This is a genomic window from Gilliamella sp. Fer1-1 (assembly GCF_001690825.1).
GTDB lineage: Bacteria > Pseudomonadota > Gammaproteobacteria > Enterobacterales > Orbaceae > Gilliamella > Gilliamella apicola_C.
This window is the reverse complement of record NZ_LZGX01000034.1, coordinates 1-57,671: the sequence shown is the minus strand read 5'-3', so window position 1 is coordinate 57,671 and position 57,671 is coordinate 1. Positions and strand designations below refer to the sequence as shown.

The 57,671-nt window shown below is 36.5% G+C and carries 53 protein-coding genes and 1 rRNA gene (1 of these 54 running past the window's edge); 38 read left to right on the top strand and 16 right to left on the bottom strand.

What is annotated here, in order from left to right; translation table 11 throughout:
- Positions 1–381, bottom strand: partial view of a 2-amino-4-hydroxy-6-hydroxymethyldihydropteridine diphosphokinase gene (gene folK / locus A9G28_RS04675; protein ID WP_065579913.1) — the 5' portion only. It extends 105 nt beyond the left edge of the window; the window shows 381 of its 486 coding nt (coding positions 1–381); it begins with the start codon at positions 379–381; its stop codon lies off the left edge, out of view.
- A 213-nt stretch (positions 382–594) separates the two neighbouring features.
- Here folK and A9G28_RS04670 point away from each other — a divergent pair, with 213 nt between their 5' ends.
- The gene (locus tag A9G28_RS04670; protein ID WP_141674686.1) at positions 595–1,959 is read left to right on the top strand and encodes an MmgE/PrpD family protein; all 1,365 of its coding nucleotides are present in this window, start codon (positions 595–597) and stop codon (positions 1,957–1,959) included.
- An 86-nt stretch (positions 1,960–2,045) separates the two neighbouring features.
- Here the strand turns inward: A9G28_RS04670 and A9G28_RS04665 are convergent, their stop codons facing one another.
- The 7 genes from A9G28_RS04665 to syd all read right to left on the bottom strand — a co-directional run bounded on the left by A9G28_RS04665 (position 2,046) and on the right by syd (position 8,320).
- Entirely contained in the window at positions 2,046–2,798 is a 753-nt protein-coding gene (locus tag A9G28_RS04665) for an amino acid ABC transporter ATP-binding protein (RefSeq protein WP_065567405.1), read from the bottom strand.
- A 10-nt stretch (positions 2,799–2,808) separates the two neighbouring features.
- Positions 2,809–3,480 carry an amino acid ABC transporter permease gene (locus tag A9G28_RS04660; RefSeq protein ID WP_065567406.1) on the bottom strand — a complete coding sequence of 224 codons (672 nt, stop codon included), beginning with the start codon at positions 3,478–3,480 and terminating at the stop codon, positions 2,809–2,811.
- Positions 3,477–4,259 carry an amino acid ABC transporter substrate-binding protein gene (locus A9G28_RS04655; protein WP_065567407.1) on the bottom strand — a complete coding sequence of 261 codons (783 nt, stop codon included), beginning with the start codon at positions 4,257–4,259 and terminating at the stop codon, positions 3,477–3,479. Before A9G28_RS04655 ends, A9G28_RS04660 begins: the two co-directional genes overlap by 4 nt.
- Positions 4,256–4,780, bottom strand: coding sequence for a GNAT family N-acetyltransferase (locus A9G28_RS04650; RefSeq protein ID WP_065579911.1), 525 nt, complete (start codon positions 4,778–4,780; stop codon positions 4,256–4,258). Before A9G28_RS04650 ends, A9G28_RS04655 begins: the two co-directional genes overlap by 4 nt.
- Complete coding sequence (gene purB, locus A9G28_RS04645) at positions 4,777–6,138, bottom strand: adenylosuccinate lyase (RefSeq protein ID WP_065567459.1); 1,362 nt, start codon at positions 6,136–6,138, stop codon at positions 4,777–4,779. Before purB ends, A9G28_RS04650 begins: the two co-directional genes overlap by 4 nt.
- A 343-nt stretch (positions 6,139–6,481) precedes the next feature.
- Positions 6,482–7,657, bottom strand: coding sequence for an amino acid aminotransferase (locus tag A9G28_RS04640; RefSeq protein ID WP_065579910.1), 1,176 nt, complete (start codon positions 7,655–7,657; stop codon positions 6,482–6,484).
- A 129-nt stretch (positions 7,658–7,786) separates the two neighbouring features.
- Complete coding sequence (syd, locus tag A9G28_RS04635) at positions 7,787–8,320, bottom strand: SecY-interacting protein (RefSeq protein ID WP_065567410.1); 534 nt, start codon at positions 8,318–8,320, stop codon at positions 7,787–7,789.
- 720 nt (positions 8,321–9,040) lie between these two features.
- Between syd and rne the strand changes: the two genes are divergently transcribed.
- The 6 genes from rne to metA all read left to right on the top strand — a co-directional run bounded on the left by rne (position 9,041) and on the right by metA (position 16,594).
- Entirely contained in the window at positions 9,041–11,761 is a 2,721-nt protein-coding gene (rne, locus tag A9G28_RS04630; RefSeq protein WP_065579909.1) for a ribonuclease E, read from the top strand.
- A 72-nt stretch (positions 11,762–11,833) separates the two neighbouring features.
- Positions 11,834–12,769: an ABC transporter permease subunit gene (locus A9G28_RS04625; protein ID WP_065579908.1), complete on the top strand. Its 936-nt coding sequence runs from the start codon at positions 11,834–11,836 to the stop codon at positions 12,767–12,769.
- Positions 12,762–13,622 carry an ABC transporter permease subunit gene (locus tag A9G28_RS04620; RefSeq protein WP_065579907.1) on the top strand — a complete coding sequence of 287 codons (861 nt, stop codon included), beginning with the start codon at positions 12,762–12,764 and terminating at the stop codon, positions 13,620–13,622. Before A9G28_RS04625 ends, A9G28_RS04620 begins: the two co-directional genes overlap by 8 nt.
- A 2-nt stretch (positions 13,623–13,624) precedes the next feature.
- Complete coding sequence (locus A9G28_RS04615; RefSeq protein ID WP_065579906.1) at positions 13,625–14,620, top strand: peptide ABC transporter ATP-binding protein; 996 nt, start codon at positions 13,625–13,627, stop codon at positions 14,618–14,620.
- A gap of 17 nt (positions 14,621–14,637) precedes the next feature.
- A complete protein-coding gene (locus tag A9G28_RS04610; protein WP_065579905.1) occupies positions 14,638–15,450 on the top strand; it encodes a peptide ABC transporter ATP-binding protein in 813 nt (270 codons plus the stop codon).
- 211 nt (positions 15,451–15,661) lie between these two features.
- Positions 15,662–16,594 carry a homoserine O-acetyltransferase MetA gene (gene metA, locus A9G28_RS04605; RefSeq protein ID WP_065579904.1) on the top strand — a complete coding sequence of 311 codons (933 nt, stop codon included), beginning with the start codon at positions 15,662–15,664 and terminating at the stop codon, positions 16,592–16,594.
- 150 nt (positions 16,595–16,744) lie between these two features.
- On the opposite strand, the gene dtd is transcribed toward metA, so the two are convergent.
- The 4 genes from dtd to rpsT all read right to left on the bottom strand — a co-directional run bounded on the left by dtd (position 16,745) and on the right by rpsT (position 19,047).
- The gene (dtd, locus tag A9G28_RS04600; protein ID WP_065567417.1) at positions 16,745–17,179 is read right to left on the bottom strand and encodes a D-aminoacyl-tRNA deacylase; all 435 of its coding nucleotides are present in this window, start codon (positions 17,177–17,179) and stop codon (positions 16,745–16,747) included.
- 7 nt (positions 17,180–17,186) lie between these two features.
- Positions 17,187–18,029 (bottom strand): virulence factor BrkB family protein, encoded by an 843-nt coding sequence (locus A9G28_RS04595; RefSeq protein ID WP_065579903.1) that lies wholly within the window; start codon positions 18,027–18,029, stop codon positions 17,187–17,189.
- 9 nt (positions 18,030–18,038) lie between these two features.
- A complete protein-coding gene (locus A9G28_RS04590) occupies positions 18,039–18,662 on the bottom strand; it encodes an SPOR domain-containing protein (protein ID WP_065567419.1) in 624 nt (207 codons plus the stop codon).
- Between the two features lie 121 nt (positions 18,663–18,783).
- Complete coding sequence (gene rpsT, locus A9G28_RS04585; protein WP_065567420.1) at positions 18,784–19,047, bottom strand: 30S ribosomal protein S20; 264 nt, start codon at positions 19,045–19,047, stop codon at positions 18,784–18,786.
- Between the two features lie 226 nt (positions 19,048–19,273).
- Here rpsT and pgk point away from each other — a divergent pair, with 226 nt between their 5' ends.
- The 29 genes from pgk (at position 19,274) to A9G28_RS04440 (ending at position 52,810) form a co-directional block, all read left to right on the top strand.
- Positions 19,274–20,437, top strand: coding sequence for a phosphoglycerate kinase (gene pgk, locus A9G28_RS04580; RefSeq protein WP_065567421.1), 1,164 nt, complete (start codon positions 19,274–19,276; stop codon positions 20,435–20,437).
- A 74-nt stretch (positions 20,438–20,511) separates the two neighbouring features.
- Positions 20,512–21,591: a class II fructose-bisphosphate aldolase gene (gene fbaA / locus A9G28_RS04575; protein WP_065567422.1), complete on the top strand. Its 1,080-nt coding sequence runs from the start codon at positions 20,512–20,514 to the stop codon at positions 21,589–21,591.
- Positions 21,592–21,786: 195 nt separating this feature from the next.
- Positions 21,787–22,215 (top strand): 50S ribosomal protein L11, encoded by a 429-nt coding sequence (gene rplK / locus A9G28_RS04570; RefSeq protein ID WP_065567423.1) that lies wholly within the window; start codon positions 21,787–21,789, stop codon positions 22,213–22,215.
- A 3-nt stretch (positions 22,216–22,218) separates the two neighbouring features.
- On the top strand, positions 22,219–22,920 hold the full coding sequence (gene rplA, locus A9G28_RS04565; RefSeq protein ID WP_065567424.1) for a 50S ribosomal protein L1: 702 nt from the start codon (positions 22,219–22,221) through the stop codon (positions 22,918–22,920).
- 230 nt (positions 22,921–23,150) lie between these two features.
- Entirely contained in the window at positions 23,151–23,648 is a 498-nt protein-coding gene (gene rplJ / locus A9G28_RS04560; RefSeq protein WP_065567425.1) for a 50S ribosomal protein L10, read from the top strand.
- 59 nt (positions 23,649–23,707) lie between these two features.
- Entirely contained in the window at positions 23,708–24,076 is a 369-nt protein-coding gene (gene rplL, locus A9G28_RS04555) for a 50S ribosomal protein L7/L12 (RefSeq protein WP_065567426.1), read from the top strand.
- Positions 24,077–24,322: 246 nt separating this feature from the next.
- Positions 24,323–28,351, top strand: coding sequence for a DNA-directed RNA polymerase subunit beta (rpoB, locus tag A9G28_RS04550; RefSeq protein WP_065567427.1), 4,029 nt, complete (start codon positions 24,323–24,325; stop codon positions 28,349–28,351).
- A gap of 89 nt (positions 28,352–28,440) precedes the next feature.
- Entirely contained in the window at positions 28,441–32,658 is a 4,218-nt protein-coding gene (gene rpoC, locus A9G28_RS04545; protein ID WP_065579902.1) for a DNA-directed RNA polymerase subunit beta', read from the top strand.
- An 87-nt stretch (positions 32,659–32,745) separates the two neighbouring features.
- Positions 32,746–33,057, top strand: a complete 312-nt coding sequence (locus A9G28_RS04540) for an antibiotic biosynthesis monooxygenase family protein (protein WP_065567429.1) — start codon at positions 32,746–32,748, stop codon at positions 33,055–33,057.
- A gap of 540 nt (positions 33,058–33,597) precedes the next feature.
- Entirely contained in the window at positions 33,598–33,927 is a 330-nt protein-coding gene (locus A9G28_RS04535; protein WP_065579901.1) for a hypothetical protein, read from the top strand.
- A 46-nt stretch (positions 33,928–33,973) separates the two neighbouring features.
- On the top strand, positions 33,974–34,342 hold the full coding sequence (locus A9G28_RS04530) for an SFCGS family glycine-rich protein (protein WP_065567431.1): 369 nt from the start codon (positions 33,974–33,976) through the stop codon (positions 34,340–34,342).
- A 13-nt stretch (positions 34,343–34,355) separates the two neighbouring features.
- Entirely contained in the window at positions 34,356–34,652 is a 297-nt protein-coding gene (locus A9G28_RS04525) for a DUF4312 family protein (protein WP_065567460.1), read from the top strand.
- A gap of 20 nt (positions 34,653–34,672) precedes the next feature.
- A complete protein-coding gene (locus A9G28_RS04520; RefSeq protein ID WP_065567432.1) occupies positions 34,673–35,425 on the top strand; it encodes a DUF4311 domain-containing protein in 753 nt (250 codons plus the stop codon).
- A 15-nt stretch (positions 35,426–35,440) separates the two neighbouring features.
- Positions 35,441–36,094, top strand: coding sequence for a DUF4310 family protein (locus A9G28_RS04515; protein ID WP_065567433.1), 654 nt, complete (start codon positions 35,441–35,443; stop codon positions 36,092–36,094).
- Between the two features lie 50 nt (positions 36,095–36,144).
- Entirely contained in the window at positions 36,145–37,299 is a 1,155-nt protein-coding gene (locus A9G28_RS04510; protein WP_065579900.1) for an amidohydrolase/deacetylase family metallohydrolase, read from the top strand.
- Positions 37,277–38,416 carry a DgaE family pyridoxal phosphate-dependent ammonia lyase gene (locus tag A9G28_RS04505; protein WP_065579899.1) on the top strand — a complete coding sequence of 380 codons (1,140 nt, stop codon included), beginning with the start codon at positions 37,277–37,279 and terminating at the stop codon, positions 38,414–38,416. Before A9G28_RS04510 ends, A9G28_RS04505 begins: the two co-directional genes overlap by 23 nt.
- On the top strand, positions 38,416–39,156 hold the full coding sequence (gene dagF / locus A9G28_RS04500; protein ID WP_065579898.1) for a 2-dehydro-3-deoxy-phosphogluconate aldolase: 741 nt from the start codon (positions 38,416–38,418) through the stop codon (positions 39,154–39,156). Before A9G28_RS04505 ends, dagF begins: the two co-directional genes overlap by 1 nt.
- A gap of 3 nt (positions 39,157–39,159) precedes the next feature.
- On the top strand, positions 39,160–41,079 hold the full coding sequence (locus A9G28_RS04495) for a BglG family transcription antiterminator (protein WP_065567437.1): 1,920 nt from the start codon (positions 39,160–39,162) through the stop codon (positions 41,077–41,079).
- 236 nt (positions 41,080–41,315) lie between these two features.
- Positions 41,316–41,825, top strand: a complete 510-nt coding sequence (gene yceD / locus A9G28_RS04490) for a 23S rRNA accumulation protein YceD (RefSeq protein ID WP_065567438.1) — start codon at positions 41,316–41,318, stop codon at positions 41,823–41,825.
- A gap of 4 nt (positions 41,826–41,829) precedes the next feature.
- Positions 41,830–41,997 carry a 50S ribosomal protein L32 gene (gene rpmF, locus A9G28_RS04485; protein ID WP_025316508.1) on the top strand — a complete coding sequence of 56 codons (168 nt, stop codon included), beginning with the start codon at positions 41,830–41,832 and terminating at the stop codon, positions 41,995–41,997.
- Positions 41,998–42,034: 37 nt separating this feature from the next.
- Positions 42,035–43,081, top strand: coding sequence for a phosphate acyltransferase PlsX (gene plsX / locus A9G28_RS04480; RefSeq protein WP_065579897.1), 1,047 nt, complete (start codon positions 42,035–42,037; stop codon positions 43,079–43,081).
- A 4-nt stretch (positions 43,082–43,085) separates the two neighbouring features.
- Positions 43,086–44,039, top strand: a complete 954-nt coding sequence (locus A9G28_RS04475) for a beta-ketoacyl-ACP synthase III (protein ID WP_065567440.1) — start codon at positions 43,086–43,088, stop codon at positions 44,037–44,039.
- A gap of 27 nt (positions 44,040–44,066) precedes the next feature.
- Entirely contained in the window at positions 44,067–45,002 is a 936-nt protein-coding gene (gene fabD / locus A9G28_RS04470; RefSeq protein WP_065579896.1) for an ACP S-malonyltransferase, read from the top strand.
- 28 nt (positions 45,003–45,030) lie between these two features.
- Positions 45,031–45,765, top strand: coding sequence for a 3-oxoacyl-ACP reductase FabG (fabG, locus tag A9G28_RS04465; RefSeq protein WP_065567442.1), 735 nt, complete (start codon positions 45,031–45,033; stop codon positions 45,763–45,765).
- A 150-nt stretch (positions 45,766–45,915) separates the two neighbouring features.
- Positions 45,916–46,149 carry an acyl carrier protein gene (gene acpP / locus A9G28_RS04460; RefSeq protein WP_034910452.1) on the top strand — a complete coding sequence of 78 codons (234 nt, stop codon included), beginning with the start codon at positions 45,916–45,918 and terminating at the stop codon, positions 46,147–46,149.
- A 159-nt stretch (positions 46,150–46,308) separates the two neighbouring features.
- Positions 46,309–47,553 (top strand): beta-ketoacyl-ACP synthase II, encoded by a 1,245-nt coding sequence (fabF, locus tag A9G28_RS04455; RefSeq protein WP_065579895.1) that lies wholly within the window; start codon positions 46,309–46,311, stop codon positions 47,551–47,553.
- Between the two features lie 190 nt (positions 47,554–47,743).
- Positions 47,744–51,223, top strand: a complete 3,480-nt coding sequence (gene dnaE / locus A9G28_RS04450) for a DNA polymerase III subunit alpha (RefSeq protein WP_065579894.1) — start codon at positions 47,744–47,746, stop codon at positions 51,221–51,223.
- Between the two features lie 237 nt (positions 51,224–51,460).
- The gene (gene accA, locus A9G28_RS04445; protein ID WP_065579893.1) at positions 51,461–52,420 is read left to right on the top strand and encodes an acetyl-CoA carboxylase carboxyl transferase subunit alpha; all 960 of its coding nucleotides are present in this window, start codon (positions 51,461–51,463) and stop codon (positions 52,418–52,420) included.
- Between the two features lie 21 nt (positions 52,421–52,441).
- Positions 52,442–52,810, top strand: a complete 369-nt coding sequence (locus A9G28_RS04440) for a diacylglycerol kinase (RefSeq protein WP_065567446.1) — start codon at positions 52,442–52,444, stop codon at positions 52,808–52,810.
- Positions 52,811–52,865: 55 nt separating this feature from the next.
- On the opposite strand, the gene A9G28_RS04435 is transcribed toward A9G28_RS04440, so the two are convergent.
- The 4 genes from A9G28_RS04435 to metK are packed head-to-tail and all read right to left on the bottom strand — an operon-like array spanning position 52,866 to position 55,975.
- Positions 52,866–53,708: a 23S rRNA (adenine(2030)-N(6))-methyltransferase RlmJ gene (locus tag A9G28_RS04435; RefSeq protein WP_065579892.1), complete on the bottom strand. Its 843-nt coding sequence runs from the start codon at positions 53,706–53,708 to the stop codon at positions 52,866–52,868.
- The gene (locus A9G28_RS04430; protein ID WP_065579891.1) at positions 53,708–54,322 is read right to left on the bottom strand and encodes a hypothetical protein; all 615 of its coding nucleotides are present in this window, start codon (positions 54,320–54,322) and stop codon (positions 53,708–53,710) included. Before A9G28_RS04430 ends, A9G28_RS04435 begins: the two co-directional genes overlap by 1 nt.
- 14 nt (positions 54,323–54,336) lie before the next feature.
- Positions 54,337–54,840 (bottom strand): SprT family zinc-dependent metalloprotease, encoded by a 504-nt coding sequence (locus A9G28_RS04425; protein WP_065579890.1) that lies wholly within the window; start codon positions 54,838–54,840, stop codon positions 54,337–54,339.
- Positions 54,824–55,975, bottom strand: coding sequence for a methionine adenosyltransferase (gene metK, locus A9G28_RS04420; RefSeq protein WP_065567450.1), 1,152 nt, complete (start codon positions 55,973–55,975; stop codon positions 54,824–54,826). The genes A9G28_RS04425 and metK overlap by 17 nt, the downstream gene beginning before the upstream one ends.
- Positions 55,976–56,192: 217 nt before the next feature.
- Between metK and murI the strand changes: the two genes are divergently transcribed.
- Positions 56,193–57,017 carry a glutamate racemase gene (murI, locus tag A9G28_RS04415; RefSeq protein ID WP_065567451.1) on the top strand — a complete coding sequence of 275 codons (825 nt, stop codon included), beginning with the start codon at positions 56,193–56,195 and terminating at the stop codon, positions 57,015–57,017.
- A 384-nt stretch (positions 57,018–57,401) separates the two neighbouring features.
- Positions 57,402–57,671 (top strand): 16S ribosomal RNA (locus tag A9G28_RS04410); the annotation flags it as partial.

Sequence of the window (57,671 nt, the reverse complement as noted above, 5' to 3'; positions counted from 1 at the left end):
ATAGAGTACAAATTCTCTATTTTTCATATGGTAATGAGGGATAGTTAGCCTTTCACTGTTAATGACTAAATCATCATAAAGCAAAATATCTAAATCTAAGGTTCTTGCGCCCCAGCGGTTGTCTTTACGCACACGGCCTTGCGCTTTTTCAATTGTTTGTAGCTCGTCAAGTAGTTCAATAGGGGATAAATTCGTTGTCAGTTTTATTACTGCATTCAGATAGTCATTCTGATTTTGTGGTCCAAGAGGTTTACTTCGATAAAAAGGTGAAATATCCGCTACTTTTGTGTTTGGCAACTGTTTTAATGCAACAATTGCACGATTGGCTTGTGCTAATGGATCTTCAAGGTTGCTGCCTAAAGCAATATAACAAGTTGACATAGTTGCGCTAATTTTCGATTTCAATTGAATGAGGCTATTTTAGCATATAACGTAATAGGCAAACATGATTATATAAATAGATTAATACTTATTGTTTCTGGCTTCGAGTTATTAAAATTTAATCATATCATCTTTAGCTTATTATTTTTTGTTCACTATTTTACTTGTGGTAAAGTAAACCCAATTATCAAATCGCTATTGCATTTATTGAGAATGAAAATGAATTTAGGGCAACAATTAAGTTTTTTAATAAAAAACACACCAATAATTCGTGATCCCAAAGTTATTAATTGTGCGATTAATGGGGTAACGGATTATTTTGCTTGTAGTTTGCAAGCTTGCCATGAAGATGACGTTCAGAAATTGCTAGCGTGGGTAGCAGATGAGGGGGGAAATGCTAGAGCGTGGTTAATCGGCCAAAAGAAGTTAGTTACCGCAAGGCAAGCAGCGCTTTTTAATGGCTTTCAAGCGCACTGTTTAGATTATGATGATGTACATTCAGATGTTCGAGGGCATCCTTCATCAGTGATTTTGTCGGCGCTTATTGCCAGCGTTCGATTAGATAATGATAAGCAAAAGATTGACGGGCGGCGTTTTTTGACAGCCTATGTTATTGGTGTTGAGGTGATGGCACGCTTAGGTAAAAGTGTTAATCCTGAGCATTACGAAAAAGGTTGGCATGCAACTATTACTTTGGGGGGGATCGCGGCAACGGCTGCGATTTGTTACCTTTATGATGAACCGTTTTTATCGCAAGCTTTAGCTTTGTCGGCAACTCAAGCTTCGGGGATGCGTTTGTTAATGGGCACGCCAATTAAGTTTTTGCATGCAGGCTTAGCCGCTCAACATGCCATTCAGTCCGTTGAATGGTTAAGAGTTGGTATAGATGCCGATCAGAATTTTTTAGACGATAAATTAGGTTTTTTGGCTATTTATGGGCAAGGTAATACACATTTTGATTTAAGTCATTGGGGGGATGTTTGGAAGATTGTTGAACCTGGTTTATGGTTTAAAAATTATTCTTATTGTTCAGCTGCGGCCTATGTTGCCGATGCGGGGCAATTATTATATAAAGATCCTGATTTCAATCTTGATAATGTTAGTGATATTACGATTTATTTTGTGCCATCAAATAGCGATGCAGCATTGATATATAAAACACCTTCATTAGCGCAACAAGGGCGTTTTTCGGCTGAATATATTTTGGCTTTAACCTTGTTAGGATTACCGCTAAGTTTCGAGCAGTTTTCTTCAAAACCTATTCCTTATGAAATCAAACAGTTGATGCAAAAGATGACGCGCAGTTATCAAATACAGCTTGCGTCACATCCTGATGCTTATAATGGACGTTATGTGATTATTGATATTTGCCTCAAAAACGGTAAAAAAATAAGCCAACGTGTTGATATTCCTAAAGGCTCACCTAAAAATCCATATAGCCAGAGTGAGATGTCGTTAAAGTTACTTTCCGCAGTTAAAGATAAATCGAAAACAGCACGGTTATTAACAGATATTCAGCAACTGGCAACAGGTTTGGATCTTCGCCAATTTTTATTATCTTATTCTTTTACGCTTTAATTTTCATATGTTAATCAGCAAGGCAATTTAATCACTAGTACAATTTAATCATCAATACAATGAGTTAAAGTCGTTGTGGCTATTGTTCAAATTTCGAAGTCAATTTCATCTGTTAGCTGGCGCAAAAAACGTTGTGTAGTTTCATGTTGTGGGTTGTCTATGACTGATTTTGCTGGCCCTTCTTCCACAATCACGCCATCAGCCATAAAGATAACGCGGTCTGCAACGTACTTGGCAAATTCCATTTCGTGCGTCACGATAATCATAGAGGTTCGTTCTTTTGCCAGTTGTAGCATGACTTGTAAGACTTCGTGTACTCGTTCAGGGTCGAGCGCAGAAGTGGGCTCATCAAATAATAGTACTTTGGGTTTGACTGCCAGTGCTCTTGCAATTGCGATGCGCTGTTGCTGACCACCAGATAAGGTAATGGGATATTGTTTGGCATAAGGTAACATACCAACGCGCTTTAATAATGATAAGCCGAGTTTTTCCGCTTCTTTTTTATCTATCTTTTGCCCAACAATAAGCGGGTAGGTAATATTTTCTAACGCTGTTTTATTTTTAAATAAATTGTAGTGTTGAAAGACCATTGCTGATTGTTTGCGTAAATTGGCCTCTTCTTTATGACTATAATGTTTTGCATCAAGCGTTGCTGAGCCAATTTGAATTGTGCCATTATTCGGTTTTTCTAATAAATTTAAACAACGTAATAAGGTGGATTTGCCAGATCCTGATGGTCCAATAATCGCAACTACTTCACCTTGCTTGATATTTAAGTTGATTTCTTTTAAGACTTCATTATTAGCAAAACGTTTAGATAAATGCGATACTGTAATCATAACATTCTCCTTAACGATGATATGGCGCAGAAAGTTTTTGTTCTAACTGTTTTTGTATCCATGAATAAATCACAACAGTAAGCCAGTAAATAATGCCAACAGCTAAATAGGTTTCAAAGTAGAGAAAAGAATTAGCGGTTAACATTTTTCCTGCGGCTAATAGCTCTTGAACGCCAACAAAAAAGGCGACAGAGGAATCTTTAAGTAATGATATAAACATGTTTCCTGTGTTTGGTAAGGCATTGATCATGGCTTGCGGAAGAATAATGCCTCTGTAGACTTGCATTTTACTTAACCCAACCGTTAGCCCTGCTTCTTTCTGCCCATGATCAACTGACTCTAAGCTTGCTCTAAAAATTTCGGCTAAATAGGATGAGTACTTTAAGCTGAAACAGATAATTGCAGCGGTAGTTGCGCCCATTTGTTTTAAAATAGGAAAAATTTGTGGTAGACCATAATAAATAATAAAGAGTAAAACAACGGATGGTATGCCACGAAACAGTGAAATAAATAGTGCAAAAATAGAATCGATAATGATTATTTTGTTGTTGCGTAATAGCGCAATAGCTAGCCCTAATATAATGGCAATCGTAATCGATACAATGGTAATAAAAAGTGTAACGGGCAGATAAGGTAAGATCTGCGGAAATACACTTAAGAAATAATTTACATTAAAATTCATGATGTAATATCTTCACCAAAATATTTAATTGAAAGATTTTTCAATGTACCATTGGCACGTAGCTTTTCGATGGCTTGATTGAATTTTTCACGCAGCGCTTGACCTTTTTCGTCTTTACTAAATGGGAAAGCAACCTGCTCAATAGTAATTGGCTCTCCAACTAATTTGAACGGTAGATTTTTACGTTTAATTTCAGCAAGTAAAATTGGTTTAGAATTGACATAGCCATCAACCCGTTGGTATTCCGTATCATACATTGCGCCATCACGGGTTTCGTAGGTTTTGATAGTTACGTCGTTATTAGGGAAAGCTTTTTTTAGGTTATTAATATGATTCGATCCTAGCACACCAGCAATAGTTTTATTTTTAAAATCAGATAGCTTATTAATATCTTTGTTATCTTTATGGGTTACAATCTGGCTACCGTAAAAGCTATAGGTGTTGGAAAAGTCATATTTATCTTGACGGGCTGGTGTTATGGCAACCGCATTTGCAACGGTATCTAAGCGCCCTGAATCAAATTGCCCCATTAAACCGCCAAATTCAGCAATCACCCATTCGACTTGATAACCTAGTTCTTGAGCAATGGCTTGAGTTACTTCAACATCAAATCCCACTAATTTGTCATCTTGTTTATAACCATTTGGATAGCTTTGTCCTGTAGAGCCAACTTTAATGATATTTTGCTTTGTTGCTTGGTCGTTGGATTTATTATCACAACCAATTAAGGCTAGACTGGTTAATAAAATAGCGGATAATAACGTACTTATTTTTTTCATGCTTTATTACTCCTTTGTTTCCATTGGGTATAGCTTTTATGGTTTAAGATTTTTTCAAAATAGAAGGTCGTATGATCGGGCGTTAAATCTGCTTGCCCTATTTTTTTATAACCTTTATTTATATAAGTTTGTACAAGCCATGGATGATTTGCTGCGGTACCTAAGGTCACAGCGGGTAATTTGAGTTGATTAATCAGGATTTGCTGTTCAACAAAATTCCATAATGTATTTCCATACCCTTTACCCTTATATTGAGGATCGGTTGCAAACCAACCTAAATGCGGTAGCCCATAAGGTCCAGGATTATTTCCCCATGGAAAACGAATACTTAACGTGGATAGTAGCTGTCCCTCTTTCTCAAATAGATACACCGCATTAGATTCAAGATGCTCAGCAATTTGTGATTGATTGGCGGTTGAAGCTGCAAAATGAATGCCTAATTTAGTTGTGGCATGATAAGCACGATGTAATAGTGTTTGATAAGCTGGAATGTCATTATGAGTCATTAAGCGAAAACTCATGCTAACACTCCACAATGATCAGCATATTTAATCACTTGTTCTACTTTTTCAGGAGCAGAGCCGAGATAGTTAATAGGATCAAGCCAAGCATCAAGTTCAGATTCGGTAAACTCGTTGTTCAAGTTGGGATCTTCTAATAGGATGTCTTTAAATGGTCGATTTTGTTCAAATGCTTTCATTGCACTTTGGTAAACTAAATGGTGCGCAGTCTGTTTGCCTAATCGTTTACCTATTTCAAACATGACTTTTTCAGACAGCAGTAAGCCATTTTGTAGTTGTAAATTAGTTATCATGCGATCAGCGTTAACTTTTAGACCTTTTAGTACAGTTAATGCGATTTGTAATTGGGCTGAAATATAAAGGTTTATTTCAGGTAGTGCTATCCACTCTGCTCGCCAGCTCATGGCATCACGCTCATGTTCAACTTTCATTGATTCATGAATTAACGCAACACTTTTTAAAAGTGGTGCCGTTAGGCTGGCTAATCCTTCTAATGCTGCTGGATTGCGTTTATGTGGCATGGTTGTTGATCCAATTTTTCCTTCAGAAAAAGGCTCTTCGATTTCGTTAATTTCGGTACGCATTAAGTTGTAAAATTCATTCCCAATTTTTCCTAATGTGCCACTGATTAGTGCTATTACCGATGAGTATTCAGAAAAACGGTCTCGTGCCGCTTGCCAGCCAATGTTAGGGGTATTAAGTCCGAGTAAAGTTAAAGCGCGTGATTCAACTTGTGGTCCTAATTTGCCTATTGATGCATAAGTGCAAATTGCTCCACTAATATTGCCGACTAATACCCGTTGTTTGATTTCGGTTAAACGTTGTAAGTGTCGAATAAATTCATCTAGCCACACCGCAAGTTTAAATCCAAAAGTTGTAGGTAGTGCTTGCATGCCATGAGTTCGCCCAACCATAGGTAAATATTGGTACTGTTTGGCTAAACGTTTTAGCTCAAGTGCCACCCGTTTAGTGTCTCGCTCAATGACAGTAAAAGACTGTTTTAATTGTAAAACGGTTGCTGTGTCGACAATATCTTGTGTGGTTGCACCGTAATGGATATATTGGCCTGCCTCGCCAACTTGTTTTTGTAGTGCATTAATTGTCGACATTAATGAGTGCTTCGCTTTTGCTGCTTCTTCGGCAATTTGATCAATTGATAGTTTTGAAGCATCGGCATTAGCAATGATTGAGTTGGCCGCTTCAATTGGAATAACACCTAGCTCGCCTTCAGCTTTGGCTAAAGCAACTTCGACATCCACTTGCCTTTTCAAACGATTTGTTTCCGACCAAATGGAACGCATTTCACTAGTGCCGAAGTTATTTCCCAAAATTAAAAAATCCAAAACATGTGACGCCACGACATTACCCTTAATCATTGTTATTACGTTATTAAACAATTATTAGTAATTATTGAGTTATCGTCTAATAATCAGTTTGTATATAGATATAACTAAATAGAATAAATGCATGAAATAGTTTATAAGAAAGCGGTTTTTTGCGCTAAATAACGCTAGTTTATTAAGCTATGTTTTGTATAAAAATAATCAAAAACTTCAATAAAATCAATGGGTTTTCTGAATGATTTTTAAAGGTAGGATGATGTTGAATGTAAACGAATAAGCAGAAACACTCACCATTGGAGTGCCTCTAGTGTTATAGTATAAAAAGCCGCGCTAATAATCTATTTGCTTATTAGCGGTATTAAAGCACTTCTACAATGGATTCACAAAGTCTAGACATGTTATCTAATGTCATCCCTGCCACATTAATCCGTCCTGAATTAACAATGTATATGCCATAATCGTCGCGCAATTTAAGCACTTGTTCTTCATTTAAACCACTGAACGAGAACATGCCATTTTGTTTAGCAATAAAACTAAAATCTTGATTTGCCCCTTTGTCTTGCAGTGTTTTGACAAATAATTGACGCATGCGGTGAATGCGTTGACGCATAGCCGTTAATTCATCGATCCACTCTTCTTTTAATTCTTCATTGTTTAAAATATAAGAGACGATTTTAGCGCCATGGGCAGGAGGGTTTGAGTAATTGGCTCGAATAATGGTTTTGACTTGGCTAAAGGCGCGCTCGGCAATTTCAGTATTTGCGGCAATGAGCGTGAAGGCGCCAACGCGCTCATTATATAAACCAAAATTTTTAGAATATGAGCTAGCAATAAGGAGTTCAGGGTGATGATTAGCAAATAATCGTAGTCCATAGACGTCTTCTTCTATACCTTGCCCCAAGCCTTGATAAGCTAAGTCAAATAGGGGTAACCAACCATTTTTTATGGCTAAATCTGAGATGGCTTGCCACTGTTCTGGTGTTGGATCGATGCCTGTTGGGTTATGACAGCAACCGTGGAATAATACTGCTTCGCCAGCGGCAACTTGGTTTAAGCTATTTATCAGGGCATCAAAGTCAAGTGTGTGTGTTTGTGCATTGTAATAATGGTATTCGCGCACTTCAAGGCCAGCAGTTTGAAATACACTACGATGATTGGGCCAAGTCGGATTGCTGACCCAAACACGTTTAACTTTGGTTCGGCGAGCTAAAAAATCTGCCATTATACGTAAAGCGCCAGTACCGCCCGGTGCTTGTGCTGTTCTTGCTCGTTCGTTTTCAGATCCAAAAAGCAAAATTTGCGTTACAGTATTGAATGCTTTAATACCATCAATAGGTGAGTAGCTTTTGGTGGTTTCGTCATTTAATAAAAAATGTTCCGCTTTTTTTACACTTTCTAAAATAGGTGTTTGGGTTGTTTCGTCTTTATAAACACCGACACTTAAATTAATTTTATTGGTGCGTTCATCTCTATTATAAAGATCGGCCAGTCCTAAAATAGGATCTGCCGGCGCTGCTGTTAAATATTCAAACATAATTCACCTATCTGATCTAATGACTTTTAACGCATTATATACACATTATTTTATAAGATACAATTTTGATAGCATTTACGATTGCTATTGATATAAACATATATTGCGTTATTGTTGAGCAGCATTAGCTTAACAAGTAACAATTAGTTTACTTAAAAAAGTGGTTAAATCATGAGCTAGAATAGAAAGTTTACCTGTAATTAAATCTTCTTTTACGACTTCGCCAGTTAAATTATTTATTGCAATAATTTCGGTATTTTCATCTGTTGACGCGATAAAAGTCGTTGGTGTTCGTTTTAATTTTTTTTGTTGGGATAAATGGGCTATTAAATTTTGTTCTAAATTGGAAAAATCATCATCATTCCATGCTTGGATTAATGTTAAGTGGGTGTCATGCAATTTAGCCGTCATATTGGCAGCATATTGTGTACCATAAAATATATGTGCGTTAGGATGTAAAGTAATGCCCACAATTTGCTCAGCAATAGCAAGATCTCTTGGCGGTTTTAATAAAAAGGGTTGCCAAAATACAGTGAGATTTTCTGTTTTTAAAATACAAGGCGAAGGTATAGCATGCAGTTCTTCGCTTTGCGGTGCGTAACTGAATTGGTTAACCCAGCGAGTGGTAAAATTAAGCAAGGCGATTTTATCGGTAGTGTTCATAAACAACCCTATTTGGTATTTAAATTATTATCTAATCATAATTATACTAATTAAGTTTTGTTATGCATAATTGCTTCAATGTTTTATTTTTTGTTAAATGTTTAACTAATTAATAAAACAAAAAAGTGTAAAGAAGTTTTAGTGAACGATACGTTTCAGTATAAAAAGTTAAGGAAATCAAATTAATTATTTATAATGAGGTAACATAGTTAAAAATAAGCAAAAAATAAATCTTTAACTGTTTATAAAATAGCGAATTTAATTTTCTTGCTATCCTTGGCTGAAACGTTAATAATAGTGGCGGGTAGTTTTACCCTTGTAATGCAGCAATGGCGTTAGACATTACAGTTTGTCAAAATAAAATAGCGTAAGTAGAATCATTATAATGAGATAATATGTTTATTTTAAACAATTGCAGAAAGATTAAGTTTGTTTGCTAAAACCAGTAAAATATTCAGGTTTGCAAATTAACCATATTAATAGCTTCAATAAATTATATACTTAGCATTTTACAAAGCGTTGTGTCTGATGCGCTATGTTGATGCTGTGTAAGCGGTATCGGGTTCACATAAAATAATAACAAAAATAACATAAATAAAATAATGAATGCCGTATACAAATATTTAGTTAAGTACCATTATTTATCATTGTTAAAATAATCACTTATCAATAATAAGATTCTACCTACAGTTAATTAAGATTAATGAAGAGTGTAGAATAATGAAAAGAATGTTAATCAACGCAACCCAGCAAGAAGAGCTGCGTGTTGCGCTTGTTGATGGTCAACGCTTGTATGATTTAGATATCGAAAGCCTTGGACATGAACAAAAGAAAGCGAATATTTATAAAGGTAAAATCACTAAAATTAACCCAAGTTTAGAAGCTGCGTTCGTTTCTTATGGTGGTGAGCGCGATGGATTTTTACCTTTAAAAGAGATTGCTGAAAGTTATTTCCCATCTAATATTTCAGGTCGTCGTAGTATAAAACATCTGCAAGAAGGACAAGAAGTCCTTATCCAAATTGAAAAAGAGATTCGCGGTAAAAAAGGCGCGGCTTTAACAACTTATATTAGCTTAGCAGGTAGTTATTTAGTCTTGATGCCTAATGATCCTCGTGCTGGTGGTGTGTCGCGCCGTATTGAGGGTGAGGAACGAGCTGATTTAAAACGTATTATTGATGCCATCGAAAAACCTAGAGGTATGGGGGTAATAGCTCGAACTGCGGGTGTTGGCAAAAGCCAAGAAGAGTTACAACAAGATTTAGATGCATTGGTTAACTACTGGACGGCAATTCAGAATGAAGCTAAAAAGCATCAAGCACCCAGTTTAATTCACAAAGAAAGCGATATTATCACGCGAGCATTTCGTGATTATTTACGTGATGATGTGGGCGATATTTTAATTGATAATCCTAAAGTGCTTGAAATTGCTAAAAAACGGTTAGCCGATTTAGGGCGAGTTGAGTACGTGAGCCGCTTAAAGCTTTATGAGGGAGATGTGCCGTTATTTAATCATTTCCAAATTGAAGGTCAGATTGAGTCGGCATTCCAACGTGAAGTTCGCTTGCCTTCTGGCGGTTCAATTGTGATTGATGCCACTGAAGCGCTTACAGCTATCGATATTAACTCAGCTAAATCAATCCGTGGTAGTGATATTGAAGAAACTGCATTTAATACTAATCTTGAGGCGGCTGAAGAAATCGCTCGTCAGTTACGTTTACGTGACTTAGGTGGTTTGATTGTTATCGACTTTATTGATATGACGCCTGTTCGTAATCAGCGTGAGGTGGAAAATCGCCTGAAAGAAGCAATGAAGACAGATCGTGCTCGTATCCAAACAACCCGTATTTCACGCTTTGGTTTGCTCGAAATGTCTCGCCAACGATTAAGTCCTTCATTACGAGAAGCAACTCATCATATTTGCCCTCGTTGTCAGGGCACAGGCACTGTTCGTGATAGTAACTCATTGTCTTTATCTATCCTTCGATTAATTCAAGAAGAGGCGATGAAAGATAATACCGTACAAATTGATGTTATTGTTCCAGTACCAATAGCCAGTTATTTACTCAACGAAAAACGTCGGGCTATTACTAATATTGAAAGAATGCACCCTGATGTCAAAATTGTGATTGCTGGTGATGAAGAGATGGAAACGCCTCTCTATAAAGTGATTCGTAAGCGTGTCGGTGAAGAGACTGATGTGTTAAGCTATAATCTTCCAAAATTGATTCGTGAGCTTGAAGAAGAGGAAGATGAGCAACAAGCTGTTGAAGTTATTGTTGAGCAAGCGGTATTATCAGGTCCAAAAGTTGAGGCATGTGTCGCACCAAAAGAAAAGGCTGAGCCAAAAGCTAAAAAATCAGGTAGCCTATTTAGTGGATTATTTGGTAAATTGCGTAAACTGTTTGTCACAGAAAAAGTGGAAATTCAGCCAGAGGTTAAACCGAAAGCGGCTAAAAGACGCGATCAACGTTCAAACAATCGACGTCAACGTAATAACCGAAACAACAATTTGGCTGGTAACACGAATACCGTTGCAACAAGTTCTACTGAAGAGGGCAAACCGTCGAGTAGAAATAATCATCGCAGAGCTAAACAAAATAGTAATGCAAATGCTAACCTTGCAAACTCAGCAAATCATTTTAAAGCTGATAAAACCTTGGATGAGGCGGTACCCCCAAAACAGCGTGAGGCTAGACCAAGGCGCCAACAACGCGCATTAACGAAAAGTGTTCGCGTAAAAAATGTTGATATAACCAGACCAATTGAACAAGAAAGAGTCGTTATTCCTTCTTTATTGTTGCCAATTATTGTTTCTGAATCAGCGCAATACAATAATATTGCATCGGAAGCTCAACCGAAGCGCCAGCGTCGTACTTCACGGCATTTACGCATGAATGGACAACGGAATAAGCGCCGAGCCCGTAATGTGGAGCTAAAGCAGTCACCAATGCCGCTTCCATTTGCAGCAGCATCATTAGAATTAGCATTAGGTCGAGTGGCAGTTGATTACAGCCAAGTTGATTACAGCCAAATAGTAAGTGATGCACCAAATACTGTGGTACCTGTTATCCCTTCGCTCTTACTTCCTGTTATTGTAAAAAATGAAGAGGAAGTAAATCGTGTTGCTAGTGTTGATAGCGTTATTGTCGATACGCAACCAAAAAGTTCTTTATTTGCAAAAACGCAAGATCACTTGAAAGATAGTCAGAAAAATAGTAATCATAATGATTTGGCAATTAATGATTCACCATCAACAGGCTATTCTTCTTCTGTGATGACTAAAGCACCTGCGCCACAATATGTGGCTTGTGATGTTGGAATAAAATCGCGTGAAGAATCAAATTACCATTTTGAGGGTAAAGGCCATGCTGGTGGTTTAAGCGCACAAAATCATGCTTATGCTGCAGCAAGTAAACCGGTGATACCGGATAATCAATAAGTAAATTAAAGCACGGTGAGCTATTTTTATGCCACCGTGTTTTATTTACTCAAATAGCAATAAAGATAAATAATGATTATCTATATTTTCAAAAAAATAGTAACCTGTTTATTTATTATCTGCGTGTTGGCTCAGATTAGCTTTTGTTTAGTTTATTTTACCCCCCATTCAATGTTTAATTTTAACAATCTAAGTTTTGTCGATAGTTATTGCGTTTTTTTTAAACAGTTACTGCAAGGGCAATTTAGATTATTAACGGGTGAAACTGTGCCGTTTTTTCACACCTTATTGGCTACATTTGAACTTTGTATTCTCTCTTTATTCGTGGCTTTATTTATTGGGTTACCTTTGGGGATCTTTCTAGGGCTTAGTCATATTAATTGGCTAAATAGTACGATTCGTTTAGGATCTTTATTATTGTATTCTTGCCCTATCGTTATGTTGGTTGTTATCGTCATGTATTGGTTATCACCAACTTGGTCGATATCGATGAATTTTGATGTGTCACCAGTAGTTGCTGGCACTTCGTTATTGGATATTTTTGGCGCGTCAAAAACTTTTAAATGGCACGTATTATTTGAGCAACTGCACTATTTGTTTTTGCCTATCATTATTTTAGCCATTCAACCGTGCATTATGACAATTCAATTAATCAGCCAAAATGTGAAAAGCATATCGCGGCAGAATTTTATAAAAATGGCGATTATTCGTGAGCGATCGCCATTTAAAGTTTTGCGTCGACACTTGTTGCCTAATTCAATCCCAGCGACTATTCCTCTGTTGACATATAATACAACTACACTGTTATTTTCAACTATGGTAATTGAAATTTTGTTTAATCGAATAGGATTGGGGCAATGGGTGATGATCGCGTATCGTCATCACAATTATTTTATTATATCTATTGCAATTCTAGCTTGTGGTTCTGTCATTAGTTTATTAACGTTATTAGGTGAAATTTTGGCAGTTGCTATTTATCCTTTGCGTCATAAGGAACATTATGTTTAGGCTAGCTAGATTACTTAAAAATATAAAATTAAGCTTTAATCGCTTACATAGTAATCTTTACTTAATTGTTGGTTTTTATGGCATATTAGCGATCGCATTTATTGCATTATCAACTAAATGGTTTTTTCATGCCCATTTAAATCCTATCTATCCCTCTCGGTTACCGCCTGCTTGGTGGCCCAATGGTGATATCAATCATATATTAGGCACGAATGCTAAAGGGCAAGATATTTTTGATTATTTGTTAATCGGTTATCGTTCGACTATGTCAATGACATTAAAAGTAGTATTTTATGTGGTTGCTGTTGGCGGATTAATTAATTATTTAATGTTTTTTATATCATTTATACGACCTTTCGTATTATTTATTTTTAAATTTTGTATGGTCGTACCGCCGCTACTTGGTGTGATTGTAATTAGTCTATTATTAAAAGATGATATTACTAATATGTTATTGGTGATTGGATTTTCTTATAGCCCTCGCTTTATTTACAATATTCATCAACGCGCTATCAACGAATGGAATAAAACGTATATTACGGCTTACAGGCTTGATGGATTATCTTCATTTGCAATCTTAAATCATTATATTATACCTAACATTTTACCAGTTTATTTGACTGAAATTGTTTCATTATTTTCTTCAATTATTTTAGCTATCACCACTATAACTTTTTTAGGCTTTGCTAATGATGTTTCTCGTCCAGATTTGGGAATGATGATGTTTCAAATGAAAGATATCATTGCAACCAATTATTTGGCCTTTTTATCTCCAGGCATTGCGGTTTCAGCAACAATTATTTTGGTTTATTTATTCAACTTTGGATTGTATGGTCGCCGAGCAGGACATTAACGATGGCTTTGTTAGATATTCGAAATTTAACCATTGAATTTATTACCCCTGATGGTCTTTTACGTGCAATTGACCGGATTAATCTAAAATTATCTGAAGGTGAGATTCGTGGCCTTGTTGGAGAGTCTGGTTCAGGGAAAAGCCTTATTGCTAAAGCTATTTTAGGGGTTACTAATCATAACTGGAAAATTTCAGCAGATCGCTTTTATTTTAATGATATTGATCTTCTTAAGCTAACGCCTAGGCAGCGACGAAAAGTCATTAGTGCAAATATATCCATGATATTTCAAGAGCCTCAATCTTGTTTAGATCCTTCTATGAAAGTAGGGCAACAGTTAATAGACGCTATACCGAGAAGAACATTTAAGGGGCATTGGTGGCAAAGGTTATTTTGGCGTAAACATCGAGCCATTGAGCTATTACATCGAGTAGGAATTAAAAATCATCAGGAAATATTAAAATCTTATCCATTTGAATTGACTGAAGGTGAATGCCAGAAAGTTATGATAGCTATCGCATTAGCTAATCAGCCAAAACTACTTATCGCCGATGAGCCAACAAATGCAATGGAAGCAACAACCGAAGCGCAAATATTTAGGCTATTGGCTAGCATGAATCAGAATTTGGGCACAACTATCTTGCTTATTAATCATGACCTGCAAATGGTAACTAGATGGACTGATCGTATTAATGTGCTTTATTGTGGTCAAACGGTTGAAATTGCGAATAGTGAAGATTTAATTAAATCACCTTATCATCCATATACTCAGGCTTTGATTTATGCGATTCCTGATTTTGGTAAATCAATGCCTCATAAAAGCCCATTAAATACCTTGCCAGGGGTTATTCCATCTTTAGAGCATTTACCCATCGGTTGCCGTTTAGGTCCTCGGTGCCCTTATGCACAAAAAAAATGTATCCAAGCACCTGAGCTTATATCGTTAAAAGATCATGCTGTTGCTTGCCATTTTCCGTTAAATACTGATGAGTTGCCATAAATAATAGGAATATAAAGATGAGTCCAATATTAAAAGTACGCAATTTATCAAAGCGATTTAAAATCCCCAAAGGGCTTTTTGGTCATTTGCAAATTAATGCGGTTAATCCTATCTCGTTTTCATTAAATGAAGGCAAAACTCTGGCTATTATTGGGCAAAATGGCTCAGGAAAGTCTACTTTAGCTAAAATGCTAGTTGGTATGATAAAACCCGATAGTGGTGATATTTGGATTGATGGTAATAAAGTTCAATATGGTGATTACAGCCATCGCTATCAGTTGATCCGAATGATATTTCAACACGTAGAAAGTTCATTTGATCCAAGATTACGTATTGGGCAATTACTAGAAATTCCACTTAAACGCAATGCGAATTATGATGCTCATGAACGTGAAAGGCTCATTAATAGCGTATTAAAACAAGTGGGGCTATTGCCTGAACATGCTTCGTATTATCCTTCGGTAATGGCGGCAGGACAAAAACAACGTGTCGCATTAGCTAGAGCATTAATTTTAAAGCCTAAAGTTATTATTTTAGATGAGGCTTTGGCTGCGTTAGATATTTCCATGCGTTCACAGATTGTTAATTTGATGTTGTCATTACAAGTTGAGCAAAATATTTCTTATGTTTATGTAACTCAAGATATTGGTATGATGAAACATATTAGTGATGAAATTTTAGTTATGCATAATGGCGATCTTGTTGAGTATGGCAATACAGCGGAGGTGTTAGCTTCCCCCCTCAGTGATATTACCCAAAAATTAATCAATAGCTATTTTGGTGAGGCTCTTACGGCTGATACTTGGCGTACTGATACAAGCGCTTTTTAAGCAAGCTCTCTTTATTTTTATTAACCTATGGTAGTAATGATAATATTTATTAATTAGCTATTGGCATGATTTTGTTTAAAATATTATGTTTATTATTGTCTAATAAAAAACCTCGACAAATGATCCAAAACACACTATATTTAGCTGTATAGATTTCTAGACGTCTGCTTTTAATGTTGAACATAATTTATCGTTGTTAGGAGCTTTTGTTATGCCTATTTGCATTCCTGATTCATTACCTGCTGTTGACGTGCTACGTAATGAAAATGTATTTGTTATGACTTCATCACGTGCTAATACACAAGAAATTCGCCCTCTTAAGCTTCTTTTTCTAAATTTAATGCCTAAAAAAATAGAGACAGAAAATCAATTTTTACGCTTACTATCTAATTCCTCTTTACAGATAAATATTCAATTACTACGTATCGATCAACGTGAGTCAAAAAATACACCAGTTGAGCATTTAAACAGTTTTTATTGTGATTTTGATGATATTCGCGAACAAAATTTTGATGGATTAATTATTACTGGTGCACCTTTGGGTAAAGTCGCTTTTTCTGATGTTGTTTATTGGCCTAAATTAACTGAAATTATAACGTGGGCAAAAGATCATGTGACATCGACTATGTTTGTTTGTTGGGCCGTTCAAGCTGCATTGAATATATTATATGATTTACCTAAATTTACTCGTGCACATAAGCTGTCAGGCGTTTATCAGCACCAAATTGCTCAGGCTAATGCAATTTTAACGCGTGGATTTGATGATACTTTTTTAGCTCCACACTCCCGTTATGCGGATTTTCCAATTGATAAAATTAGCAATTATACAGATTTAACCATCCTGGCAAAGTCCGATATGACAGGGCCTTATTTAATGGCAACCCCTGATAAACGTATGGCATTTGTAACAGGGCATCCAGAATATGACTCATTTACATTAGCTAATGAATATGTTCGTGATGTAAAGGCAGGTATGAATCCAGATATTCCTTATAATTATTTTCCTGATAATAACCCTGATATTGCACCAAAAGCAACGTGGCGTAGCCATGCATATTTGTTATTTAGTAACTGGCTTAACTATTATGTTTATCAGTTAACGCCATATGATTTGACTACTCGTAATTTAACGATTGATGATTAATTTAGTTAATGCTCATCTTCTACTTTGCTAGTATCCGATATGTTAAAATTAACAGGAAATTAAAAGAACTCATTTCAATTGTTGTTAATGAAATATAAAAAACAGCGATAATTTATCAAATATTAGCAAAATGTATTTTTGATTATATGGTTAAACTTGTAACCAAAATGTTACTGGACCATCATTGATCAAAGATACTTGCATGTCGGCGGCAAATTGTCCTGTTTTAGTTGATATTTTTTGTTGGCATTGTTCGACAAAAAATTGGTAAAGTTTATTTGCTTCATCAGGTTTTGCGCCTTTAGTAAAACTGGGACGCATTCCTTTTTTAGTATCTGCTGCCAGTGTGAATTGAGAAACAACCAATACTTCGCCGTTAGCTTGGCTAACATTTAAGTTCATCTTTCCTTCGCTATCACTGAAAATACGGTAACCTAATACCTTTTCACATAAACGAATTGCTTTTTGTTCGTCATCACCTTGCTCAACACCGAGTAAAATTAGTAAACCCTGGTTAATCTGCCCAACAATATTATTCTCTACTGTAACACTAGCTTGTTTAACTCGTTGGATTAAGGCGATCATAAATTAATTACTCCGATAATGGCTGGTTATCAACGCCATGCTTTTTTTGTTGGTTATAGTCAGTTAAAGTTGCAGCAAATTCAGTACCGAACAACACAATACACCAAGAAAAATAAACCCAAACTAACATAATGGGGATGGATGATACAACACCGTAAATAAGTTGATATGTTGGAAATGAAGTAACATATAGCGAAAAAGCACGTTTGCCTAATTCAAATAATATTGCAGCGACAAGCGCACCAATAAGTGATTCTTTTAATGGCACAGGTTCGGTCGGAATAATACTATAAAGTAACCAAAATCCGATCACCGAAATTATAAATGGCAGCATGTTGAGTAAAATAGTATTTGTTGCTGCTGTTGAAAACCATTTTAGTGAAAATATGTAAGAGCTGACAGCTATGCTAGAGCCCACTAAGATGGGTCCCAACGTTAAGATGGTCCAGTATATAGCTAGATTGTACATAAAAGAACGTTTTCGTTTAGTTTTCCAAATACGATTAAGTGTTGTATTAATGGAATTGATGAGCAGTAGAGATGTAACAATCAATCCAATTATGCCAACAAAGGTCATTTTTTTCGTATTAGTGATGAACTGCTCTAGGTAGCTTTGGATGGTATCACTAGCGGTAGGAACAAGGTTATTATAAATTAGTTGTTTTAATGATTGGCTAGCATCATCAAACATCGGGAAAGCGGACAGTAATGAAAATATAACGGTAATAAGGGGAACTAGTGCAAGTATCGTAGTATAAGCAAGCCCAGCAGAATAGGTTGTTAGGCGATCGTTATTGATCCTAACCCATAACATTTGGGTAAATAGCTGTATTTTATTAAGTAGTTTCATCGTTTTTTTCTAGTTAGAAATAACACAATTATTAATCCCATTATTATTTAATGAGTTTAATACGCTATTTGCTTCTTTTTTACTCGTATATGGTCCTACGGTGACACGATATAACTGACCTGAAGAAATGTTGCTACTAATGCCTGTCATCGCAAGCTTGGCTTTGAGTGTGTCGGCATTAGATTTATCCTTGAATGCTCCACATTGTAATAGCCATTTATTGTTAATAGTTGGCGCTGTTTGTGATGCTACGTTCGAAGTCTGATTTTGTATTGTATTTCCTGGTGAGGAAGGGGTAGCGATACGTGCATTATTAATAAAACTATCTAATATTTTTTGTCTTTCATTAGCAATAGAGCTTGATGCTAAGCCAGAACTAGCATTAGGCGCTTCTAATTCTTTTAGATATGTCCAGCGCTCTTGTGGTTGCTCTGGTAAAGTCATCACGGGCGGTTGCGTTTTTGCTTTTGGTCGTTCAATAGCTTTTTTAGGAGAATTATTTGCAATAAGATAAAGGATAGCGGAAAATAGAATAATGATAATAATAGCCAAGAACATCATCAAATTAGGCTTATTTTTTTGCTTGTTTTTTTTGGGTTGGCTCTTTTTTCTTACATAATCGCGCTGAACCACAATAAACTCTCTTCTATTATTTTATTAATATTGCGTGAATGATTAGTATACAAATAAAAAAAGTGGCTTACACCACTTTTTGTTATTTTTCTTTAACTATGATAGTTAACAGATAAATATATTATGCTAATGCTTTAATTTGTTTAATTAAATTTGCTTTATGACGTGCCGCTTTGTTTTTGTGAATTAAGCCACGAGACGCTTGACGGTCAACAACTGCTTGCATGTCTTTGAATGCTACTTCAGCTGTTTGTTTATCACCAGCTGCAACAGCTGCGTAAACTTTTTTAATATAAGTACGCATCATTGAACGGTTACTAGCATTATGTTTACGGCGTTTTTCGGATTGAACCGCACGTTTCTTAGCTGATTTGATATTAGCCAAAGTCAACTCCCAAGTTTGTATAAAAATTACATATTAATTAAGGTGGCAAAATATGCCTGATTTTATCCATTTTGTCAATGCCGTTGCACAAAAAAAATATAATTGGTAATTTTTTGTTTATAATAAATGTTTATTATTTGTTCATTAAAGTCTATAACCTAAAAAGAAATTTTATGTTAGAATAAAAAGAGTTTTATTTTTATTATATTTTATAAGAGGAAATCTCATGTCTATTATTAGAATGCAAGATCTTGATCTAAAAGGAAAACGCTTATTTATTCGCTCAGATCTTAATGTGCCGGTTAAAAATGGTAAGGTAACTTCAGATGCGCGTATTAAAGCATCACTACCTACTATTGAAGATGCCATTAAAAAAGGTGCTAAAGTAATGGTTACCTCTCATATTGGTCGTCCAACAGAAGGCGAATATAACCCAGAATTTTCTTTACAACCTGTTGTTGATTATTTAAAAGAACATGTGTCATTCCCTGTCCGTTTAGTCAAAGACTACCTTGATGGCGTTGATGTAAAAGAAGGCGAATTAGTCGTTCTAGAAAATGTTCGTTTCAATGTAGGTGAAGGTAAAGATGACGAAACTTTATCTAAAAAATATGCAGCGCTTTGTGATATCTATGTAATGGATGCATTTGGCACGGCTCACCGTGCCCAAGCCTCAACTCATGGTGCAGGTAAATTTGCGCCAGTTGCTTGTGCTGGTCCATTATTAGCCGCTGAACTTGATGCTTTAGGTAAAGCACTTGATAATCCAGCAAGACCAATGGTTGCAATTGTTGCTGGATCAAAAGTATCAACTAAGTTAACTGTACTTGATTCATTATCAAAAATTGCCGATCAAATTATTGTTGGTGGCGGTATCGCAAATACATTTATTGCAGCTGAAGGTTATGATGTTGGTAAATCACTTTATGAAGCCGATTTAATTCCTGAAGCGAAAAAATTAATGGCAAATTGTGAAATTCCAGTACCTACTGATGTCCGAGTTGCAACAGAGTTTAGTGAGACTGCAACTGCCACTGAAAAATCAGTAAAAGACGTTAAAGAAAACGAACAAATTCTTGATTTAGGCGATAAATCAGCTGAAGTATTAGCAGATATTATCAAGAACGCTAAAACCATTTTATGGAATGGTCCAGTGGGTGTTTTTGAATTCCCAAATTTCCGCCGTGGCACTGAAATTGTTGCGAAAGCAATTGCAGATAGCGAAGGTTTCTCAATTGCTGGTGGTGGTGATACTTTAGCCGCAATTGATTTATTTGGCATTGAAGATAAAATTTCTTATATTTCAACCGGTGGTGGTGCTTTCCTTGAGTTTGTTGAAGGTAAAAAACTTCCTGCTGTTGCAATGCTAGAAGCTAGAGCAAAAGCATAATATAGGTTCAGTGAAAAGGATGAGATAGTTACTCATCCTTTACTTTTTATATAAATAAATTTATAGGTAATAAAATGGCTACAAAGATTTCTGATGTTGTTAAACCTGGTGTTGTAACTGGTGACGATGTTCAAAAAGTTTTTCAAGTTGCACGTGAAAATAATTTTGCATTACCCGCTGTAAACTGTGTTGATACTAATACCATCAATGCAGTAATTGAAACAGCCGCTAAAGTTGGCTCACCTGTTATTGTACAGTTTTCTAATGGTGGTGCTCAGTTTATCGCCGGTAAAGGGTTAAAACTGGAAGGGCAAGAGTGCGCTGTTTTAGGAGCGATCTCTGGTGCCAAACATGTTCATCTTATGGCTGAAAAATATGGTGTGCCGGTTATTGTCCACACTGATCATTGTGCTAAAAAATTACTTCCATGGGTTGATGGATTACTTGATGCAGGTGAAACACATTTTGCTAAAACAGGTAAACCATTATTTTCATCTCATATGATAGATCTTTCAGAAGAGTCATTAAAAGATAATATTGATATTTGTTGTCAATACCTTGCTCGTATGTCAGCAATGAAAATGACTTTAGAGTTAGAATTAGGTTGTACTGGTGGTGAAGAAGATGGCGTTGATAATAGCCATATGGATAGTTCAGCACTCTATACTCAACCAGAAGATGTGGCTTATGCTTACGAACGTTTAAGTGCAATTAGCCCTCGTTTTACTATTGCCGCGTCATTTGGTAATGTACATGGTGTTTATAAGCCAGGTAATGTGAAATTAACGCCAAAAATTTTAGATAATTCACAAAAATATGTATCAGAGAAGTTTAACTTACCTGAAAAATCATTAAACTTTGTGTTCCATGGCGGATCTGGTTCTACACCAGAAGAAATTGCTGAAGCAGTGAGTTATGGTGTCATTAAAATGAATATTGATACAGATACTCAATGGGCTAACTGGGCAGGTGTGTTGAATTACTACAAAGCCAATGAAGCTTACTTACAAGGGCAATTAGGTAATCCTGAAGGTGCTGATGCGCCAAATAAAAAATACTACGACCCTCGCGTATGGTTACGTAAAGGTCAAGACTCTTTAGTTGCTCGTTTAGAGCTTGCGTTTAAAGAGCTTAACGCAGTTAACGTACTTTAAATTTATTGTTATTTCATTTAGTTGTAACTTAAAAGCAAGGTGTTTACCTTGCTTTGGTTATTTCTTTTTAAATAAATCTTGTAATTTTATCCGAGTTGTAGGATAATTTTGCCCTCATTTAACTTAGGGGAGCTGTCTATTTATTAATAGTTATTATTAATAGAGGCGTTTGCACCCGAGCACAGGAAACTAAAAATGGCAAAAAAAGTACAAGCTTACATCAAGTTGCAAGTTGCAGCTGGTGCAGCAAATCCTAGTCCGCCAGTTGGTCCAGCACTTGGTCAACATGGTGTTAATATCATGGAATTCTGTAAAGCATTTAATGCAAAAACAGAAAGCATGGAAAAAGGGTTACCAATTCCAGTTGTAATTACGGTATATTCTGACCGCTCATTTACTTTTGTAACCAAAACACCTCCAGCAGCTGTTTTATTGAAGAAAGCGGCTAAAATCAAGTCAGGTTCTGGCGAACCTAACAAGAAGAAAGTAGGTAAAGTAACGAGCGCGCAAATTCGCGAAATCGCAGAATTAAAAGCAGCTGATATGAATGGTGCTACTATTGAATCGATGATGAGTTCTATTGAAGGAACTGCACGTTCAATGGGCTTGGAAGTGGAGGGTTAATCAATGGCTAAATTATCTAAGAAAGCTAAACTTATCCGCGAAAAAGTGAACGCAACTAAACAATATGACATTAACGAAGCTATTGCCTTATTAAAAGAACTAGCTACTGCTAAATTTACAGAAAGTGTTGACGTGGCTGTAAATTTAGGTATCGATTCACGTAAATCAGACCAAAATGTTCGTGGTGCAATTGTGCTTCCACATGGCACAGGACGTAGTGTACGCGTTGCTGTATTTACTCAAGGAGCAAATGCAGAAGCAGCGAAAGAAGCTGGTGCTGAATTAGTCGGTATGGATGATCTAGCTGATCAAATCAAAAAAGGTGAAATGGACTTTGATGTTGTTATTGCATCGCCTGACGCTATGCGTGTAGTTGGTCAATTAGGTCAAATTTTAGGACCTCGTGGTTTAATGCCAAACCCTAAAGTTGGTACTGTAACCCCTAACGTTGCTGAAGCGGTAAAAAATGCTAAGGCTGGTCAGATTCGTTACCGTAATGATAAAAATGGTATTATCCATACAACTATCGGTAAAGCTGATTTTGATGCAGATAAGCTTAAAGAAAATTTAGAGGCATTACTTGTTGCTTTAAAACGTGCAAAACCAGCATCTTCGAAAGGTGTATTTATTAAAAAAGTTAGCCTTTCTACTACAATGGGTGCAGGTGTTGCAATTGATCAAGCAACATTAAATGCAAGTGTTTAATTAATTTAATAATTAAACAAAAAGATCGGTTGGTGTCTGGCCTTAACCAGACCCCGTCCAAGACCGTAGGTGTAGTTGAGTTTTGACTACTTAATTTTCCTACGTAGACGGTGACAGAGCCTGATAAGATATAATAGAGGGATTCTGCTCATCGTGGTTGTGCTAGCTACATATTGTAGTTAGTTAAAATAAGTCTAGGCTTTGCCTAGTATAATCCAGGAGCAATACCAATGGCACTAAATCTTCAAAATAAACAAGAAATTGTTGCTGAAGTTAATGAAATCGCCAAAGGTGCGCTATCTGCAGTTGTTGCTGATTCTCGTGGCGTAACTGTAGAAAAAATGACTGCATTACGTAAATCTGCTCGCGAAGCGGGTGTTTATATGCGTGTTGTTCGTAATACGCTATTACGCCGTGTTGTTGAGGGCACTCAATACGAGTGTTTGAAAGATACGTTTGTTGGTCCAACTCTAATTGCATTTTCAAGTGAGCACCCAGGTGCTGCAGCGCGTATTTTTAAGGCGTTTGCAAAGGAAAATGATAAATTTGAGATAAAAGCCGCAGCCTTTGAAGGTGAGTTAATTACTGCAGCGAACATTGATCGCTTAGCAACATTACCTACTTATGAAGAAGCATTAGCTCGCTTGATGTCAACCATGAAAGAAGCCGCAGCTGGCAAATTGGTTCGCACTCTTGCAGCGGTTCGCGATCAAAAAGAAGCAGCTTAATTAGCAGCTTGATTGTGAATTTTATTAATTAAAAAAATGTAAATTTAGGAAACTATATTATGTCTATCACTAAAGAACAAATTTTAGATGCAGTTGCTGAAATGTCTGTTATGGACGTTGTTGAACTTGTATCGATGATGGAAGAAAAATTTGGTGTTTCTGCAGCAGCAGCTGTAGCTGTAGCCGCAGCGGGTCCTGCTGAAGCAGCAGAAGAAAAAACTGAATTTGATGTAATCTTAAAAGATGTTGGCGCTAACAAAGTTGCTGTTATCAAAGCAGTTCGTGGTGCAACTGGTTTAGGCTTAAAAGAAGCTAAAGATCTTGTTGAATCAGCTCCAGCAACTGTTAAAGAAGCTGTTAGTAAAGCTGATGCCGATGAGCTTAAAAAGGCACTTGAAGAATCTGGTGCGGTTGTCGAACTTAAATAAGTTTATCGATAACACAGCAAATGGCTGGGGGTTTTATACCTCCAGCCTTTTTGCGCTATAATAAGTTAAAGAATTTTATTTGAAGATTATCAATAAAAGTAATAAAGAAATAGTATATTTATTAAGCCTAATCAATTGATATTTATAGATATTTTCGATGAGGTGTCAGGTGCCATCAGTTAGCGATAGTAATCCTGATGAATATTTAATCATGCTAGAATAGCAGATAAGCAAGTTGAGGAACTAATGGTTTACTCTTATACCGAGAAAAAGCGAATTCGTAAGAATTTTGGTAAGCGTCCACAAGTCTTGGATATACCGTATCTTCTTTCTATTCAACTTGATTCGTTCCAGAAATTTATTGAGCAAGATCCAGAAGGCCAATATGGCTTAGAAGCCGCATTTCGTTCAATATTTCCGATAAAAAGTTATAGCGGTAACGCTGAGTTGCAATACGTGAGCTTTAAGATGGGCGAACCTGTGTTTGATGTTAAAGAATGTCAAATTAGAGGGATCACTTACTCAGCACCGTTGCGTGTAAAATTACGTTTAGTGATTTATGATAAAGATGCGCCAGAAGGAACAGTTAAAGATATTAAAGAGCAAGACGTCTACATGGGCGAAATTCCTTTGATGACGGACAATGGTACATTTGTGATCAACGGCACCGAGCGTGTAATCGTATCGCAATTGCATCGTAGTCCTGGTGTGTTCTTTGATAGTGATAAAGGTAAAACACACTCTTCTGGTAAAGTTCTATACAATGCTCGGATTATTCCTTATCGTGGCTCTTGGCTTGATTTTGAATTTGATCCAAAAGATAATCTTTTCGCTCGTATTGACCGTCGCCGTAAGCTTCCAGCAACAATTATTTTACGTGCGTTAGGTTTTGAAACAGAAGAAATTTTAGATATTTTCTTTGAGAAAACCATTTTTGAAGTTGGTAAATCTAAGTTAAAAATGGATCTTGTTCCAGAGCGTTTACGGGGCGACACAGCACTATTTGATATTGAATCAAAAGGTAAAATTTATGTTGAAAAAGGTCGTCGTATTACTGCTCGTCACATTCGTGAGTTAGAAAAAGATAATGTTAGTAAAATTGATGTACCTGTTGAATATATCGTTAATAAAGTTCTTGCTAAAAATTATGTTGATGAAGCAACGGGCGAGGTAATTGCTTTTGCTAATACTCCAATTTCGCTAGAGTTATTACTTCAATTAACCAATGCGGGATATAAAAGAATAGAAACCTTGTTCACTAATGATTTAGATCATGGTGCATTTATTTCTGAAACATTAAATGTTGATTCAACGCGTGACCGATTAGGTGCGTTAGTTGAAATTTATCGCATGATGCGCCCAGGTGAGCCGCCAACAAAAGAAGCAGCTGAAGCATTATTTGATAATTTATTCTTCTCTGACGAGCGCTATGATTTATCTGCTGTTGGTCGTATGAAGTTTAATCGTTCTTTAGGTCGTGATGACATTGAAGGCGAAAGCGTTTTAACGAAAGATGATATCGTTGACGTGATGAAAAAATTGATTGCTATTCGAAATGGTCACGGTGAAGTTGATGATATTGACCATTTAGGCAATCGTCGTATTCGTAGCGTTGGTGAAATGGCAGAAAACCAATTCCGTATTGGTTTAGTTCGTGTTGAGCGAGCAGTGAAAGAGCGCTTATCTCTAGGTGATCTCGATTCGCTCATGCCACAAGATATGATTAATGCGAAACCAATTTCAGCTGCGATTCGTGAATTTTTTGGCTCTAGTCAGCTATCGCAGTTTATGGATCAAAATAACCCATTATCTGAAATTACGCACAAACGCCGAATATCTGCATTAGGTCCAGGTGGTTTAACTCGTGAACGAGCAGGGTTTGAAGTGCGTGACGTGCATCCAACGCATTATGGTCGTGTTTGCCCGATTGAAACACCGGAAGGTCCAAATATCGGTTTGATTAATTCATTAGCGGTTTATGCGCGGACTAATGAGTATGGTTTCTTAGAAACGCCGTATCGTCGAGTTATTGATGGCATCGTAACTGATGAAATTAATTATCTATCAGCGATTGATGAAAGTGAATTTGTGATTGCTCAGGCAAACTCAAACCTTGATGAAGATGGTCGCTTTAAAGAAGATTTAGTGACATGTCGTTTAAATGGTGAATCAGGTTTATATAGTCCTGAACAAGTTCATTATATGGACGTATCAACTCAACAAATCGTATCAGTTGGTGCCTCATTAATTCCATTCCTTGAGCATGACGATGCGAACCGTGCCTTAATGGGTGCGAACATGCAACGTCAAGCAGTACCTACGTTAAAAGCGGAAAAACCGTTTGTTGGAACTGGTATGGAACGTGCTGTAGCGGTTGACTCTGGTGTAACAGCAGTGGCTCGCCGTGGTGGTACAGTGCAATATGTAGACGCATCACGTATTGTCGTTAATGTTAACGCTGATGAGATATACGCTGGTGAAACAGGTATTGATATTTATAACTTAACTAAATATACCCGTTCTAACCAAAATACTTGTATTAATCAAATTCCATGTGTGGAATTAGGTGAGAAAGTTGAACGTGGCGATGTACTTGCCGATGGTCCATCTACTGACTTAGGTGAATTAGCATTAGGTCAAAACATGCGTGTGGCATTTATGCCATGGAATGGTTATAACTTTGAGGATTCTATTTTAGTCTCTGAAAAAGTAGTGCAAGATGATCGTTTCACCTCTATTCATATTCAAGAATTATCTTGTGTCTCTCGAGATACAAAGTTAGGTGCAGAAGAAATTACTGCTGATATTCCAAATGTGGGTGAAGCTGCATTATCTAAACTTGATGAGTCAGGTATTGTTTATATTGGTGCTGAAGTCCAAGGTGGCGATATTCTGGTTGGTAAAGTAACGCCTAAAGGTGAAACACAATTAACCCCAGAAGAAAAATTACTGCGTGCCATATTCGGCGAAAAAGCATCTGATGTTAAAGATACTTCGTTGCGTGTGCCAAATGGTGTTTCAGGTACAGTTATTGATGTTCAAGTGTTTACTCGTGATGGTGTACAAAAAGATAAACGTGCACTTGAAATTGAAGAAATGCAACTTAAACAAGCAAGAAAAGACTTGACTGAAGAGCTTAAAATCTTAGAAGCTGCACTATTTGCTCGTATTCGTGATGTGCTTATTTCTGGTGGCATCAAAGCAGATAAATTGGATGCTTTACCTCGTGAAAAATGGCTGACAATCGGTATAGCTAACGAAGATAAGCAAGCTCAATTAGAACAACTTGCTGAGCAACATGAAGAAATCAAAGCTGAATTTAATAAAAAGCTAGAAGCTAAACGCATGAAGATCACTCAAGGCGATGATTTACAGCCAGGAGTGCTTAAAATTGTTAAAGTTTACTTGGCGGTTAAACGTCAAATTCAGCCTGGTGATAAGATGGCGGGTCGTCATGGTAACAAAGGGGTTATCTCTAAAATTAATCCAATTGAAGACATGCCATATGATGACCAGGGTCGCCCAGTTGATATTGTATTAAATCCATTAGGTGTTCCATCTCGTATGAATATCGGACAAATACTAGAAACTCACTTGGGTATGGCCGCTAAAGGCATTGGTCAGAAGATCGACACTATGCTAAAAGAGCAGCAAGAATTAGCTAAATTACGTGAATTTATCCAAAAAGCGTACGATCTTGGTTTAGGCGCTGCACAAAAAGTGAATGTGGACGAATTTACGGATCAAGAAGTTATGACGCTTGCGCAAAACTTACGTAATGGTATGCCACTTGCAACACCTGTGTTTGATGGTGCTAAAGAGCAAGAAATTAAAGCACTACTTGATTTAGGCGATTTACCAACATCTGGTCAAATTACCTTATACGATGGGCGTACAGGTGAGCAGTTTGAACGTCCGGTAACTGTAGGTTACATGTATATGCTGAAATTGAATCACTTAGTTGATGACAAAATGCATGCTCGTTCTACTGGTTCATATAGTTTAGTTACTCAGCAACCATTAGGTGGTAAAGCTCAATTTGGTGGTCAACGTTTTGGTGAGATGGAAGTATGGGCACTTGAAGCATATGGTGCAGCTTATACCTTACAAGAAATGTTAACTGTCAAATCAGATGACGTAAACGGTCGTACGAAGATGTATAAAAATATTGTAGATGGCGATCATCGTATGGAGCCTGCGATCCCTGAATCATTTAATGTACTATTAAAAGAGATTCGTTCGCTAGGTATCAATATCGAGTTAGATGAAGAGTAATTTTGCTAACTTAAATGATTTCTATTTATAGGGATAACTTATTAGCAATAATAAGTTATCTAATTGGTTTAACTCCATAGGAGTCAATTGTGAAAGACTTACTAAAGTTTCTAAAAGCACAAACAAAAACAGAAGATTTTGATGCTATTAAGATAGGCCTAGCCTCTCCTGATATGATTCGCTCATGGTCTTTTGGTGAAGTTAAAAAGCCTGAAACAATCAACTACCGTACGTTCAAACCAGAACGTGATGGATTGTTTTGCGCACGTATTTTTGGACCAGTAAAAGATTATGAATGTTTATGTGGAAAATATAAACGTTTAAAACACCGTGGTGTAATTTGTGAAAAATGTGGTGTGGAAGTGACTCAAGCTAAAGTGCGCCGTGAGCGCATGGGGCATATTGAGCTTGCATCACCAACTGCGCATATTTGGTTTTTAAAATCATTACCATCTCGTATCGGTTTATTACTTGATATGCCACTACGTGATATTGAGCGTGTACTGTATTTTGAATCATTTATGGTTCTTGATGGTGGCATGACAAATCTTGACCGTGGGCAAATTTTAACGGAAGAACAATATTTAGATGCGTTAGAAGAGTTCGGTGATGAATTTGATGCGCGCATGGGTGCAGAAGCGATTCAAGAATTATTACGTAATATTGATGTGCAAGCAGAATGTGAAGCGTTACGTGATGAACTTGCTACCACTAATTCTGAAACTAAACGTAAAAAACTGACGAAACGTATTAAAATTATTGAAGCATTTATTCAATCAGAAAATAAACCTGAATGGATGATTCTAAACGTATTACCAGTGTTACCACCAGATTTGCGTCCATTGGTACCACTTGACGGTGGACGTTTTGCAACGTCAGATTTAAATGATCTTTACCGTCGAGTTATTAACCGTAATAATCGTTTAAAACGCCTATTAGATTTAGCCGCACCAGATATTATTGTACGTAACGAAAAACGGATGTTACAAGAATCAGTCGACGCATTATTAGATAATGGTCGTCGTGGTCGTGCTATTACCGGTTCAAATAAACGTCCACTGAAGTCTCTTGCTGATATGATTAAAGGTAAGCAAGGTCGTTTCCGTCAAAACTTGTTAGGTAAGCGTGTTGACTATTCTGGTCGTTCGGTTATTACTGTAGGTCCTTACTTACATTTGCATCAATGTGGCTTACCGAAAAAAATGGCACTTGAATTATTCAAACCATTTATTTACGGAAAATTAGAGCGTCGCGGTTATGCAACAACCATTAAAGCAGCGAAGAAAATGGTTGAACGTGAAGATGCAGTTGTTTGGGATATTTTAGATGAAGTTATCCGAGAACACCCAGTATTACTAAACCGTGCACCTACATTACATAGATTAGGTATTCAAGCATTTGAACCGATTCTAATTGAAGGTAAAGCGATTCAATTACATCCATTAGTCTGTGCGGCATTTAATGCGGACTTCGATGGTGACCAAATGGCGGTTCACGTTCCATTAACGTTAGAAGCACAATTAGAAGCTCGTGCGTTAATGATGTCAACTAACAATATTCTTTCGCCAGCAAGTGGTGAGCCTATTATTGTTCCTTCTCAGGACGTGGTTTTAGGTCTTTACTATATGACTCGTGATAAAGTCAATGCTAAAGGCGAAGGGATGATTTTAACAGGGCCTAAAGAAGCTGAAAAACTATATCGTTTAGGTTTAGTTGAATTGCACGCTAAAGTTAAAGTTCGTATTACTGAAAGCCAACATAATAGTGTGGGTGAGTGGGAAGATACTACCTCGGTTGTTGATACAACTGTTGGTCGTGCGATCTTATGGTTAATTATGCCAAAAGGAATGAGCTTCTCTGTTATCAATCAACCACTTGGTAAAAAAGCAATCTCTAAAATTTTAAATATCTGTTATCGCCAATTAGGCATGAAAGATACAGTTATTTTAGCTGACCAAATTATGTACACAGGGTTTGCCTATGCTGCGCGTTCTGGTGTATCGGTTGGTATTGATGATATGGAAATTCCAGCGAAGAAATCACAAATCATCAATGAGGCTGAAATTGAAGTTGCTGAGATTCAAGAACAGTTCCAATCAGGTTTAGTAACGGCAGGTGAACGTTATAACAAAGTTATTGATATCTGGGCAGCAGCCAATGAACGTGTTGCTAAAGCCATGATGGATAACTTATCAACTGAAAAAGTGATTAACCGTAAAGGTGAAGAAGAAGTTCAGTCTTCTTTCAATAGTATTTATATGATGGCCGACTCTGGTGCGCGTGGTTCTGCTGCACAGATTCGTCAGCTTGCTGGTATGCGTGGTTTGATGGCAAAACCAGATGGCTCGATTATTGAAACACCAATTACAGCAAATTTCCGTGAAGGGCTAAACGTACTTCAGTACTTTATTTCGACCCATGGTGCGCGTAAAGGTCTTGCCGATACCGCATTAAAAACAGCGAACTCAGGTTATTTAACGCGCCGTTTAGTTGATGTTGCACAAGACTTAGTGGTTATCGAAGATGACTGTGGCACTTTAGAAGGTGTGGTGATGACGCCAGTTATCGAAGGTGGCGATGTTAAAGAGCCACTTCGTGAACGTGTTTTAGGTCGTGTTACTGCTGAAGATGTGTTAAAACCAGGCAGTGCAGATATCTTAATTCCGCGCAACACGTTACTTGATGAAAGTAAATGTGACTTACTTGAAGCTGAATCTGTAGATAGTGTTAAAGTCCGTTCTGTTGTTTCATGTGATACTGACTTTGGTGTTTGTGCAAAATGCTATGGTCGTGATTTAGCCCGTGGTCACTTGGTCAATAAAGGTGAAGCAATCGGTGTTATTGCTGCACAATCAATCGGTGAACCAGGTACACAGTTAACCATGCGTACGTTCCATATCGGTGGTGCGGCATCGCGAGCAGCGGCGGAATCAAGTGTCCAAGTTAAAAACAAAGGTAGTATTAAATTAACTAATGCTAAATTTGTAACTAACCCAGACAAGAAATTGGTTATTACTTCGCGTAATGCCGAGCTAACCATTATTGATGATTTAGGTCGAATGAAAGAAACTTATAAAGTTCCTTATGGTTCGATTTTAAGCAAAGGTAATGGCGAGGCAGTTGACGCAGGTGAAACTGTTGCTAACTGGGATCCACATACAATGCCTGTTATCTCTGAGACTAAAGGGTATATTCGTTTTGTGGATATGATTGATGGTCAAACTATTACTCGTCAAACTGACGAATTAACAGGTTTATCATCTATTGCGATATTAGATGTAGCTGAACGTACTGGTGTAGGTAAAGATCTGCGCCCAGCAATTAAAATTGTTGATGCTAAAGGTGATGATATCTATTTGGCTGGTACAGAAATGCTTGCTCAATATTTCTTACCAGGTAAAGCATTAGTCCAGTTGGAAGATGGTGCTGAAATTAATATTGGTGACACACTTGCTCGTATTCCTCAAGCATCTGTTGGTACCAAAGATATTACCGGTGGTTTACCACGCGTTGCTGATTTATTTGAAGCACGTAAACCAAAAGAGTCTGCTATCTTGGCTGAAATTGATGGTATTATTTCATTTGGTAAAGAAACAAAAGGTAAACGTCGCTTAATTATCACGCCATTGGATGGTAGTGAACCATACGAAGAGATGATTCCAAAATGGCGTCAACTTAACGTGTTTGAAGGTGAACAAGTTGGGCGTGGTGATGTGATTTCGGATGGTCCTGAATCAGCGCATGATATTCTGCGTTTACGTGGTGTTAATGCGGTGACACGTTATATTGTTAACGAAGTTCAAGAAGTTTATCGTCTGCAAGGTGTAAAAATCAATGATAAACATATTGAAGTTATCGTACGACAAATGTTACGTAAGGCAACAGTTATTCATCCAGGTGGTTCTCGTCTGCTTGAAGGTGAACAGCTTGAAGTTTCTCGCTTGAAGATTATTAATCGTGAACTTGAAGCACAAGGCAAAGAGCCGATTGTTTACTTGCATGACTTGCTTGGTATTACTAAAGCATCATTGACGACTGAATCGTTTATTTCTGCTGCTTCGTTCCAAGAAACGACTCGTGTATTAACTGAAGCTGCAGTGGCTGGTAAGAATGATGAACTGCGTGGCTTAAAAGAAAACGTTATTGTTGGTCGATTAATTCCAGCAGGTACTGGTTATGCTTACCATAAAGAACGTTTACGTAAACGCGCAATGCCATCAGCCGATGAGGCTCCAACAACCATTTCAGCAGAAGAAGCAACAGCTAACTTAGCTGAATTGTTAAATTCTGCCGAAGAGAATCAATAATTTTTTGAACTCAATTTACAAATAGCACGCATGGCGTGCTATTTTTTTATATGATGTCTAATTTAGAAATGTAAAAAGGAGATAGGGATGTATATTGTAATGAACCGTTTTAAAATTAAACGAGGTAGTGAAGATGCTTTTATTGAAATATGGCGCAACCGCGATAGCCATTTGAAAGAAATGAAAGGGTTTAATCGTTTTTACTTTTTACAAGGAAAAACAGAAGAAGATTACACATTATTTTCTTCATTTGTTGAGTGGGATTCAAAAGATGATTTTGATGCTTGGGTAAACTCACCACATTTCAAGCATACACACCGCAACACAGATAATAGACCAAATAATAAAGATATTTATTTCGACTCAGCACAACTAGAATGTTTTGAAGTTATTTTATAAATCAAAAAACAGTTATAGTCGCCAGTAATAATAACGATAGAGTCTTATGATAAGCAGAAAGCTTTATGAGCAATGACAAATAAGGGTGGAATCTGTTGTTGTCATTATTTTCATTCTACAGGCGTTGCAAGCCAACATTCTAGCTACAGATAATGCTATTTACACAGAACGTTACACATTAAAAAGGTGTAATAATAGACTAAAAACGCTTCAGAAAAACCATTGATTTTATTGAATTTTTTATTTTTAAGCAAGTAAGGTTTCAACTTGCTTGCGTTATGAAATTTCAGATTTACCTTTCTTCAGTGTCTAACAAACAAATCTTATTATATTTTTTATGATCTAGTTCACAAAATTGAATATCAAGATTCGCAAATGATCCACCATATAAAATAGCAATCCCTTTTGATTATTATGTTTAACTAACTTTGTAACAAATTTCCTCTTTCTGAAGGAAAAACTCTCTATCCACATTCAAACACGTTTGTTTTACGCTTAATCCATCCAATCTAAAATAACAATAAGAGAAATGTATTAGCTATGACCCAAATCAAATTTAGAATGTTTGAAGACAATCTTGAACCAGAGCTAGTTACCCAACAAACCATTAACATTATCAACAGTTGGTTAGTGCAGCATCAAATTATACAAAATGATGTTCAAAAAGCGATGTTATTTTCACATGTAAAAGCGATGGTTGAAAGGGCTAAAACATTAGAAAAACTACCTGAAATCGATCCTGCATTGTTTGATGAACTTTCAGAAGAATCATTAGAGCTGGCACGAAAGACGGTAGCGTTATTTGATAATTTACCAATAGAAGAAGCGTATTTATTGGCAGTTCATTATGAAGTTGCTAAAGCAAATTAAACGATTACTAAACAACTAAAAAACAATAATTAATAGGAGAAATGTTATGGCAGAGGTGGTCATTGTTATCGGCGATAGAATGGGAAAAGGGCAAAAAATTGCCACGGGAATTGATTCAGTAGCAGGTTGCCGTGCAATTGTTATTCCTGGTATGGCTGCAGATATGAAATTAGGTGATGTAATGAATAAGGAAAATGCCGATTTAGGGCTTTCTTTCTGCGGTAGTGGTGGGGCAGGTGCTATTACGGCACAAAATAAATATGGTTACCCACAGCGTCATGGTATGCGTTCAATTGAAGAAGGTGAAACAGCTATCAATGAAGGATGTAAAGTCCTTGGTTTTGGGTTTATGGATACGGAAGAATTAGGACTGCGTATTGCAAAAGCATTTCTGAAAAAATACCCACGTTCATAAGCGAAAAATGAATATGAAAAAACAAGAACAGATACTTGTGAGAGTAAAAGGCCATGGAGATTCTAAGCAACGAACATTTTCTAATGCTTTAAGTCAGGTTCAGAAAGAAGTATTGAAAAATACTAATAACATTCTGTTGCGTATAGAGCCGATTGATATTCAAGTGGTATCAGCAATAGAAAAGATAGTAATGGAACGTTTTTTATTTATTTTTTTACCAAGAAAAAAGACATTTTATGAAATCACCCTTGATGTATCTGTTAATGTAACTTTTATTGATTTAAATGATATTGAATTTACTTCTAAATAACATAACGTAAAAGGAAAGTTATGGAAATTTTAATTATTGCATTTAAGTCTATTATTATCGGTGGACTTTGTGGTTTTGGAGTTGGTGTTGGGGCTGCTCGAATGTTTCATGCGCCAACGTATCAAGGCATGGGGGCATTTCGTACATTGGGGGAGCTTAACTCATGCGAAGGCGATCCTACGGCGCACTTTTCATTTGGTTTAGGATTCTTTTTTAATGCATGGGCATCATCAGTTGCAGCAGGCTCTTTTACTCAAGATGTCGATCATAGAATCATTCCCAATTGGGGCGCTTCTTTATTGATGATAAAAAATCGTAATCTTGACGAAACCTTACACGATCCTAAAAAAATGGCTTTTGCCTGTGCATTTGTTGGTATGGTTGTTGTGTTGTTTTTAAATACGACAACATCTGTCATTCCCGATTCGCTAAAAATTACTGCAACTAAAGTTCTGGTTCCTGCTGCAAACTTGCTAGTTGCAACTGTTATGCCAGTTATTTTCTGGTTAGCCGCATTAGATGCTGGGCGCCGTAGTGGTTTTTGGGGAACATTGTTTGGAGGGCTTGCGCAGTTAATTATGGGGAATGCTGTACCTGGGCTGGTATTAGGGATATTGATTGGGAAAGGTGTTGATGATAGTGGCTGGAATCGTGTGATGAAAATCATGCTGGTGTCTGTCATTATTCTATTTGTTATGAGTGGGTATTTTCGTGGTTTTGATATGAAGATGATAAATTCATTTAGAGACGGTTTATCTTATTGGTTTAAATAATACAGGGAACATGTTATGAACACACAAACAACGATCAATAAAAGTTTTTGGTATGCTGATTGGTCATTCCCTATTATCTGTGGATTATTGTCTGCTGGTATTTTTGCTGGAACGCATACTTTCTATGTATATGGTATTGGTGCCTTTAACGAAATTGCTTTCGTTGCCATGCTTAAATCAGGAATGACTACGGGGGATTATGGTGCAGTTGCGGCTTTTGGGGCTAGCTTTTTATTTGCTCGAGTTATTGAAGGCTCATTAGTGGGTATATTGGATATCGGTGGCGCATTGCAAACCGGTATTGGGCTTGGTATACCAGCATTATTGCTAGCGGGAGGTTATACATTACCTGTTGAAAATTTCTTTGTTGCATTAATAACGGGGTTGGTTTTGGGGATCCTAACGGGTTTAATCATTATTCTGATCCGTAAATTTACGGTTAATGGTGGTTCTGGTTCAACATTTGGTGCCGATGTTATGATGGGTGCGGGCAATGCTTCTGGGCGTTTTCTTGGCCCAATGATTATTTTATCTGCTATGGTCGCTTCCATCCCTATTGGTATTGGTTCTTTATTGGGAGCACTGCTTTTTTATGTATGGAAAAAACCGATCACCGGTGGGGCTATTTTAGGCGCAATGATTTTTGGCGGTGTATTCCCAATCCTATAATATTAATTACTCTCTATAATTTATTCAATTGTAGAGAAGAGTGAAAAATTATGTATGATTTAATTATCAAAAATGCCAAACAGATTGATGAGTCAGTAACCGATATTGCTATTGCTAATGGTAAGATAGTTGCGATGGCTAGTTCTATTATAGGGCAATCTAAACGTGTACTGGATCTAAAAAATAAACATTATATTAGTGCTGGGTGGATTGATTCACACACGCATTGTTTTGCGCTATCCCCCCTCTATCATGATGAGCCAGATTTGATTGGTGTAAAGGCGGGTGTCACCGCTGTTGTTGATGCTGGTAGTGTTGGCGCTATTGATGTTGATGAGTTTTATCAATTAGCTCAGCAAGCAAGTACACATGTTTACTCTTTTTTAAATATTTCTAAAATTGGTTTATTAAGACAAAGTGAGCTCGCCGATATGCAGGATATTGACGCGCCGTTATTTGATGAAGCATTAGCTAAATATCCTAATTTTATTATTGGCATCAAAGTACGAATGAGTGGTAGCGTCGTGGGTAGAAATGGCATTTTACCATTAGTTAAAGCCAAAGAAATGCAAAAAAATAGCGGTTTGCCTCTAATGATTCATGTTGGTAATAATCCTCCTGAGCTCGATGAAATTGCCGATTTATTAACTAAAGGTGACATTATTACACATTGTTTTAATGGTAAACCCAATCAAATCTTTGATAAACAAAATCAATTGCGTGGTTCAATCAAAAGAGCAATCGAACGTGGAGTGATATTAGATATCGGCCATGGTGGTGAAAGTTTTAGTTTTTCAGTAGCAGAACGTGCTAAATGCTTGGGTATTTACCCCAATACGATTAGCTCTGATATTTACTCTAAAAACCGTCTACATGGTCCAGTTTTTAGCTTGGCTAATGTGATGACGAAGTTTATTTGTCTTGGTTATAGCCGAAAAAGAATTATTGATAGTGTGACACAAAATGCGGCTCAAATTTTGCATATTAAAAATAAAGGTGTTTTATCGGTTGGTTATGATGCAGATTTGACCATTTTTGATATTAAACGGCAAACTATTTCATTATTAGATTCTGAAGGCGAAGTTAGGCAAAGTGATGAACAGTTTGTTCCTTTAGCATCTATTGTCGCTGATACGGGAAAGCATTTGATACGCATTGAACTAACAGAGGAAGGTAGTAAAAATGAGCTCAGAATCTCCAACTAAAAAAGATATTTATAATAAATATCACTTAAAAAAGGTAATTAATGCGTCAGGAAGAATGACCATTTTAGGTGTATCAACTCCAAGATCTGAAGTGATTGATACGGTATCATGTGGGCTAAATGAATATTTTGAAATTAAGGATTTAGTAGATAAAACAGGCCAATATATTGCGCAATTGCTCAATGTTGAAAATGCCGTGGTAGTATCGTGCGCTTCCGCTGGTATTGTTCAAGCGGTTGCAGGCTTGATTACCAAAGATGATCGTGACTTATTATTTAATTTACATTCATCTGATAAATATGTTCCTCGTGAAATTATTGTCCCTAAAGGCCATAATGTTAATTTTGGTGCACCAATTGGGACAATGGTTTCTTTAGGTGGTGGGATTATGGTTGAAGCAGGCTATGCAAATGAGTGTAAACCTGAACATATCGAATCACTAATTAATCCAGATACTGTTGCGATTTTATATGTTAAATCACATCATTGTGTACAAAAAAGCATGTTGTCGGTCGCGCAAACAGCTGCTATTGCTAGAAAATATGATATCCCATTGATTGTTGATGCAGCGGCGGAAGACGATTTACAAACTTATTATCAACAAGGGGCTGATTTAGTGATTTACAGTGGCGCTAAAGCAATTGAAGGGCCGACCAGTGGTTTAGTCATTGGGCGTCATCAAGCGGTGGAATGGTTAAAATTACAGTCACAAGGTATTGGGCGGCCAATGAAGATAGGCAAAGAAGGTATTTTAGGATTAACAAAAGCTATTGAGCTTTATGTTACCGATCCACAATCAGAAACAGGACAACAGATGGTTGCTAAGATGACCCCATTTATTGAAAGTCTAAATACACTTAAAGGTATATCGGCTAAAGTGGTTTGGGATGGAGCTGGGCGTGATATTGCACGAGCCGAAATAGCATTTGATGCAAGTGTAATAGGTAAAACCGCAGTCGAGATAATTGAACTGATGAAACAAGGTGAGATTGCAGTATATTTTAGAGAATATAAAGCCAATGAAGGCAAAGTTGATGCTGATGTGCGTAGTGTGACATCAACACAACTCGACATTATTTACCAAAAAATTAAAAATATTACTCAAGGAGCACAATAATGCAACTGACTCCAAATTATTATAATGATCGTGTTTGTTTAAATGTATTAGCGAATTCAATTGATAATGCGAAGGCGATTTATGAGGCAGCACAAACTTATGTTGTTGTTGGCATTTTATCTAAAAATTACGCCAATAATGAAGCAGCAATTGCTGATATGAAAAAGTATGCAGTAGCCATTGATAATGCTATTTCAATAGGACTTGGTGCTGGTGATCCTAATCAGTCAATGATGGTTTCTGAAATATCAGCTATACTCCAACCACAACATATTAACCAAGTGTTTACAGGGGTTGCAACCAGTCGAGCTTTGCTAGGGCAAAAAGAATCTATCATTAATGGATTAGTTTCGCCAACGGGAAAAGTTGGCTTAGTCAATATTGCAACAGGTCCGCTAAGCTCAAAATCTCCAGCTGCAATTGTTCCTGTTGAAACGGCTATTGCTTTATTAAAAGACATGGGTGGTAGCTCAATAAAATACTTTCCTATGGGTGGGCTAAAACATAAAGATGAATTTGCGTATGTAGCTAAATGTTGCGCTGAACATGATTTCTATCTTGAACCAACTGGTAGCATTGATCTAGATAATTATGAAACAGTTTTAAAAATTGCCTTAGATGCAGGTGTGAAGAAAATTATCCCACACATCTATAGTTCTATTATTGATAAAGCAACAGGCGCAACGCGCACTAATAATGTCAAACAACTTTTAGCTATCACACAAAAGCTTGTAGGATAAATAATGTCATCTAAAGTGCTATTCTCTTCTCAGCGATTAGCGTATTTATTTGATACCATAAAAAATGAAACGCTGCCACAACAAGAGTTAGCGAATCGTTTTTCGGTTTCTACTCGCACTATTCGCACTGATATTTCAGCACTTAATGGTATTTTAAGCGATTATGGAGCACAAGTTGATTATACCAAAAATATTGGATATCAACTTGTGGTAACCGATCCCATTCTTTATGCAACATTGCCTATCACTCAGGCAATTGAGCGCATCCCCCGAACAAGTAGAGAAAGAGTTTCGGCTTTATTGATTGCTTTTTTAACGCAATCTAATTCAGTAAAATTGGATGATATTGCTGGGAAATGGTTTTTAAGCCGTAGCACGTTGCAAAATGATGTTATTGAGGTTAAACAATATTTAGATAAATACAATTTATTAATCGAAAATCGTCCTTATTATGGTATGCGGTTAGTTGGTGATGAGTTATCAATTCGTACCTGTTTAACCGATATTTTATGGCAACGGCATATGGCTGAAGATTTCATTACGGTTAATAGACTACGTAAAACAGTTTTAAATGATATCGATTTAGAGTATCTTGAAAAAATTCTTCAAAATCAACTTGAACGTTTTGAGCTAAAATTAAATGCTGAAGGGCAAGGATATCTACTTTATAGCTGTGCGGTTTCAATTACTCGAATTAATCAAGGGCATGAGTTACTTGAATATGATGTAGATCAAATTAATACTACTGTTATCAGCGCAGTGACTCAAATCTCTGAAGATGTTTCCTATTTCCTAGGCAGTGTGCTTTCCGATGCGGAATTTAATTATTTATGTGCTCAGGTTATTTCTAGAACGGTTATGGAATCGCCAAATCAGGCACAAAGCTTAGCAATGGTTAAACATATATTATCTTATATTAATGATACGTATCATTATAATTTATTAGAAGATAAGAAGCTAAACCAAGATATATTAATACATATTTCATCAATGTTATCTAGGATTAAATATCAAATTCGTACAACTAACCCTTTATTACATGAAATAAAAAAGTATTATCCTTTTGCTTATGATATTACGCTGTCTGCTCTTGCTAATACCGAAAAGTATACTGGAGCAAAAATGACAGAAGATGAAATTAGCTACTTAGCGGTACATATCGGTGTAGCATTAGAGCGTAATTATAGCGCTGGGCATGAAAGATGTGCGCACATTTTACTTGTTAGCGAGCTTGGTAATGCAGCATTGCGTATGATTGAGGCAAAAATTAAAAGGGATTTTCCTCATATTAAAATAAATCGCACACTTTCTTATCGAGAGTATGAACAGCTTTCCAATATTGAAGAAGATTTTGTTGTTTCAACTGTTCGTTTAACAAAAAAAAATAAACAAATAGTTAAAATTTCACCATTTCCTACATCTTATCAGCTTGAACAATTGGGACGATTGGCAATGATAGATAGAAAGATGCCTTATATTATTGAGCGTTTTTTTAGTGAAAAATTTTTTCTAATTATTAACCAACCCATGACCCAAGAGGAACTTTTTAACAAAGTTTGCAAAAAACTTGAACAAATGGGGTATGTTGATGTTGATTTTTACCCTTCTGTTATTGAGCGAGAGGCAATTGTTTCTACGCTATTGGGTGAAAATATTGCTATTCCTCACTCTGTTGGGTTGCTGGCTAAAAAGACGATAGTAACTACCATATTGGCTCCACAGGGGATCGTGTGGGATAAAAATCAAGTTGCCTATGTTATTTTTTTATTGGCAATTAGTAAAAATGAATATGAAGATGCAATGCGTATTTATAATTTATTTGTTAACTTTGTCAAAGAAAAATCCACTAAGCGTTTATTAGATAGCAAAACATTTAATGATTTTCGTGCAATTGTCAAAGATAGCTTTGGTCGATTGTCATAATATAATGTCTGATTAGTTTATTTATTGTTTTTGTCTTAAATCGTGTTTTTAGCAAAAATTTTCTAAAAATAAAAAAATATTCAGAATAAATATTAAGGTAATAATCAATAGCTAAAACAAATTATCTTGCTTATGCCCATTGACGAAACCATGATTTAAAGGTAATATGCGCGCCTTATGGCATTGTGTAGTTTTTAGCTACGCTAAATAAATTTTTAAGGTAGTATGCATATCTTATGCAAAATAGATTACCATTAACTATTGACCCGATTAAAGCAGCACAAAAACGACTTGATTATACTGGATATTATCCACTTCAAGCGATAAAGAGGGTTGAAAATCCAAAAAGTGATATCGCCTGTAGTTTATCTTTCCATTATGATGAACAAAAGCTTTGTGTTATCGCTATTGATGCAAAAATGACGTTAGAACAAACTTGTCAACGTTGTTTTGAACCTTTTGTCACTGAAGTTCATGTGATGAATAAATTTAGTCCTGTTAAGAGCGATGCTCAAGCAGAGGCACTACCGGAACATTATGAGCCCGTTCTGATGAACGAGTTTGGCGAAGTAGATATATTAACGTTACTTGAGGACGAAATTATTCTCTCGCTACCGATTGCGCCGGTACATGATAGTAAACACTGCGAAGTGTCAGAGGCAGATATGGTATTTGGTGAAATTCCAACTGAGAATGAAAAAACAAATCCATTTGCAATTTTAGTTAGTTTAAAGAATAAGGGGTAAATCCATGGCTGTTCAACAGAATCGTAAAACTCGTGCAAAACGTGGTATGCGTCGTTCTCATGATGCATTAACTGTTGCTAATATCTCAGTTGATGAATCAGGTAAAACACATTTACGTCATCACGTAACCGCTGATGGTTATTATCGTGGTCGTAAAGTGATTTCTAAATAATTACTAAGTAATTATTTAGAAATTCTCAGGTGACATTTTGGATAATCTAACCATTGCGTTAGATGCTATGAGCGGGGACTTCGGTCCTCGTGTTGTTGTTCCTGCTGCAATACACGCACTGAATTGTTATCCAAATCTATCTATCTTTCTGGTGGGATGCCCAACAGAAATCAATCTTTTTTTACCTAAAGAAAAAGCAAAATTAATTACTCAATATCAACAAGAAGGTCGGTTAATATTAACGGAGTCGACCACAGTTATTGCCAATGATATGAGGCCTTCTTATGCAATTCGTCATAGTCAAGGATCCTCTATGAGAATGGCGCTTGAACTAGTTAAAGAGAATAAAGCTCAAGCATGTGTAAGTGCGGGTAATACTGGCGCGTTAATGGGCTTGTCAAAACTATTATTACGTTCATTAACTGGTATAGATCGCCCAGCACTTGTTGCCACAGTTCCTGCATTAAATAATCAAAATACCGTAGTATTGGATTTAGGCGCTAATGCAGAGTGCGATAGCAATATGTTAGTGCAGTTTGCGATAATGGGCGAAATTTTAGCTAAAACAGTACTTAAGATTGACCATCCCCGTGTCGCGTTACTTAATATTGGTGAAGAAGATAGTAAAGGTTTGGATAAGATTCGTTTAGCGTCTTCTATTTTAAAATCAAATAACCAAATGAATTATATTGGCTATTTAGAAGGTAACGAACTTTTAACAGGTAAAACAGATGTACTTGTTTGTGATGGTTTTGTGGGTAATGTAACGTTAAAAACAGTCGAAGGTTTAATAAAAATTTTTATGTCTTCGTTTAAATTATCCCTATCTCATCATTCATTATTAATGAAATTATTAAGTAAATGGCTACAAAGAAAGATCGCGAAAAATTTTGGTTATTTAGATCCTGGAAGATATAATGGAGCTTGCTTGCTTGGACTTCGAAGTATTGTGATTAAAAGTCACGGTAGTGCCAATCAAAAATCATTTTATGCAGCAATAGAACAAGCTATTTTGGCTATACAAACAAATATACCAGAGAAGATTGCAATGAGTCTTTCTTCCGCACTACCCAAGAGCGAATAATTAGATGTATACAAAGATATTAGGAACTGGGAGTTATCTTCCAAAACAGATAAGAACTAATGCAGATCTTGAAAAAATGGTCGATACTAGTGATGAATGGATCACAACGCGTACTGGTATTAAAGAAAGACGTATTGCAGAACCAAATGAAACGGTAACGAGCATGGCTTATGAAGCCGCAATGAATGCAATTGAAATGGCCAATATTGATAAAGAAGAAATTGGTATGATTATTGTTGCAACGGCAACCTCGGTCAATGCATTTCCAAGTTCTGCAACAGAATTACAGGCCAAATTAGACATTGGTGATGTTGTTGCGTTTGATGTATCTGCAGCTTGTTCTGGATTTATTTATGCACTTGATATTGCAGATAAATATATTAAAAGCGGCGCTATTAAATACGCTTTAGTCGTTGGTTCAGATATGTTAACACGTGGCGTGGATCCAAATGACCGAGGAACCATTATTATTTTTGGTGATGGTGCAGGGGCAGTTGTTGTGGGCGCATCAGAAGAGCCTGGTATTATCGCTTCACACCTCCATGCTGATGGTCGTTATGGCAATTTATTAAAGTACCCATATGTTGATCGTCGTAATATGGACGATCCAGTCTATATGACTATGCATGGTAATGAAGTATTTAAAGTTGCAGTTAAAGAGCTTTCAAATTTGGTTGATGAACTTTTGGTTGAGAATGCGTTTAACAAAGCCGATTTGGATTGGCTTGTGCCACATCAAGCAAATTTGAGAATTATTTCTGCGACTGCTAAACGACTAGATCTGGACATGAGTAAAGTTATTGTTACATTAGATAAGCAGGGTAACACCTCAGCTGCCTCTGTGCCTTGCGCTTTAGATGCTGGTGTGCGAGATGGACGAATTCAACGAGGCCACTTAGTTTTGCTAGAAGCGTTTGGTGGTGGATTTGTTTGGGGATCAGCACTAGTTAGATTTTAGTTTGTTTTTATAATCAAGGATTTAATAATGACCAAATTTGCAATGGTATTTCCAGGACAAGGTTCACAAGCTGTCGGCATGTTAAAAGAACTTGCTGATAATTATTCAATTGTGAAATCAACTTTTGATGAAGCTTCTGAAGTACTCGGTTATGATTTATGGGAGCTGGTACAAAAAGGCCCTGTAGAAGAATTAAATAAAACATGGCAAACACAACCAGCGCTACTTGCTGCTTCTGTTGCAATATTTAGAGTATGGCAAAGTGTCAGTGGTCCTCAACCTGCTTTTATGGCTGGTCATAGTTTAGGAGAATATTCAGCATTAGTCTGTGCTGGTGTTATTGACTTCAAAGATGCAATAAAATTAGTTGAATTACGAGGTAAATTAATGCAAGACGCTGTGCCAAGTGGCACAGGTGCAATGTATGCCATTATTGGATTAGATAATGATTCAATTAATAAAGCATGTGAACAAGCAGCTCAAGGTCAAGTTGTTGCTCCAGTAAATTTTAACTCCCCAGGTCAAGTTGTTATCGCTGGGCATAAAGAAGCCGTTGAACGGGCTGCTGCATTGTGTAAAGAAGCTGGTGCAAAGCGAGCTCTACCACTTGCTGTTAGCGTGCCATCTCATTGTGCGTTAATGAAACCTGCAGCAGATAAATTAGCCAATACATTAAACGATATAGAATTTAGTGCGCCAAATTTTGCAGTTATCAATAATACTAATGTTAAAATTGAAACATCAGCTGAAAAAATCAAAGCTGCACTAATTGCTCAGCTTTACAGCCCTGTTCGTTGGACTGAAACTGTTGAAGAAATGGCGAAACAAGGTGTAACGCTTTTAGTTGAAGTTGGTCCCGGTAAAGTGTTAACAGGACTAACTAAACGTATTGTTGATACCTTGTCTGGTTGTGCTGTTAATGATAAAGCTTCATTAGATGCTGCATTAGAAAATACTAGATAAAAGATAAAAAATAAAAAAAGGGGTTGTTATGAACTTATCAGGAAAAATTGCGTTAGTAACTGGTGCAAGCCGTGGAATCGGTAAAGCGATTGCAGAAAAACTAGTTGCTTGTGGCGCAACCGTTATTGGTACAGCGACAACAGAAAAAGGTGCTGATGCCATTAGCCAATATTTAGGTTCACATGGGAAAGGCTTTGTTTTAAATGTGACCGATGAGACATCAATTGAATCTGTTATTGCGGCAATTAAAACTGAATTTGGTGATATTGATATTCTAGTTAATAACGCTGGTATTACTCGTGATAATTTATTAATGCGAATGAAAGAAGATGAATGGCAAGATATCTTAGATACAAATTTAACGTCTGTTTTTCGTTTATCTAAAGCATTATTGCGCACAATGATGAAAAAGCGTTATGGCAGAATTGTCACTATTGGCTCAGTAGTGGGTACAATGGGTAATGCTGGTCAAGCTAACTATGCTGCAGCAAAAGCTGGTTTAATTGGTTTTAGTAAATCATTAGCGCGTGAAGTTGCATCACGCGGTATAACTGTTAATGTAGTTGCACCTGGCTTTATTGCAACAGACATGACAGAAGCATTAACTGATGAGCAAAAAGCTTTAACATTAGCACAAGTACCTGCAGGGCGTTTAGGTGAGCCAACTGAAATTGCAAACGCTGTAGCATTTTTGGTCTCCGATGAAGCATCTTACATTACTGGCGAAACTTTACATGTCAATGGTGGCATGTATATGGTGTAATTGTCTAGAATAGTGTAAAATGAGTCAATATATTGAAGTTTTGTATAAAAAATAAGCAATTGGGTTGAAAAATGATTGGCATCTTTTTCAACATTTTATAAACTTACATTCACCGCCACTTTCGGCGATTTTTATAGGAAAAAAAAGAGTATGAGCACTATTGAAGAGCGAGTTAAGAAAATTATTGTTGAGCAACTTGGTGTAAAAGAGGAAGAAGTTAAAAATGAATCTTCTTTCATCGAAGATCTTGGCGCTGACTCTCTTGATACAGTTGAATTAGTTATGGCTTTAGAAGAAGAATTTGATACTGAAATTCCTGATGAAGAAGCTGAAAAAATTACAACTGTTCAATCAGCAATTGATTATATTACTGCGAATCAATAAGGTTTAGCAGAGTTTTCATAATAGGCGGTCATATGATCGCCTAGTTTGCATCTACCTATTTAGTTCTAAACGAAAGAAAAGCGGTATAGATTGGCAGAAAACTCAAAATAAAATTTTCAATGATTCAAATTTCATTTCAATCCTTTCCTGGAGGACAATGTGTCTAAACGCAGAGTTGTTGTTACTGGAATGGGCATGATATCTCCTGTAGGTAATACAGTTGAATCCACTTGGCAAGCTTTACTCGCTGGGCAAAGTGGCGTTGAACTCATAGAACACTTCGATACAGCCCCTTTCGCAACACGCTTCGCAGCGATGGTTAAAAACTTTAATGGCGAAGATTATAATATTTCACGCAAAGATGCTCGTAAAATGGATTTTTTTATTCAATACGGTATTGCTGCGGGTATGCAAGCAATGCAAGATGCGGGCATTGAGATCACGGAAGAAAATGCTGAACGAATTGGTTGCGCGATAGGCTCAGGTATTGGTGGACTTGGGTTAATTGAAGAAAACCACAGCGCATTAGTCAATGGTGGGCCTCGTAAAATTAGCCCATTTTTTGTTCCGTCAACAATTGTTAATATGATTGCTGGTCACTTATCCATTATTTATGGATTAAAAGGACCTAGTATTACTATTGCCACAGCATGTTCTTCTGGTGTGCATAATATTGGTCATGCAGCACGTATGATTGCCTATGGTGATGCAGATGCTATGTTAGCAGGCGGTGGAGAGAAAGCTAGTACACCACTTGGTATTGGTGGTTTTGGGGCTGCTCGTGCCTTATCAACTAACAATGATAATCCTAAAGCAGCAAGTCGCCCTTGGGATAAAGATCGTGATGGCTTTGTGCTAGGAGATGGTGCAGGAATTATGTTCTTAGAAGAATATGAGCATGCCAAAAAACGCGGCGCTAAAATTTATGCTGAAGTTGTTGGTTTTGGTATGAGTGGTGATGCTTATCATATGACTTCTCCTCCTGCGGATGGCAGTGGTGCAGCTTTAGCAATGAAATGTGCACTTCGTGATGCGGGTATTAACCCTGAGCAAGTTGGTTATATCAATGCTCATGGCACTTCGACACCAGCTGGTGATAAAGCTGAAACTCAAGCAGTAAAAAGCATATTTAAAGCGAATGCCAACAAAGTTATGGTTAGTTCAACTAAATCAATGATAGGGCATTTATTGGGTGCTGCGGGCGCAGTTGAGTCAATTTTCACTGTACTTGCATTGAGCGATCAAGCCGTGCCACCAACAATTAATCTAGATAATCCTGATGATGGTTGCGATCTTGATTATGTTCCACATACTGCTCGTCAAGTTAAAAACTTAGAATATGCACTTTGTAATTCTTTTGGTTTCGGTGGAACTAATGGTTCAGTGCTGTTTAAGAAAATCTAATATCTTATTATCCACCAATAGGTTATTATTGGTGGGATATTTTTAATATAAATTTTCACTGATAAAACTTATAATAAAAATGGCTTCCCTCTTTTATTTTCAATTAGAACTCGTAATTAAAGAGAATAAGAATATTTTCCCTGCTTGTGTTATAATTGCAAACTAATTTTATAGCTTAATTTTGGTAATTATGGCGCAACCTAAATTTATTCACCTTCATTTGCATAGTGATTTCTCAATGATTGATGGGATTGCCAAAGTTGGCACATTAGTAAATGAAGTGAGCAAGTTACAGATGCCCGCTTTTGCGATCACTGATTTTACTAATCTTTGTGGACTAGTTAAGTTTTATGGCTCAGCAATGTCTAAAGGTATTAAACCGATCATTGGTGCCGATCTTGCTATTAGAAGCCCCCAAATGCCTGATGATATTTATCGTTTAACTCTATTAGCGGCTAATAATCAAGGGTATCAAAATCTTACTTTATTAATTTCTAAAGCTTATCAACGAGGGTATATTGGTGATTTTCCCGTTGTTGATAATGAGTGGTTGATTGAGCATCGAGCTGGGTTAATTGTATTAGCTGGGCGTGAAAGCGATATTGGTATTGGCATTGTTCGCAATAATCAAATTATCATTGATAATGCGATTAATTTTTATCTTGCAAATTTTCATGACCATTTTTATTTTGAATTAGTACGAACTAAACGCAACAATGAAGAACTATTTATTCATCGTGCTGTAAGTTTGGCCGAACAATATTTGTTACCAGTCGTTGCAACTAATGATGTTCGATTTTTAAAAGCTTCTGATTTTGAAGCGCATGAGATTCGTGTTGCTATTCATGATGGCAATACATTAGATGATCCTTCTAGGCCTAAAAATTACTCGGCAGAACAATATCTACGCTCAGAACAGGAAATGTGTGAGCTATTTTCTGATATTCCTGAAGCCCTTGAAAATAGTGTTGAAATAGCAAAGCGTTGTAATGTTTCTATCCGGTTGGGAGAGTATTTTTTACCTAAATTTCCAACTGGCGATATGTCAACTGAAGACTTTTTAGTGCATAAATCGCGTGAAGGATTAGAAGAAAGATTAACGTTTTTATTTCCTGATCCTGAAATCAGAAAACAAAGAAGATCTGAGTATGATGAACGTTTAGAAACGGAATTAACTGTTATTAATCAAATGGGTTTTCCTGGCTACTTTCTAATTGTTATGGAATTCATTCAATGGTCAAAAGATAATGATATTCCTGTAGGACCAGGGCGAGGCTCTGGTGCAGGTTCTCTCGTTGCGTATGCTTTAAAAATTACCGATTTAGATCCACTTGCGTTTGATTTGCTTTTTGAACGTTTTCTAAATCCAGAACGTGTTTCAATGCCCGATTTTGATGTTGATTTTTGTATGGAAAAACGCGATCTGGTTATTGATCATGTTGCTGATATGTATGGGCGAGATGCTGTTTCCCAAATTATAACCTTTGGTACTATGGCAGCTAAAGCGGTAATACGGGATGTTGGTCGAGTGCTTGGACATCCTTATGGATTTGTTGATCGTATTTCTAAATTAATACCTTTAGATCCAGGCATGACTCTCGCTAAAGCTTTTGAAATTGAGTCTCAGCTTCAAGATTTATATGATAATAATGAAGAAGTTAAATCATTAATCGATATTGCACGCCAATTAGAAGGCGTAACTCGAAATGCAGGTAAGCATGCTGGGGGAGTAGTTATTTCCCCAACTAAGATTACTGATTTTTCACCAATTTATTGTGATCCAGAAGGTCATCACCCAGTTACTCAGTTTGATAAAAACGATGTTGAATATGCAGGGCTTGTCAAGTTTGACTTTTTAGGGCTAAGAACATTAACCATTATTGATTGGGCCATCAAAATGATTAATGATCGCCAGCTTCGAACTGGAAAAGAAAGAGTCGATATCACTAGAATTCCTTTAGATGATGAAAAATCGTTTGAATTATTGTTAAAAGCTGAAACCACAGCTGTATTCCAGTTAGAATCTAGAGGGATGAAAGACTTAATCAGACGGTTAAAACCGGACTGTTTTGAGGATATGATTGCTTTAGTTGCACTATTTCGCCCTGGTCCATTACAATCAGGTATGGTAGATAACTTCATTGACCGCAAACATGGTCGAGAAGAGGTTTCTTATCCCGATATTAAATATCAACATGAATCATTAAAACCTATTTTAGAGCCAACATACGGTATTATTTTATATCAAGAACAAGTTATGCAAATCGCACAGACCTTATCAGGTTATACACTAGGCGGTGCTGATTTACTACGTCGAGCTATGGGTAAGAAAAAGCCCGAGGAGATGGCAAAGCAACGTTCTGTTTTTAAAGAAGGGGCAGAAAAACAGGGCATTGATGGCGAATTGTCAATGAGAATATTTGATCTGGTTGAGAAGTTTGCTGGGTATGGTTTTAATAAATCTCACTCGGCGGCATATGCACTTGTTTCTTATCAAACGTTATGGCTAAAAACTCACTATCCTGCCGAATTTATGGCTGCGGTTATGACTGCTGATATGGATAATACTGATAAAATTGTCGGTTTGGTTGACGAGTGCTTACGAATGGGATTAAAAGTCAACCCTCCTGATATTAACAGTGGGCTTTATCATTTTCATGTAAATGATAAAGGAGAAATTGTTTATGGAATAGGTGCGATAAAAGGTGTTGGAGAAGGACCTATAGAGGCAATTGTTGAAGCACGTAATAGTGGTGGGTACTTCAAAAATATTTTTGAGCTTTGTGCTAGAACAGATATGAAGAAGGTTAACCGCCGTGTGCTTGAAAAACTCACTATGGCAGGGGCATTTGATAAATTAGGACCCCATCGAGCAGCTATTTTACATAGTATCAATGATGCAATGCAGGCAGCAGATCAATATGCTAAAGCGCAACATATTGGTCAAGAAGATATGTTTGGTGTGTTAGCAGAAGAGCCCGAACAAGTTGAACATGCTTATGCTGCAGTTCCAGAACTGCCTGATCAAGTTTTGCTTGATGGAGAGCGTGAGGCTTTAGGACTTTATTTAACAGGACATCCTGTAACGCAATATTTAAAAGAATTAAATCGTTATACAAGTGGTCTACGAATTAGTGAAGCATCGCCGACAGGATGGGGAAAAGTGGTCACTTTTGCAGGCATTTTAGTAGATGCTAGGGTTAGAATTACCAAAAGAGGGAATAAAATTGGTTTATTTACTTTAGATGATCGTTCTGGTCGAATTGATGGTATGCTTTTTGCGGAGTCTTTAGAAAATTTTGGGCATTTACTTGTAAAAGATAAAATTTTAATTGTGACGGGGCAAGTTAGCCATGACGATTTTAATGGTGGCTTTAAAATGTCGGTGCGAGATATTGTTGATTTAAAAGATGCTCGAACTAAATATGTAAAAGGATTGTCCATTACGTTAACTGAAAACGAAACAAATCAAGCAATATTACAACGTTTGCAACAGTTGTTAGAGCCTTATCGGCATGGTAGCGTACCTGTTAACTTATATTATCATCGAGACGATTCAGTTGTGAGGATCCAATTTGGCACGAAATGGAGAATTATTCCGGAAGATGCTTTGATTGTTGAACTAAAGACACTACTTGGTGTTGAGCGTATAGAATTTGAGTTCGAATAAATCAGATAAACCTATTAATAATAGTAAGCATTATAAATTTATTGAATAAATGAAGTTATATTTCAGCCAATGTGAGAGGCATAATAATTGAAGCCTAATAATACAAATGTAGGTGGCTTCAATGAGTGTTACATAGTAGAATTGATTTAATTTTATCTTAAGAGTTAGTCAGTATATTGTATTAAGTAGTGTATTTTTTTAAAATACCGAATAAATTAAGAGGCAATTACAAGCGTTATGAATAATTTTTTGGAATTTGAAAAGCCGATAGCGGAATTAGAAGCAAAAATTAATTCCTTGAAGAATATAGATTCGCAACAAGTAGAATTAGATATTAATTTAGATAAAGAAATTAAGCAATTACATAAAAAAAGCCGTGAGTTAACAAAAAAAATATTTGCTAATTTAACGCCTTGGGAAATTGCGCAACTAGCTAGACATCCAAATCGTCCTTATACATTAGATTATATAAAAGAAGTCTTTACCGATTTTGATGAATTGGCAGGTGACAGAGCCTATGCTGATGATAAAGCAATTGTTGGTGGGATTGCACGTATTGATGGGCGCTCGGTGGTAGTTATTGGGCATCAAAAAGGCCGTGAAACAAAACAGAAGATTTATCGGAATTTTGGTATGCCGGCCCCAGAAGGTTATCGTAAAGCTTTACGGTTAATGCAACTAGCTGAACGTTTTAAATTGCCCATTATTACTTTTATTGACACTCCTGGGGCTTATCCTGGGATTGGTGCCGAAGAGCGAGGTCAAGCAGAAGCTATTGCGCGTAATTTAAGAGAAATGTCACGCCTTAAAGTTCCTACCATTTGCACCGTGATTGGGGAAGGTGGCTCTGGTGGAGCGCTAGCGATTGGTGTGGCAGATAAGGTTAATATGCTTCAATATAGTACTTATTCTGTTATCTCACCAGAAGGTTGTGCTTCTATTTTATGGAAAAGTGCAGATAAAGCGCCAATTGCTGCTGAAGCCATGAATATGACGGCAGATAATTTATTAAAATTAAATTTAATTGATTCAATCGTGCCAGAGCCTTTAGGTGGCGCTCACCGAGATTATGCTACTGTATCTGTTTCACTTAAAACACAGCTACTTAGTGATCTTGATGAGCTTGAAAATATGGATTTATCTACATTACTAGAAAGACGATTCCAACGTTTGATGAACTATGGTTATGTAAGGTAATTTTAAACTTGGAATGCTATAATGAAAAAAACGGCAGGACTACTGCGCATTTTTAATGCAACAAAATACTCTTTAAAAGGCTTAAAATCGGCGATTAAATATGAAACAGCGTTTCGCCAAGAGTTCATTTTATTGGTTGTGGCTTATATTATCGTAATGCTGGTCGATTTTTCTATTTATGAACGAATTTTGTTATTGGGGTCAATTGGTGTTGTGATGATTACAGAGTTAATTAATAGTGCGATTGAGTGTGTTGTTGATCGCATTAGCACTGAAAGACATGATTTATCTGGTCGAGCAAAAGACTATGGCTCAGCCGCAGTCTTTTTATCGTTATTATTGGCGGTTATTTTGTGGGTTTATCTATTTTCTTGCCATTTTTTTTCATGATTTTTTACTTAAGCATAGGTTTTTCTGAATGTGTTTGATAACCAATAACAAAAAGTTATTCCGTAACTAACTCTTTAATGATGAAACTTCCCGTTTTGTGAATGTCTAAGGTGGTTTTCAACCACGGCATGATTGTAAGCATTTGTTCATGTAATTTCCATGGTGGGTTAATCACTATCATTCCTGATGCAGTCATGCCTTTTTGATTATTATCAGGTTTGATGGCAAGCTCAAACTGAGAAATACGTTTAATACCTAAATTAACAATATTATCAATCATTTTTTGCGTTTGGGTACGAGATACCACCGGATACCAAATTAGATAGACACCTGTAGCAAAACGTTTATAAGCTTCAAATAGTGCAGCAGGAATTTTTTGATAGTCATCTTTTATTTCATAGGAAGGATCGATTAGGATAATCCCTCGCCGTGAACTTGGTGGTAACTTTGATTTTAATTGTGCAAAACCATCTTCACGTAATACTTTTGTTCGTTTATCTTTATTAAATTCTTGTCTCAATAAGGGGTAGTCTGTTGGATGTAATTCGGTAAGATTAAGTTTGTCTTGCTCGCGTAGTAATTGTTTAGCAATTAAAGGCGAGCCAGGATAATATTTTAATTCATCAAAAGGATTATAGCGCTTTAATACTGATATATAGCTATTAAGCAATTCCGGAATATTAGCTTGTTGCCATATCAAATTAATTCCTGATAAATATTCGCCTGTTTTTTCGGCATGTTCGCCTCGTAATAAGTACCTTCCTGCGCCAGAGTGTGTATCTAGATATAAAAAAGATTTTTCTTTTTCTTTTAATGACTCAATACATAGTGTTAAAACTACATGCTTTAGCACATCAGCGTGATTGCCTGCGTGATAACTATGGCGATAGCTTAACATTATAAATTCTCCTTCTTTTTTTGTTCATTTTTTTGCATATAAAATGTCGTTAAAGCTAAACAAAGAAGGCAGGGGCACTCCATTAACTCTTCGATTAAATCTTTTCGTTCTTTTGCTATAACTAAGAATTCATGCCCCATACGATGATGCTCAGCAATATCAGCTATTCCTAAGAATAGAAAAGCTAAAAATATATGCCAAACTGGAATTTGTTCAAATTTGTAGCGACGTGCAATTTCTTGGCGAATAGTTGGTAAAAACATACTTAGTATTGGGATAGAGATTAAAGTGCTAGCAATAATTTTATAATAAAAACGTGGCACATCGGGAAAGAAATCTCTTCCCCAGCTAATTCCCCGCCCAAAAAGCATAAACCACCAAAATATTGTCCAAATCCAAAATTTATATAGTTGTGAATGTTCAGCTACTCGCTGAGCATAATAATAAGTGTAGCCACACATGAATAATAAAAAAAGTGATTGAACATGTTCAATAAGAGTGACGGTAAGCCCATTGTATAAAGGTATAAAGAAATTGCCTGTAATGTAAAGAATAATACCAAGAGTAAGAATCAACAAAGAGCTTTTATAAAAATGGAAATCTAATTTACACATACAATATCTTAATATTAAGTGACGTTTTTGAGTTTGAGTATAGTACCGCATTTGCGGCATAAATAACTAGTGTTATTCTTTTGGATTTTATTGTGTCTTATTGATGTTAAGTGATGTTGTTGGCACTGGCAGTAGTATAAATGAGTGTTGCGCTTTACCTGAAAATGATGAGTTGTTGAAGGTGTCTTGTCGAAAATTTTTGACATAACATATTGCCATTCTTTACCATGTGGTTTGACTTTGCCAAATTCTTTAAAAACAATGAGATGAGCAAGCTCATGGGGCACGACTTCTTCAATAAATTGGGTGCCATTTTCTAGTAACATAACTGAATTAAGTTGAATTTCCCAACGCATTAAAAGCGCACTACCTGCAATGCTACCTTTGGGTTTGTAGATGATGTTAGGTTCTTTATATTCGGTATGTAAAAATTGATTGGCTTGCATTAAGTGAGTTCTTAAACAAGCCATTATTTGATTATGTAAATAAATTGGTATGCGCTTATAATCCTGCTGCATCGCGAAGTAGTGCTGCCTTGTCAGTTTTTTCCCAAGGAAAAATATCTCGGCCAAAATGACCATAACTTGCCGTTTGTTGATAAATTGGTTGAATAAGATCAAGCATTTGAATTAATCCATAAGGTCTTAAGTCAAAAAATTCTTTAATCAATGAAACAATTTTATCGTGATTGATTTTTTCGGTACCAAAAGTATTGACATAAATTGATGTAGGATTTGCAATACCAATTGCGTAAGATATTTGTAATTCACATCGGTCAGCAAGCCCAGCAGCAACAATATTTTTGGCAACATAGCGGGCAGCATAAGCCGCTGAGCGGTCAACTTTTGACGGATCCTTTCCTGAAAATGCGCCACCGCCATGGTGCGCAGCGCCTCCATATGTGTCCACTATGATTTTGCGCCCAGTTAGTCCACAGTCTCCCATTGGTCCACCAATAACAAAGCGTCCCGTTGGATTAATAAAGTATTTTGTTCTTGCTGTTAACCATTGAGCTGGTAATGTTGGTTTAATGATTTCTTCCATAACAGCTTCATGTAATGCTTTTTGCTCAATATCTGTGGAGTGTTGTGTCGATAAAACAATTGTATCAACACCTTTGATTTTTCCATCTTCATAAATTAACGTGACTTGGCTTTTGGCATCCGGTCTCAACCAAGGAAGCGTGCCATTTTTTCTAACTTCTGATTGTCTGCGCATAAGCTCATGTGCATAAGTAATTGCCGCAGGCATTAAGTTTGGCATTTCGTTTGTTGCATAACCAAACATAATACCTTGGTCACCAGCGCCTTGCTCAAGTGGATTTTGCTTATCTACTCCTTGATTAATATCTGGAGATTGTTTGCCAATTGCATTAAGAACAGCACATGAATTAGCATCAAATCCCATCTCTGAGCTAGTGTAACCAATATCATTAATGGTTTTCCGAGTTAACTCTTCTATATCAACCCAAGCTGAAGTAGTAATTTCTCCACCGACTAAAGCCATGCCTGTTTTTACATAGGTTTCACATGCGACTCGTGCTTTTGGATCTTGTTTTAATATAGCATCAAGCACTGCATCAGATATTTGATCGGCAATTTTATCTGGGTGACCTTCTGAAACGGATTCTGAAGTAAATAAAAATTCTGACATGGAATACCCCCCCTTAGCATTATTTTTGTATATTGCTTAAAATATAATATTCGGCTTTAATCTAAATAACTATTTTAGCAGTTTTACCATCTAGACGTCTAGCCAAATAATTGTCATAGATAAAATGTAATGCTTGTTTAAATAAAATGGCTTGCATTAATTTTTAATCAATTTACGATATTGCGGTTTTTGAATTATCTAATGACCTAGAGCTAAAATGAATATTGTAAGTCGGGCACCTTCAGTGCTAGTGTTTGATTCAGGTATTGGCGGATTATCTATTTATAATGAGATCTATAATAAATTGCCGAATGCGCGTTATATTTATGCATTTGATAATGAAGAATTTCCTTATGGAGATAAATCACCGACATTTTTAATTAATAGAGTCAATTCGGTTATAGAAGCTATTACTAAATTTTACTCAATTGATTTAGCGATTATTGCATGCAATACGGCTAGTACTATTTGTTTGCCGAGTTTGCGTTCTAAATTTTCTTTTCCTATTGTTGGTGTTGTACCAGCAATTAAGCCAGCTAGTCAAATAACTAAAAATAAATGCATAGGACTATTAGCGACAAAAGCGACAATCAAAAGATCCTATACTGCCAATTTAATTCAACAATTTGCGCCTAATTGCAACGTTGAGCTACTTGGTTTATCTGAATTAGCTCTTATTGCTGAAAATAAGCTGCAAGGTATTGCCGTAAATATGCAACAACTTAAAGATTTATTACAGCCATGGATCTATTTACCAATCATCCCAGATACAATCGTATTGGGTTGTACTCATTACCCATTTATTAAAGATGAATTAAAGATCATTTTCCCTAATGCGACCTTTATTGATTCAGGTAGTGCAATTGCGAATCGAGCTTATAATCTGCTAAATGAAAAATTTCACCTTAATAAAATTCAAGCGCCATTAAAAGAAAATATTATTATCAGCACAGCACATAATCAATATGTTGAAAAATTAGCTTTGAAATTAGCTAAATATAATCTCAATAATTATCAATGCATTAATGTTCATGGTGTTTAAAGAGTATTCATTCAAATACGTAATTGGATATTTTTGCTTGCCAAAAAAAATGAAGTCCCTATAATGCGCATCCACTGACACGGCGTCAGCGAAAAGCTGAGGCAAGTTAGTGAAAAAAGTAAGATCAAAAATTTTGAAAAAAAGATCTTGACGAATAAAAAAGGTTAGCGTAGTATACGCAACCCTTGAGACAGTGAAGTAAATTAACGAAAAGTTAGTTGATTTAAAAAGGCTGTTAGCTCTTTAAAAATAAGAAACAGACAATCTGTGTGGGCACTTGCGAGACAAAAGATTAAAGTCTACGGACTAAAAAATTAAGTCTTGATAAGTGACACTGAAGATTCATTTGAATATGTCAGAGACAGTTATTGAGCATCGAACTTTAAATTGAAGAGTTTGATCATGGCTCAGATTGAACGCTGGCGGCAGGCTTAACACATGCAAGTCGAACGGTAACATGAGTGCTTGCACTTGATGACGAGTGGCGGACGGGTGAGTAAAGTATGGGGATCTGCCGAATGGTGGGGGACAACAGTTGGAAACGACTGCTAATACCGCATAAAGTTGAGAGACCAAAGCATGGGACCTTCGGGCCATGCGCCATTTGATGAACCCATATGGGATTAGCTAGTAGGTGGGGTAAAGGCTCACCTA

What these genes read in the sequence shown, in the direction of transcription:
- pgk (WP_065567421.1), top strand. Translation starts at nt 19,274, where the DNA reads ATGTCTATTATTAGAATGCAAGATCTTGATCTAAAAGGAAAACGCTTA.
- metA (WP_065579904.1), top strand. Translation starts at nt 15,662, where the DNA reads ATGCCTATTTGCATTCCTGATTCATTACCTGCTGTTGACGTGCTACGT.
- A9G28_RS04510 (WP_065579900.1), top strand. Translation starts at nt 36,145, where the DNA reads ATGTATGATTTAATTATCAAAAATGCCAAACAGATTGATGAGTCAGTA.
- fbaA (WP_065567422.1), top strand. Translation starts at nt 20,512, where the DNA reads ATGGCTACAAAGATTTCTGATGTTGTTAAACCTGGTGTTGTAACTGGT.
- A9G28_RS04615 (WP_065579906.1), top strand. Translation starts at nt 13,625, where the DNA reads ATGGCTTTGTTAGATATTCGAAATTTAACCATTGAATTTATTACCCCT.
- rplL (WP_065567426.1), top strand. Translation starts at nt 23,708, where the DNA reads ATGTCTATCACTAAAGAACAAATTTTAGATGCAGTTGCTGAAATGTCT.
- A9G28_RS04535 (WP_065579901.1), top strand. Translation starts at nt 33,598, where the DNA reads ATGACCCAAATCAAATTTAGAATGTTTGAAGACAATCTTGAACCAGAG.
- yceD (WP_065567438.1), top strand. Translation starts at nt 41,316, where the DNA reads ATGCAAAATAGATTACCATTAACTATTGACCCGATTAAAGCAGCACAA.
- rpoB (WP_065567427.1), top strand. Translation starts at nt 24,323, where the DNA reads ATGGTTTACTCTTATACCGAGAAAAAGCGAATTCGTAAGAATTTTGGT.
- acpP (WP_034910452.1), top strand. Translation starts at nt 45,916, where the DNA reads ATGAGCACTATTGAAGAGCGAGTTAAGAAAATTATTGTTGAGCAACTT.
- accA (WP_065579893.1), top strand. Translation starts at nt 51,461, where the DNA reads ATGAATAATTTTTTGGAATTTGAAAAGCCGATAGCGGAATTAGAAGCA.
- A9G28_RS04475 (WP_065567440.1), top strand. Translation starts at nt 43,086, where the DNA reads ATGTATACAAAGATATTAGGAACTGGGAGTTATCTTCCAAAACAGATA.
- dagF (WP_065579898.1), top strand. Translation starts at nt 38,416, where the DNA reads ATGCAACTGACTCCAAATTATTATAATGATCGTGTTTGTTTAAATGTA.
- fabD (WP_065579896.1), top strand. Translation starts at nt 44,067, where the DNA reads ATGACCAAATTTGCAATGGTATTTCCAGGACAAGGTTCACAAGCTGTC.
- A9G28_RS04620 (WP_065579907.1), top strand. Translation starts at nt 12,762, where the DNA reads ATGTTTAGGCTAGCTAGATTACTTAAAAATATAAAATTAAGCTTTAAT.
- A9G28_RS04530 (WP_065567431.1), top strand. Translation starts at nt 33,974, where the DNA reads ATGGCAGAGGTGGTCATTGTTATCGGCGATAGAATGGGAAAAGGGCAA.
- A9G28_RS04495 (WP_065567437.1), top strand. Translation starts at nt 39,160, where the DNA reads ATGTCATCTAAAGTGCTATTCTCTTCTCAGCGATTAGCGTATTTATTT.
- A9G28_RS04540 (WP_065567429.1), top strand. Translation starts at nt 32,746, where the DNA reads ATGTATATTGTAATGAACCGTTTTAAAATTAAACGAGGTAGTGAAGAT.
- A9G28_RS04515 (WP_065567433.1), top strand. Translation starts at nt 35,441, where the DNA reads ATGAACACACAAACAACGATCAATAAAAGTTTTTGGTATGCTGATTGG.
- A9G28_RS04640 (WP_065579910.1), bottom strand. Translation starts at nt 7,657, where the DNA reads ATGTTTGAATATTTAACAGCAGCGCCGGCAGATCCTATTTTAGGACTG.
- rpmF (WP_025316508.1), top strand. Translation starts at nt 41,830, where the DNA reads ATGGCTGTTCAACAGAATCGTAAAACTCGTGCAAAACGTGGTATGCGT.
- A9G28_RS04655 (WP_065567407.1), bottom strand. Translation starts at nt 4,259, where the DNA reads ATGAAAAAAATAAGTACGTTATTATCCGCTATTTTATTAACCAGTCTA.
- A9G28_RS04430 (WP_065579891.1), bottom strand. Translation starts at nt 54,322, where the DNA reads ATGTGTAAATTAGATTTCCATTTTTATAAAAGCTCTTTGTTGATTCTT.
- A9G28_RS04660 (WP_065567406.1), bottom strand. Translation starts at nt 3,480, where the DNA reads ATGAATTTTAATGTAAATTATTTCTTAAGTGTATTTCCGCAGATCTTA.
- A9G28_RS04670 (WP_141674686.1), top strand. Translation starts at nt 595, where the DNA reads ATGAAAATGAATTTAGGGCAACAATTAAGTTTTTTAATAAAAAACACA.
- rplA (WP_065567424.1), top strand. Translation starts at nt 22,219, where the DNA reads ATGGCTAAATTATCTAAGAAAGCTAAACTTATCCGCGAAAAAGTGAAC.
- A9G28_RS04435 (WP_065579892.1), bottom strand. Translation starts at nt 53,708, where the DNA reads ATGTTAAGCTATCGCCATAGTTATCACGCAGGCAATCACGCTGATGTG.
- rplJ (WP_065567425.1), top strand. Translation starts at nt 23,151, where the DNA reads ATGGCACTAAATCTTCAAAATAAACAAGAAATTGTTGCTGAAGTTAAT.
- A9G28_RS04625 (WP_065579908.1), top strand. Translation starts at nt 11,834, where the DNA reads ATGATTATCTATATTTTCAAAAAAATAGTAACCTGTTTATTTATTATC.
- dnaE (WP_065579894.1), top strand. Translation starts at nt 47,744, where the DNA reads ATGGCGCAACCTAAATTTATTCACCTTCATTTGCATAGTGATTTCTCA.
- A9G28_RS04520 (WP_065567432.1), top strand. Translation starts at nt 34,673, where the DNA reads ATGGAAATTTTAATTATTGCATTTAAGTCTATTATTATCGGTGGACTT.
- A9G28_RS04650 (WP_065579911.1), bottom strand. Translation starts at nt 4,780, where the DNA reads ATGAGTTTTCGCTTAATGACTCATAATGACATTCCAGCTTATCAAACA.
- dtd (WP_065567417.1), bottom strand. Translation starts at nt 17,179, where the DNA reads ATGATCGCCTTAATCCAACGAGTTAAACAAGCTAGTGTTACAGTAGAG.
- rplK (WP_065567423.1), top strand. Translation starts at nt 21,787, where the DNA reads ATGGCAAAAAAAGTACAAGCTTACATCAAGTTGCAAGTTGCAGCTGGT.
- A9G28_RS04610 (WP_065579905.1), top strand. Translation starts at nt 14,638, where the DNA reads ATGAGTCCAATATTAAAAGTACGCAATTTATCAAAGCGATTTAAAATC.
- A9G28_RS04425 (WP_065579890.1), bottom strand. Translation starts at nt 54,840, where the DNA reads ATGCAGCAGGATTATAAGCGCATACCAATTTATTTACATAATCAAATA.
- metK (WP_065567450.1), bottom strand. Translation starts at nt 55,975, where the DNA reads ATGTCAGAATTTTTATTTACTTCAGAATCCGTTTCAGAAGGTCACCCA.
- fabG (WP_065567442.1), top strand. Translation starts at nt 45,031, where the DNA reads ATGAACTTATCAGGAAAAATTGCGTTAGTAACTGGTGCAAGCCGTGGA.
- A9G28_RS04440 (WP_065567446.1), top strand. Translation starts at nt 52,442, where the DNA reads ATGAAAAAAACGGCAGGACTACTGCGCATTTTTAATGCAACAAAATAC.
- A9G28_RS04665 (WP_065567405.1), bottom strand. Translation starts at nt 2,798, where the DNA reads ATGATTACAGTATCGCATTTATCTAAACGTTTTGCTAATAATGAAGTC.
- A9G28_RS04595 (WP_065579903.1), bottom strand. Translation starts at nt 18,029, where the DNA reads ATGAAACTACTTAATAAAATACAGCTATTTACCCAAATGTTATGGGTT.
- murI (WP_065567451.1), top strand. Translation starts at nt 56,193, where the DNA reads ATGAATATTGTAAGTCGGGCACCTTCAGTGCTAGTGTTTGATTCAGGT.
- A9G28_RS04525 (WP_065567460.1), top strand. Translation starts at nt 34,356, where the DNA reads ATGAAAAAACAAGAACAGATACTTGTGAGAGTAAAAGGCCATGGAGAT.
- syd (WP_065567410.1), bottom strand. Translation starts at nt 8,320, where the DNA reads ATGAACACTACCGATAAAATCGCCTTGCTTAATTTTACCACTCGCTGG.
- rne (WP_065579909.1), top strand. Translation starts at nt 9,041, where the DNA reads ATGAAAAGAATGTTAATCAACGCAACCCAGCAAGAAGAGCTGCGTGTT.
- A9G28_RS04505 (WP_065579899.1), top strand. Translation starts at nt 37,277, where the DNA reads ATGAGCTCAGAATCTCCAACTAAAAAAGATATTTATAATAAATATCAC.